Below are 54,915 nucleotides of genomic sequence, written 5' to 3'. Positions count from 1 at the left end.
TGTGCGGGGGCGCCCGGCGCGTTCTGGGGGTGTGGCGCGGCGGTGGGCGGTTGTCGGGGGGTGGGGGGGTCCGCGGTCGGGCGCGCGGGGGGGGGCCCCCCCCCGGGGGGGGGGGGGGCCCCCCGACTGCTTACGACCCGTTACTGCGGGTCCGGACCCTTGGCCACCGGGCGGGACTCGTCGGAGGACCACTCCGACCACGAGCCGACGTACAGCGACGCGGGGATGCCGGCCACCGCGAGGGCGAGCACCTCATGGGCGCCGGACACACCGGAGCCGCAGTAGACGCCGACCTCGGAAGTGCCGGACGCGCCCAGGGAGTTGAAGCGGGCCGCGAGGTCGGCGGCCGGCCGGAAAGTACCGTCGTCCGTCACGTTCTCCGTGGTCGGCGCGGAGACCGCTCCCGGGATGTGGCCGCCGACGCGGTCGATCGGCTCGACGTCACCGCGGTAGCGCTCGGGCGCGCGGGCGTCCAGGAGCAGTCCGGAGCGGGCCAGCGCCGCCGCCGCGTCGGCGTCCAGGACGTCCGTGGTGTTCGTCTCGGGGACGAACGAACCCGCGGCCCGAGGGCGCTCGTCCCCCGCCTCCAGCGGACCGCTCCACGCCGCGAGGCCGCCGTCGAGCACGCGCACCGAGGGGTGCCCCGTCCAGCGCAGCAGCCACCAGGCGCGCGCGGCGGCCCAGCCCTGCCCTCCGTCGTACACGACCACGTCCCGGTCCGCCGAGACCCCGGCCGCCCGCATCACCGCTCCGAAGTGCTCCACGTCCGGCAGCGGGTGCCGCCCCGCCGCGCCCGCCGGGCCCGCGAGGTCGGCGTCCAGGTCGACGAAGACCGCCCCGGGGATGTGGCCCTTCTCGTACTCGGCCCGCCCGTCGAAGGCGGGGGCGCCCGCCGCCTTGGCGGTGCTCAGCTGCCAGCGGATGTCCAGGAGCACCGGCGGGTTCTCGCCCGCCGAGTCGCTCGCGAGTTCGGATGCGGAGATGATGACATTCATGGGCCCCATCCTTGCGCACGGGGTGGCCGCATCGGTCAGGTACGGCTACCCTGCCGCCGGACGACCGCTGAACACGCGGCGTACAGAACCGGGCACGCCGTGTACTGCTGAACGACACCACTGAGCAACCGCGCGTCTACGGATGAGATACGTCGAACCGGGCATCCTCTGGGCGGAGCCGGGCAAGCGGCGCGGCCGGGGCGCGCGGCGCCCGAGGTGGTGCGAGCATCTGCACGGGCGGGCAAACGCGCGCGCGGCATAGGTACGTGCGTTCGAAAGCAGAAGCCGAGCGGCCACCACGACGGGCCGAGGAGAGAGTGACGATGACGGAGGCACGGGGGTCGACGGGCAGGCATGACGGCTTGGGGGCCGTCCGCCGCGCGCCCGGCACACCCACCTGGGTGAGCCTGATGGCGCATGGCCTGGCCGCGACCCAGGAGTTCTACGGAGCGTTGTTCGGCTGGGAGTTCCGGCCTGGCCCGGAGCAGCTGGGGCCCTACGTCCGGGCGCTGCTCGACGGCCACGAGGTCGCCGGGATCGGCCAGCTGCCGCCCGACCACCATCTGCCGATCGCCTGGACGCCGTACCTGGCGTCGGACGACGTGGACGCGACCGCCGAGGCCGTGCGGCACTGCTGCGGCACGATCGGCGTCGGCCCGCTGGACGCGGGCGCGGCCGGGCGGATGGCCATCGCGGTGGACCCCGCGGGCGCGGTGTTCGGGATCTGGCAGGCGGCGGAGCACCTGGGCGGCGCGATGGTCGGGGAGCCCGGCACGCCCGCCTGGAACGAGCTGGTGACGCCGGAGACGGCGGGCGTCACCAAGTTCTACCAAGCGGTCTTCGGCTACACCGAAGAGGCGGTCGTCTCGGCCGACTTCGACTACGTGACGCTCCAGGTCGAGGGGCGGCCGGTGGCCTCGGTGCACGGCGTGGGCCAGGCCCTGCCGCGGGACCGGGGCTCGCACTGGATGACGTACTTCGAGGTCGCCGACGTGGACGAGTCGGTGGAGCGGGTCGTCGAACTCGGCGGCCACGTCGTCAAGCCCGCCCGTGCGGGCACCCATGGGCGGGTGGCCACGGTCGCCGACCCGGAGGGCGCCGTCTTCACGCTCGTGCGGTCGGAGGGCTGACTCAGGCGCGGGCGGACGTGTCGACCGGCAGCACGTCGGGCGACAGGGCGCCCGCGCGCGAGGTCGCCGCCGTCATCCGGCGCCTGTGGTGACGGCGGCACAGCACCTCGTAACCCACCTCGTCCGCCGCGTGGTTGACGTCGCCGATGACGACCTGCGCGCCCTCGACGACCATCGCACCGCCTATGGTGCGGGCGTTGTGGGTGGCACGGGCGCCGCACCAGCACAGCGCCTCTACCTGCAACACCTCGACGCGGTCGGCGAGTTCGACCAGGCGCTGCGAGCCCGGGAAGAGCTTGGAGCGGAAGTCCGTGGTGATGCCGAAGGCGAAGACGTCCAGGCTCAGGTCGTCGACGACGCGGGCCAGCTGGTCGATCTGCCCGGGGGCGAGGAACTGCGCCTCGTCCGCGATCACGTAGTCCGCGCGGCCGCCCTGCGAGAGGTGGTCGACGAGATGGGCGTAGAAGTCGAAGCCGTCCGCGGCCTCGATGGCGTCCGTGACGAGCCCCAGCCGCGAGGAGAGCTTGCCCTCGCCGGCACGGTCGTCACGGGTGTAGATCATCCCCTTCAGGCCGCGGGCCGAGCGGTTGTGCTCGATCTGCAGAGCCAGGGTGCTCTTTCCGCAGTCCATCGTTCCGGAGAAGAACACCAGCTCGGGCATGGGGAGTTGAGCCTTTCGGGGCGTACGGGGGCGGTGCGGGTCGGCGGTCTGGTCAGGAGCGTACTTCGATGAGCGGCACCAGCTGCTCGACGGCGGTCATGGAGCCGTGCATGCCGACCAGGGCCGACTCCTTCGGCTCCTTCTCGGTGGCGATGATCGCCACGTCGTCGTGGGCCGCGGCGATGACGTCGCCGATGCGCCGGTACACGCGCTCGTCGACGGCGCCGGGCGGGCCGAACCAGCCCGCGCCGATCGCCTCGTCCCGGCTCGCCACCCAGAACTGCTCGCCGAGCACCTCGCGCCAGACGGTCAGGACGTCGTTCTCGGCGCCCGGCACCGCGTACACATGGCGGGCACGGCCCTCGCCGCCGAGGAGGGCGACGCCCGCGCGCAGCTCCCAGTCCTCGTCGAAGTCGATGCGCGACTGCTCGTCGAAGGGGATGTCGAGCATGCCGTGGTCGGCCGTGACGTACAGGGCGCTGCGCGGCGGGAGCTGCTCGGCCAGGCGCTGGACCAGACGGTCGACGTACATGAGCTGGCCGCGCCAGGCGTCGGAGTCGACGCCGAAGCGGTGGCCCTTGCCGTCCACCTCCGCGTAGTACGTGTAGACCAGCGACCGGTCTCCCGCGCCCAGTTGCTCCGCCGCGAGATCCATGCGGTCCTCGCCGGAGAGCTTGCCGCGGAAGCTGCCGCCACTCAGCGCGATCTTGGTGAGCGGGGTGTTCTCGAAGGTCGGGGACGACACCTGGGCGGTGTGTACGCCCGCCGCGTGGGCCTGCTGGAAGACGGTGGGGTACGGCTGCCACTTGCGCGGGTCCGTCCACGGGTTCCAGCGGAGCTGGTTCATCAGCGCGCCGGTGGCGGGATTGCGGACGGTGTAGCCGGGCAGGCCGTGCGACGCGGGCGGCAGGCCCGTGCCGACCGAGGCCAGGGAGGTCGCCGTGGTGGCGGGGAAGCCCGCGGTGATCGGACGTCCCGTACCGCCGCGCGAGGAGCTGATGAGCGAGGTCAGGAAGGGCGCCTCGGCCGGATGGGCGCGCAGCTGCTCCCAGCCGAGGCCGTCGATCAGGAAGACGCAGTTCCGGTCGGCCGGGGCGAGTTCCTGGATGACGGGCGCGAAGCCCTCGACACCCTGGTGGGAGACGAGCGTGGGCAGCAGGTCGGCGAGCGAGCCCGCGCCGTACTCGGGCAGGGGCGCGGAGTCGAGGGAGAGCGGCTCTACGTCGTCCCAGGCGGGCAGGGACATCAGCGGGCGGTCTCCGCGGTCGCCTCGGACAGCGCCTGCGCGAAGGCCAGGGTCTGGCGCACGGCGTCCGGTCCGTCCCCCGCCTCGCTGACGCGCAGGCTGAGGTCGTCGGCGGTGGAGCTGCCGGTGTACCCGTGGTCCGCCTCGCAGTTGGGGTCGCCGCAGGCGGCGGGCTCCAGGTCGATGCGTGCCACGGCGCCCCAGCCGATGGTCAGGACGACCTCGCGGGGCAGCGAGCCCGGGACGTACTTCTCCGGGTTGGCCACGACGCGGCTGACCACGACCGATGAGATCCGGCCGATCTTCACGGACTCCGTGGAGGTCGTCGCGTACGGCGTCGGGGACGTGCTGTCCGCCGCCTGCTCGTCCGTGTGGCTGACGATGAAGCGGGTGCCGGTCAGGACGAGGACCGTCACATGCCGGCGCACTTCGTTCGCGTCGAACGTGGTCTCCTGGTGGACCAGGTACGACCCGATGGGATCGCCGCCGATCGCGGCCTCCACCGCCTCGGCCACGAGGGCCGGGTAGTAGCCGCTGCGCTCGATCGCCGCGCGCAGCCCCTGGGTCGTCGTACCGGTCTTTGCCATGCCGTCCATCCTACGACCCGGCGGAGGGCGCACGGTGCCCCACTGGCCGCCTCAGTACCCGGGCAGGGCCCGCGGGCCGAGGTCGCTGCGGGCCGGCGGGGGCGCGAGCCGTACGGAGGCACCGAGCACGGAGAGGCCCCGCTGGGCGACGACCACGGGCTCCAGGGACACCGCGACGACCTCCGGGTGATCGTCCACGAGGCGCGAGACCCGCTGGAGCAGCTCTTCCAGGGCCGGGGTGTCCACGGGCGCCGAGCCGCGCCAGCCGAAGAGGAGCGGGGCGGTCCGGATGGATCTGACCAGGGAACCCGCGTCGCGTTCGGTGACCGGGATCAGCCGGTGCCCGGTGTCGCCGAGCAGTTCGGACGCGGCGCCCGCGAGCCCGAAGGAGAGCACCGCTCCGGCCGCCGGGTCGATGACCGCGCGCACGACGGTGTCGACGCCGCGGGGCGCCATCGCCTGCACGACGGGCCGCAGCTCGGCGGGCTTGCCGAAGGCCTCGGTCAATTCGGCGTACGCGCGGCGCAATTGCTCCTCGTCCGCCAGGTCGAGCCGGACACCGCCGAGGTCGGCGCGGTGGCGCAGGTGCGGGGCCGTGGTCTTGAGGGCCACGGGGTAGCCCAGCGCACGGGCGGCCGCCACGGCCGCGTCCGGGTCGGGCGCGGGCAGGGCGTCGCGTACGTCGATGCCGTACCGCCCGAGCAGTTCGCGGGCGTCGTCCTGGCCGAGGGTGGCGCCGCGCGGGTCGCCCTGCTCGGCGAGGAGCTCGCCGATCCGCCGGGCGGCTCCGCTCTCGTCGATGTCCTCGTACTCGTGAACCTTGCCGGGCTCCTTGGCCTCGCGCCGCCACTGGGCGTACTTCACGGCTTCGGCGAGCGCCCGGACGGCACGCTCGGCGGCGGGGTAGGCGGGGATGCGGTAGGGCTGCGCGGGGTCCGAGGACGGTGTCGCCGGCGCCGGTGCCGTCGCCGTCGCCGTGGGCAGGCGTTCCGCGGGGCGGGAGTGGCCCTCACTGCCGGGTGCGGGTGCGGCGGCGTCGGGGCGGGTCCGCGTGGCGGCGGCCAACGCTTCGGCGAGGCCGCCGAGTTCCACGTGGACCACGGCCACGGGCTTCGCGGGGCACCCCGCGGCGGCGGCGTGCAGCTCACCGGCCAGCGTCTCGGGGGACGCCGTGGTGCCGTCCTCCCCCACCCAGGGGATGGCGGTGACGATCACGGCGTCACAGGAGTCGTCCGACAGGGCGTCGGCGAGCGCCGCGCGGAAGTCCGCGGGGGTCGCCCCCGTGGTCAGATCCCGCGGCGGCATCGGCCGGAGCCCGTCGGCGACACACGCGTCGTACGTCAGAAGCCCGAGCGACTCGGAGTTGCCGAGGATGGCGACCCGGGGCCCGGAGGGCAACGGCTGCCCGGCGAGCAGCAGCCCCGCATCCACCATCTCGGTGACGGTGTCGACCCGGACGACGCCCGCCTGGCGCAGCAGCGCCGACACCGTGGCGTGCGGAAGCCGCGTGGCCTGCACCGCGTGCCCCGTGGGCGCGATCCCGCTGTGCCGCGCCCCCTGCACCACGACCAGCGGCTTCGCCGTCGCCGCGCGCCGGGCGAGCCGCGTGAACTTGCGCGGGTTGCCGATGGACTCCAGGTACATCAGGGCGACGTCGGTGTCCGGGTCCTCGTACCAGTACTGGAGCACGTCGTTGCCGGACACGTCCGCGCGGTTGCCCGCGCTCACGAAGGTCGAAAGGCCTGCACCGCGCCGGTGCAGCCCGGAGAGCAGCGCGATGCCGATCGCGCCGGACTGGGTGAAGAGGCCGATCCTGCCGCGCTCGGGGGGATGCGGGGCCAGCGACGCGTTGAGCCGTACGTCCGGCGACGTGTTGATGACCCCGAAGGCGTTCGGGCCGAGGATCCGCGTGCCGTACGACCGCGCCTGGCGCACCAGTTCGCGCTGGCGCTCACGGCCCTCGGGACCGCTCTCCGCGTACCCGGCGGAGATCACGACGAGCCCGAGCACCCCGCGCTCCCCGCACTCCGCGACGGCCTGCGGCACCCGCTCGGCGGGCACGGTGACGACGGCGAGCTCGACGGGCTCGTCGATGTCCCGCACGGAGCGGTACGCGGGCACCCCGTCGACCTCGGCGCCCTTCCCCCCGGCGGCCTGCTCCCTCTCGTCGAACGCGCTGTTCACCGCGTACAGGCGTCCCGTGAAGCCCGCCTCGCGCAGATTCCGCAGCACGCTGCGCCCCACGCCGCCCGGCGTGCGCCCGACGCCGATCACGGCGACCGACTTCGGTGTGAGGAGGCGCTGGACCGACCGCGCCTCGGCGCGCTGCTCACGGGCCCGCATCACGGCGAGCGAACGGTCGGTGGGCTCCAGATCGAATTCGAGGCGGACGACGCCGTCCTCGAAGCTGCGCTGCTGCTGGTAGCCCGCATCCGTGAACACCTTGATCATCTTGGTGTTGGCGGGCAGCACCTCGGCGACGAACCGCCGGATGCCGCGCTCCCTGGCGACGGCGGCGATGTGTTCGAGAAGCGTGGAGGCGACGCCCCTGCCCTGGTGGGCGTCCTGCACGAGGAAGGCGACCTCGGCCTCGTCGGCGGGCGCGCTGGCGGACATACCGCGCGAGTCGATGCGGTCGAAGCGCACGGTGGCGATGAACTCGCCGCCCACGGTGGCCGCCAGACCCACCCGGTCCACCTGGTCGTGATGGGTGAAGCGGTGCACGTCCTTGGCGGACAGGCGGGGGTAGGGGGCGAAGAAGCGGTAGTACTTCGACTCGTCCGACACCTGCTCGTAGAAGCTGACCAGGCGCTCCGCGTCCTCGGCCGTGATCGGCCTGATCCGGGCGGTGCCTCCGTCACGCAGCACGACGTCGGCTTCCCAGTGGGAGGGGTATGCGTGCCGGTCCGACGGGGTCTGCATGGGGCCAGGGTACGGGTCGCGAAGGCGCCTTGGCCGGGGCACGCTAGGAGTCGTCGACGGCCGGGACACGGGACCACGTGGTGGAAGGACGTACGGTCTTCGGAGTACGGGCCGGTCGTCGGCCGGGTGCGGACAGATGTCCGGCGGAGCACCCGTGACGGCATGAGACACTGGTCTAGACAAGTGTGAGACACCTGGAAGGGCAGCAACACATGGCTGAGCGCCGCGTCAACGTCGGCTGGGCCGAGGGCCTTCACGCCCGACCCGCCTCCATCTTCGTCCGCGCGGCCACCGCCGCCGGCGTCCCCGTGACGATCGCCAAGGCTGACGGCAACCCCGTGAACGCCGCCTCCATGCTCGCGGTGCTCGGTCTGGGCGCGCAGGGCGGCGAGGAGATCGTGCTCGCCTCCGACGCCGAGGGCGCGGACGCCGCTCTCGACCGTCTGGCGAAGCTGGTCGCGGACGGCCTCGAGGAACTCCCCGAGACCGTCTAGTACGGACTGGTACTCATACGCCGAAGGGCCCGCCCGAAATAGGGGCGGGCCCTTCGGCGTTTCCGCGTCCGCTTACTGAATATCGACACCGGACGCAGCATCGGAACGCAGACTTCGGACGCTGAATTCACTGAATTTGGGCAGCAGAAGTAATCCCCACCGAATAGCACTTCTTTGTATACGGCGCCTCTGTTAATGCCGGAGGCCCACCGTGTTTACGGCATGTTGCGAATCCCTCACACGATCACGGTCGCGGCCGCGGCCCCGCTCTCCGCGAGCGGGAAGCGCGGGGAAACGCAGTCGGTGCGCCCCCGTCGCCCGCTCCGTGTGGGCCGCGGTGAGCGACCTGGCCCGCTCCGCGTCGCCGCGCGCGACCGCGTCGACGATCGCGGCGTGCTCCGCCCAGGCCTCCGCGGGCGAGGCCGACGTCTCGACGACGTACATCCAGGCGATCTTGTGCCGGAGCTGGGTGAGCAGCGACGTGAGGCCGGGGCTGCCGGACGACTGGGCGAGCGTCTCGTGGAACCAGCCGCCCAGGGAGCGCAGATCCTCGCTCTGGCCCCGCCTGGAGCGCTCCTGACCGAGCCTGACGAGGCCGCGCAGGACCTTCAGGTGCGCCTCAGTGCGGCGCTGAGCGGCACGGGCGGCGCCCAGCGGCTCCAGGAGCAAGCGGATCTCCAGGAGGTCGGCCGCCTCCTGCTCGGTGGGCTCCGCGACGCACGCGCCCGCGTGCCGTCGCGTGACGACGAAGCCCTCGGCCTCCAGGGTGCGCAGGGCCTCGCGCACGGGGACGCGGGAGACTCCGTAGCGGCGCGCGAGCAGTTCCTCGGTGAGCCGGCCACCCCGTTCGTAGACACCGGAGACGATGTCGTCCCGGATGGCCGTGCATACCGAGTGCGCCGGAATGCGCATGACCTGACCTCCGCCTTAATCCCCGCGAAACGCGGTCGATCGACGCCTGTTCAGCGACTCTATTGCAGAGCGGCTGAATTTCCGACGGGTGGCCGGAATCCATGGATACTTTTGGCCAAAGGCGATGCGGGAACGGCGAAAGCCCCGGCTCTCCATGAGCCGGGGCTTTCGGTGAATCGGGTGCGCGTCGCGCGAAACGCCTGGGGTCAGACGTTGACGCCGTGCGAGCGGAGGTACGAGACGGGGTCGATGTCCGTGCCGTACTCCTCGCCGGTGCGGGCCTCGAAGTGCAGGTGCGGGCCGCTGGAGTTGCCCGTGGAGCCGGAGAGGCCGATCTGCTGGCCCGGAGTGACCGCCTGGCCGACGGTGACACCGAGGGACGACATGTGGCCGTACTGGGTGTACGTGCCGTCGTTCATCTTGATGACCACGTTGTTGCCGTACGCGCCGCCCCAGCCGGCCTCGACGACGGTGCCGGAGCCGACCGCGTGGACCGAGGTGCCGGACGCGGCGTGGAAGTCGACGCCGGTGTGGCTGCCGGAGGACCACATGGCGCCGCCGGTCTGGTAGCCCGTGGAGATGGACGAGCCGGAGATCGGGGAGACGTAGGTGTTCAGGCGCTTGCGCTCGGCCTCGCGAGCGGCACGCTCCTTGGCCTCGCGCTCCTTCTTGGCCTTGGCCTTCGCCTCGGCCTCCGCCTTGCGCTTGGCCTCCTCGGCCTTCTTCTTGGCGGCCTCTTCGGCCTTCTTGGCGGCTGCGGCGTCGTCGGCGGCCTGCTGCTGGGCGGCGGCCTGCGCGTCGATGCTCTGGGCGAGCGAGTCGCCCACGGAAATCGCCTGGGTGAGGCCGGTGTGCTCAAGAGCCGCGTCGTCGGCGGCGAGCGCCGGAGCGGCCAGGCCTCCGATGACACCGGTGGTGGTGAGCGCGGCGACGCCCGCTACGTTCGCGGTCGTGCGCGTGAGGCGGCTCGGGCGACGGTGCTTCCCGGTGGCACGGGTGAACGCCATGAAGCGGCTGATCCTTTCCTTCCTTCTCGCCTACCGGGTTAGCTGACGGGTTCGGAGCAGGAAGGTCTCCTACGAGTCCCTCGCCTCTCGGCAAGGTTCCCGATTCACCCCAAGGGGACATGTGGGTCCCCGGCTCCCCTGGCTCGCGCCGTACGGGGACTCGGCGATGACTGTCCGGTGCCGCGGGTGCGACGTACTGCATGACGAACAGCCGGACCAGACGCTAAGCGGGGCGTCTTTCAAACGACAAACGGATCAGAGCTTTTGTAGCGCACGCCACAGGTCAGACACGTAACCTCCATACCAATTCGGACATATGGGGACCCCAGGAGCAATTTTCCGCCACTGGGGTCCCCATATGTCCTGACTGTCACTCAGCCCGTGACCACACTCACTTCACCGATGCCGAGCGCCCTGACGGGCTCCTCGATCTGCGCGGCGTCACCGACGAGCACCGTCACGAGCCGGTCCCCGGGGAAGGCGCTCACGACGGCTGCGGTGGCCTCCACGGTGCCGGTGGCGGCCAACTGGCGGTACAGCTGCGCCTGGAAGTCGTCCGGCAGGTGCTGCTCGACCTGGTCGGCCAGGGTGGCCGCGACGGACGCCGCCATCTCGTACTTGAGCGGGGCGACGCCCACCAGGTTCTGCACGGCGACGTCGCGCTCGGCGTCCGTGAGGCCGTCGGCCGCGAGGGTGCGCAGGACCTTCCACAGGTCGTCGAGGGCCGGACCGGTGGACTCGGTGTCCACGGAGCCGCTGATGGCCAGCATGGCGGCGCCCGTGCCGTCCGGAGCGGAACGCAGGACCTGGGCGAACGCCCGTACGCCGTAGGTGTATCCCTTCTCCTCGCGCAGGACGCGGTCCAGGCGCGAGGTGAGGGTGCCGCCCAGGCAGTACGTGCCGAGCACCTGCGCGGGCCACACGCGGTCGTGCCGGTCCGGTCCCACGCGGCCGATGAGCAGCTGCGTCTGGACCGCGCCGGGGCGGTCCACGATGACGACACGCCCGGTGTCGTCCGCGGTCACCGGGGGCACCGGACGCGGCTCGGCCGTGCCGCCCGTCCAGGCGCCGACGGTGTCGGCCAGGACGGCGTCCAGGTCCACGCCGGTCAGGTCGCCCACGACGACGGCGGTCGCCGTGGCGGGACGCACGTGCTTCTCGTAGAAGGTGCGCACCGCAGCCGAGTCGATGGCCGTGACCGTCTCCTCGGTGCCCTGACGGGGGCGCGACATGCGCGAGGTGGCCGGGAACAGCTGCCGGGAGAGCTCCTTGGCGGCGCGGCGCGCCGGGTTGGCGGCCTCGTGCGGGATCTCGTCCAGGCGGTTGCGTACGAGGCGTTCGATCTCGCTGTCCGCGAAGGCGGGGGCGCGCAGGGCGTCGGAGAGCAGGCCGAGCGCCTTGGGGAGGCGGGAGACCGGGACCTCCAGGGAGACGCGGACGCCGGGGTGGTCGGCGTGTGCGTCCATGCTGGCGCCGCAGCGGTCGAGTTCGGCGGCGAAGTCCTCGGCGGAGTGCTTGTCGGTGCCTTCGTTGAAGGCCCTCGCCATGATCGTGGCGACGCCGTCCAGGCCCGCGGGCTCGGCGTCGAGCGGCGCCTCCAGGTGGATCTCCACGGCGACGACCTGCTGGCCGGGGCGGTGGCAGCGCAGCACCGTGAGGCCGTTGTCCAGGGTGGCGCGCTCGGGCGCGGGGAAGGCCCACGGCCGTGCGGTGCCGGCCTGGGGCTGCGGGTGGAACTGCATCGTTGCGGCCTCGGTCACTTCGCCGCCTCCTCTTCTTCGTCCTCGTCGGTGGCTTCGGCGCCCTCGGGGGCGGCGATGGGCTCGTACACGAGCACCGCGCGGTTGTCGGGGCGCAGGCGGGCCGCCGCGGCCGCCTTGACCTCTTCCGCGGTGACGTCGAGGACGCGCCCGACGGCGGTCAGCGCGAGCTGCGGGTCGCCGAACAGGACGGCGTACCGGCACAGTTCGTCCGCGCGTCCCGCCACCGTGGAGAGCCGGTCGAGCCACTCGCGCTCCAGCTGGGCCTGGGCGCGCTCCATCTCCTCGGCGGTGGGGCCCTCTTCCGCGAAGCGGGCGAGCTCCTCGTCGACGGCCGCCTCGATGACGGGCACCTCGACGTCGCCGGACGTCTTCACGTCGAGCCAGCCGAGCGAGGGGGCTCCGGCGAGGCGCAGCAGGCCGAACCCGGCCGCCACGGCGGTGCGGTCGCGGCGCACGAGGCGGTTGTAGAGCCGGGAGGACTCACCGCTGCCGAGGACCGTGAGCGCCAGGTCGGCCGCGTCGCACGCGCGCGTGCCGTCCTCCGGGAGGCGGTAGGAGGCCATCAGGGCGCGGGCCGGTACCTCTTCCTCGACGACCTCGCGCAGCTCCTTGCCGATCGTGTCGGGCAGCGAGCCGTCGCGCGGCGGCTGCTTGCCGTCGTGCGAGGGGATGGACCCGAAGTACTTCTCGACCCAGGCCAGGGTCTCCTGGGGGTCGATGTCGCCGACGACCGACAGGACGGCGTTGTTGGGCGCGTAGTACGTACGGAAGAAGTTCCGCGCGTCCTCCAGCGTCGCCGCGTCCAGGTCGGCCATGGAGCCGATCGGGGTGTGGTGGTAGGGGTGGCCCTCGGGGTACGAGAGGGCGGTCAGCTTCTCGAAGGCCGTGCCGTACGGAACGTTGTCGTAGCGCTGGCGGCGCTCGTTCTTGACGACGTCCCGCTGGTTCTCCATGGATTCTTCGTCGAGCGCGGAGAGCAGCGAGCCCATCCGGTCGGCTTCGAGCCACAGGGCCAGCTCCAGCTGGTGTGTGGGCATCGTCTCGAAATAGTTGGTGCGCTCGAAGCTCGTGGTGCCGTTGAGCGAACCGCCCGCTCCCTGCACCAGCTCGAAGTGGCCGTTGCCGTGCACCTGCTTCGAGCCCTGGAACATGAGGTGCTCGAAGAGGTGAGCCAGGCCCGTACGGCCCTTGACCTCGTGGCGCGAACCGACGTCGTACCAGAGGCAGACCGCGGCGACCGGGGTCAGGTGGTCCTCGGAGAGCACCACGCGCAGGCCGTTGGCCAGCCGGTGCTCGGTCGCTGTCAGGCCGCCGGAGCCGGCCTCGGCTGTGGCCGTGTGACCCATGGGCATGTACGTCCCTTCGATCGCGAAAAGCTGGAAATTCTGCCAGTCGTGCCACTGTATGCAAGCGTGCTGACAACCGGTGAAGTTCCCGCTCCGCGCTCGGCGTAGTCGCGGCCGAAGACCGGGTCGTGGTCGGCGTTGTCAGTGGGACAGTCCACAATGGTCGGCGTCAGATCCCGTTGATGCCCTGGCAGACACCGTGAAGGAGCCGCAGCAGCGATGGCCCGCCGCAGCACGAAGACCCCGCCGCCCGATGAGTCGTTCGAGGAGAAGATCCTCGACATCGACGTCGTCGACGAGATGCAGGGCTCCTTCCTCGAGTACGCGTATTCGGTCATCTACTCGCGCGCCCTGCCGGACGCCCGCGACGGCATGAAGCCGGTGCACCGCCGCATCGTGTACCAAATGAACGAGATGGGCCTGCGCCCCGACCGCGGCTATGTGAAGTGCGCCCGCGTCGTCGGCGAGGTCATGGGTAAGTTGCACCCGCACGGCGACGCGTCGATCTACGACGCCCTCGTGCGCATGGCCCAGCCCTTCTCCATGCGCCTGCCCCTGGTGGACGGCCACGGAAACTTCGGCTCGCTCGGCAACGACGACCCGCCGGCCGCCATGCGGTACACCGAGTGCAAGATGGCCGACGCGACGTCCTTGATGACGGAGTCGATCGAAGAGAACACCGTCGATTTCGAGTCGAACTACGACGGCCAGGAGCAGGAACCGGTCACCCTGCCCGCGGCCTATCCGAACCTCCTGGTCAACGGCTCGTCGGGAATCGCCGTCGGCATGGCGACGAACATGCCGCCGCACAACCTCGGCGAGGTCATCGCCGCCGCCCGCCACCTGATCAAGCACCCCGGGGCCGACCTCGAGACGCTGATGCGTTTCGTGCCGGGCCCCGACCTGCCCACGGGCGGCCGCATCGTCGGCCTGACCGGGGTCAAGGACGCGTACGAATCGGGTCGCGGCACCTTCAAGATCCGCGCGACGGTGGCCGTCGAGAACGTGACCGCCCGCCGCAAGGGCCTGGTCGTGACCGAACTGCCCTTCTCCGTAGGCCCCGAGAAGGTCATCTCGAAGATCAAGGACCTGGTCGGCTCGAAGAAGCTGCAGGGCATCGCCGACGTCAAGGACCTCACGGACCGCTCGCACGGCCTGCGCCTGGTCATCGAGATCAAGAACGGCTTCGTCCCCGAGGCCGTCCTGGAGCAGCTCTACAAACTGACGCCGATGGAGGAGTCCTTCGGCATCAACAACGTGGCGCTGGTGGACGGCCAGCCCCTCACGCTCGGCCTCAAGGAGCTCCTCGAGGTCTATCTCGACCACCGCTTCACCGTCGTGCGCCGCCGCAGCGAGTTCCGCCGCAGCAAGAAGCAGGCCAGGCTGCACCTGGTCGAGGGGCTTCTGGTCGCTCTCCTGGACATCGACGAGGTCATCCGCCTCATCCGCTCCAGCGACAACTCCGCACAGGCCAAGGAGCGCCTGATGGAGCGCTTCTCGCTGAGCGAGATCCAGACGCAGTACATCCTCGACACGCCGCTGCGCCGCCTCACCAAGTTCGACCGCATCGAGCTGGAGACCGAGCGCGACAAGCTCAAGGCCGAGATCGACGAGCTGACCCGGATCCTGGAGTCGGACGCGGAGCTGCGCAAGCTGGTCTCCGCCGAACTGGCCGCCGTCGCCAAGAAGTTCGGCACGGACCGGCGCACGGTCCTCCTGGAGTCGGCGAGCGCCCCGGCGGCCACGGTGTCGTTGCAGGTGGCGGACGACCCGTGCCGCGTGCTGCTCTCCTCGACGGGCCTCCTCGCCCGTACGGCCAACGGCGAGCCGTTCGCAGAGAACGACACCAAGCGCGTCAAGCACGACGTGATCGTCTCGGCCGTCCCCGCGACCGCGCGGGGCGAGGTGGGTGCGGTGACGTCCGCGGGGCGGCTGTTGCGCCTCTCCGTGGTGGATCTCCCGCAGCTCCCGGAGACGGCGGCGGCACCCAACCTCTCCGGAGGCGCGCCGATCTCGGAGCTGCTCTCCCTGGAGACGGACGAGAGCCTGATCTGCCTGATGACCCTGGACGAGTCCTCACCGGGCCTCGCCCTCGGCACCGAGCAGGGCGTGGTCAAGCGCGTGGTGCCGGACTACCCGTCCAACAAGGACGAGTTGGAGGTCATCACCCTCAAGGACGGTGACCGGATCGTCGGCGCGGCCGAGCTGCGCACGGGCGAGGAGGACCTGGTCTTCATCACGGACGACGCCCAGTTGCTCCGCTACCAGGCCTCGCAGGTCCGTCCGCAGGGACGTCCCGCGGGCGGCATGACGGGCATCAAGCTCGCGGACGGCGTGAAGGTCATCTCCTTCGTGGCGGTGGACCCGGCCGTGGACGCCGTGGTCTTCACGGTGGCGGGCTCGCGCGGCACGCTCGACGACTCGGTGCAGACGACGGCCAAGGTGACGCCGTTCGACCAGTACCCCCGCAAGGGCCGCGCCACGGGTGGCGTACGTGTCCAGCGCTTCCTGAAGGGCGAGGACTGCCTGAGCTTCGCGTGGGCGGGCCCGACGCCGCCGCTCGCGGCCCAGCGCAGCGGTCTGCCGGCGGAGCTGCCGGAGATCGACCCGCGTCGCGACGGCTCGGGGGTGTCGCTGGCGAAGCCGGTGGCGGCGGTGGCGGGCCCGGCCTGATCAGTCGCCCTGCGGCTCTTGGAGGTCGCGGGCGTCCTGTACGTAGCGAAGTACGCCCCACATGCTGTGCTCATCGGCACCGGCCTGTGGGGCGTCGTACTCCCGGCACGCCCCGAGCTCCTTCTCCAGAGCGGGGACGTCGATGCCCGACCCGATCAGGACGAGCTGGGTGAGCCGGGGCTCACCCGCGGCCCACGGCTCGGGGTAGAAGCGCAGGAACCGCCCCACGGCGTGCACGGCGTACTTGTTGCGCGGGTCGGCGGCGCCGAAATCGACGTACCCCTTGATGCGGTAGAGCCCTTCGGGCCGACTGTCGAGGAGTGCCATGAACGGGCGGGGGGCCATGGGCACTTCGGAGGAGAAGGAGAGGCTTTCGTAGGCGGAGTGCAGATGGCCGAGGTGCGCGTCACCGGGCTCACATTGGTGCAGGCCGTCTTGGCTCAGGTCATCTCGACGCGGATCGCCTTCATGCAGATCGTCTTGATGCAGGTCGTCTTGATGCACGTCGTCTTGATGCAGATCGTCGAAGGACAGCTGCCCGACTCGCTCCCCCACGGGCTTCCGGTCGAGGAGCAGCTCGACGTCGACGCGCCCGTACGACGCGGCGACCACGGCCGCGCGGTCGGTGAACCCCCGGACGACGCCGAGGATCCGCTCGCGCTCCTGTTCAGGGACCCGGTCGGTCTTGTTGACGACAACAAGATCGGCGATCCCCAGATGCCGGTCGACCTCGGGATGCCGCTGCCGGGTGGAGTCGAACTCGGCGGCGTCGACGACCTCGACGAGCCCCCCGTACACGATGTGGGGATTCTCGCTGGCGAGCACCATCTTCACGAGCTCCTGCGGCTCGGCGAGCCCACTGGCCTCGACGACGATGACATCGATCCGGGCAGCGGGCCGGGCGAGCCGCTCCAGATACTCGTCGAGCTCACTGGCGTCGACGGCACAGCAGAGGCACCCGTTGCCGAGCGAGACGGTGGAGTCACCGAGCTGCCCGGCGACGGCCATGGCGTCGATCTCGATGGACCCGAAGTCGTTGACGATCGCGCCGATCCGGCTGCCGCCACTGCGGTGCAGCAGGTGGTTGAGCAGGGTGGTCTTGCCGGAGCCCAGGAAGCCGGTGAGGACGATGACCGGGATCTGCCCGGCACCCGACTGAGTCAACGTGCGACCCCTTTCACACTGACTTTCACGCTGACGCGTGCACTGACATGTGCACCGGCGCGTGCGCCAGCTCTCGTACGACGAATGAATGCTTCCCCAGCATACGAGCGCGTAGAAAGGCCGCGAAGTGAACGATTGTTAGCGGCGCAGGCGGGGCACACATTGGGCACGGCGCCGGGACATGCGACCACAGCTGCCTTCCGTGCGCCTCCTCTCCGCCTCCCTGCCGATCAGAGCCGCTCGGCATCCTGGAAGGCGGCAAGCGCGCCGCCCATCGCTCGCCGGTCCTCACCCTGTCGACCCGCATCCGACGACCGGCGGACGGTCGCCTGATTCGGGGGTTGACATGGCCACACAGATTCTTGGACTACGCGGAATGAGTTCCGCCGTCGGGGCGGGGCTCGCCTTCGCGGTGGGAGCCTTCGTCCTGCTCGCCGCACAGCAGCGCCGGTACGCCGAACTCCGTCTGCAGGTCGACGAGGCGGAGCGGGCCGACCGGCGCCGCATCATGATGGCGGAGCAGCATGAACTCCAGCTCTACTTGCTGCGCAAGGCGATCGACGACCCTGACCTGGCCGCGGTGTTCAGCATCGCCGAGGCGGAGTCCCCCGCCCAGCAGCGGCAGTTCCTCTTCGCCAACGCGCTCTACACGAATGCTCTGCTGGCCTACCGCATCGGCGTCGTCAACTGGGAGGAGCTGCACGGGCACGTTCGCGTGATGTGTGCGAACCCGATCTTCCGCCAGTACTGGCGGGCGACACGCCATCAGCGCGCCAGCCTCAAGGACTCATCGGACGAGGCCCGGGTGGGACACATGACAGACACCCTCATCCGTGAGCTGGAGGAGTCCGAGTCCGACGAGTGGTGGGTGATAGGGGAACCGCCGTCCGAGGGACAACCACCCACTAATTAGGGTCAAGTCGGCTGAGGCGCGCCAAGAACCGGAGTAATGGGAGTAACAGGAGGCTACCCTTACCCGCTCTGACCATCTTCAATCCTAAGGACCGGGATCCTCTTGAAGATCGTGCGCCGCATCGGTGCGTCTCCACGCGAACGTGGCAGTCTCACCGGCGATACCTGCCCCGACATTTTCGAGCTCAGCGACGGCAACTTCGCCGTCATCGGGACAGAGGCCACAACAGCACTCGACGGCGAACTGCCCGCGGACGCCGCGCGCGCCGACTACGAACGCATCGTCATCGTCAGCAGGGAGACACTCATCCGCGCAAAAGCGGACATCCCCAGCGTCTGAGGCTGGGGCGCAGTGCTGAGACAGGCACCCGCCCTGGCCTCTCCGTCGAGACAGGCACTCCGGTCACCCCGTCGAGGCCCGTCTCCGGAAAGCACTGCCCCTCCTTCCGCGAACGGGGATCTCACCCCTCCCCCCTTTCGCCCACATCCACCTCGTGAGGTCCGGCGCCAGATCGGCACCGGGCCTCACGCGCGTCTCAGCCCACCGACGGCACGGGCACCGGCACCGGCGGCACAGGCCCCACATACCGCGCCGCAGGCCGAATGATCTTCGAGTCCTCCGCCTGCTCCAGGATGTTCGCGCCCCAGCCCACCACCCGCGCCGCCGCGAACGTGGGCGTGAACATCTCGCGGGGCAGGCCGCACAGTTCCATGACGACGCCCGCGTAGAACTCCACGTTGGTGTGCAGCTCGCGGCCCGGCTTCAGTTCGGCGAGGATCGCCTCGACCTGACGCTCGACCTCGACCGCGAACTCCACCATCCCGCCGCCGAATCGCTGCGCGATCCCCCGCAGCATGCGCGAACGCGGGTCCTCCGTGCGGTAGACGGGGTGGCCGAAGCCCATGATGCGGTCCCCCGCCAGGACCCGCTCGCGGATCCAGCCGTCGATGCGCTCGGGCGTACCGATCGCGTCGAGCGTGTCGAGTGCCCGGCTCGGCGCCCCGCCGTGCAACGGGCCCGACAGCGCGCCCACGGCACCCACCAGACAGGCCGCGACGTCCGCGCCGGTCGAGGTGATCACCCTGGCCGTGAACGTGGACGCGTTGAAGCCGTGATCAATGGTTGAGATCAAGTACTGCTCGATCGCCCGCGCACGATCGGGCTCCGGCTCCGAACCCGTCAGCATGTAGAGGTAGTTGGCCGCATAGGACAGGTCGTCGCGCGGCTCGACGGGGTCGAGCCCCTGCCCGAGGCGGTACAGCGCCGTGAGCAGCGTCGGCACCACGGCGGACGCCGCGAGGGCATCGGCACGGCGCCGGTCGCCGTCGATGTCGTACACCGGACGGAAGCCCTTCGCCGCACCGAAGAGCGACAGCGCCGTACGCAGCCCGGAGAGCGGCCCCGACAGGGCGCTGGCGCGGGCTATGGCGGGCAGCGCGGCACGCACCTCGTCGGGCAGCCGGCGCAACGTGGCGGTCTGCGCGGCGAACGCGGACCGCTGCCCGGCATCCGGCAGCGCGCCGTGGAACATCAGGTGCCAGACGTCCTCGAAGCTGCGGGTCTGCGCGAGCTCGACGGCCGAGTACTGGCGGTAGTGGTAGAAGCCCTCGTATCCCCTGACGTCTCCGAGCCGGGTCTCGGTCACGACGACGCCTGCGAGCCCGCGAGGGACCTCCACGGGGGCACTGGGGGTGGTGGAGCCATTGATCGGCATGTTCTTCCTCGACTTCCTGCTTCCTACCTGTACTTGATTTGACTGTCCATGCTTGACTGAATGCCTGTCAATATTGATTCAATCAATGCAAGGTCGGATTGGATTCAGAGTGGATACGGTGATGCCCATGACGGATCAAGAGGCCATCCCGAAGGAAGGCCGACGCCTGAGCACCCGGGAAGCCGCCGAACTCCTCGGTGTGAAACCGGAGACCGTGTACGCCTACGTGAGCCGCGGCCAGCTCAGCAGCCGCCGCGGCCCCGGCTCCCGGGGCAGCACCTTCGACGCCAAGGAGGTCGAGTCGCTCGCCCGCAGGAACCGCCGGGAGCCCGCGGCCACCTCCACCGGCGGCGAACTCTCCGTCCGCACCCGCATCACGCTCATCGACAAGGACCGCTACTACTACCGCGGTGTCGACGCGATGGAACTTTCCCTGGCGCACTCCTACGAAGAGGTCGCCGAGTGGCTGTGGACCGGCGTCATGCGCCCCGGAATCTGCTTCACCGCCCCCAAGGAGACCGTCGACGCCGCACGTCGCGCCGTCGACGCGCTGCCCGAGCACAGCGGCCCGACCGACCGCCTGCGCGTGGCCGCCATCTCGGCCGCCGCAGCCGACCCCCTCCGCTTCGACCTCTCCGAAGAAGCCGTCATCGGCACCGCACGCACCCTCATCCCCACCCTCGTCACGGCGCTGCCGCCGGTCAGCCGCGCCCACCGGGACTCGGGCCCCCTGGCCCACCAGCTCTGGGCGCGGCTGACCGGCCGGCAACCGCACGACGCCTCCCTGCACGCCCTGGACACCGCGCTCGCCCTGCTCGTCGACCACGACCTCGCCGCGTCGACGCTCGCCGTCCGCGTCGCCGCCTCCGCCCGCGCCCACCCGTACGCGGCGGTGTCGGCCGGACTCGGCGTCCTGGAAGGCCCCCTGCACGGCGCGGCCAGCGGCCTCGCGCACCGCATGCTCCTGGACGTCCTGGACCGGGGCAGCGCGGCCCCCGTAGTGGCCGACGAACTCCGCGCGGGCCGCCGCGTCCCGGGCCTGGGCCACCGGCTCTACCCCGGCGACGACCCCCGCGCGGAGGCCCTGTTCGCCCTCCTGGAGGTCATCCCCCAGGCCGGCCCCGCCCTCGCCGCGGCCCGCGACGTGGTGGCCACCACGGCCCGCCACACGGATCTGCACGCCAATGTCGACCTGGCCCTCGCCGTCCTGACCGCCTCGTCCGGGATGCCCGCCGAGGCAGGCGAGACGATCTTCGCCGTGGCGCGCACGGCGGGCTGGATCGCCCACGCCCTGGAGGAGTACGAGGAACGGCCCCTGCGCATGCGCCCCAGCGGTCAGTACGTCGGACTGCGGCCGCCCCAGCCGCTGCCCGCGCCCGACGGCGGATGAATCACCGCAGACCCGGCGCGGGTTAGGCTCACCTCTGTGAGTACGTGCGCCACCGCTTCGCGGGATCTGGACGAGCCTCTCGCGGGGACCGCGGCCACCGCCAGGACCTGGCTGCTCCTTGAACAGCCGGGACCGTGGGGCGCCAAGGCGCTCACTTCGAGTCACCTGGATCCGGAGGTCGGCCGCGCCCTGGAGGCCGCCGCCGAGGGAACGGGCGTACGCGTCGCGCTCATCCGCCGCCCCGGACGCCACGCCGACAGCCACGCCCCCGCGCGCCGCCGGGTGTACGTGGCCCACACCGCGCCCGGCAACACCTGGCTGCGCGGCCACGTCACGGACCGGCCGGAAGAGCTGCTCGACCTCGACTTCGCGGCCCTCGGCGCGGGCGACCACGGCGGATTCGGCACCCCGCACACGGGCGCTCCGCTCGCCCTGGTCTGCACGAACGGCAAGCGGGACCGCTGCTGCGCCCTCCTGGGCAGGCCGCTCGCCGCCGCCCTCACCGCCTCCGGTGAACAAGGCGCCTGGGAAGTCACTCATCTGGGTGGTCACCGCTTCTCCCCCACGCTCCTCGTCCTGCCGTACGGCTACGCGTACGGCCGCTCCGGGCAGGCCGCCGTCAAGGAGATCCTCGAAGGGGTGCGCACGGGCCGCGTCGTCACCGAAGGCTGCCGGGGCAGTTCCGCCTGGGACCGCCCCGGACAGGCCGCCGAGCTGGCGGTGCGCACCGCGACGGGCGAGGACGCCGCGGGCGCCCTGAGCGTGGTCCGCACGGACGGTACGGCACCGCGCTGGGAGGTGACCGTGGCCCACGTCGACGGACGGCACTGGTGCGTGACCGTCGCCCAGGGGGCCTCGCTGCCGCCGCGGCCGGAGAGCTGCGGCGCGGCGTCGGCAGCCCCGGCACGCATGGATGTCGTGGCGGTGCGGCGGATCGGGTACGACGCCGTACAGGAGATCCCCGCCACAGTGACTTCGGAGTAGCCCTCCGCTCGCCGTACCGTTCGTACACATGAGCCCCACCTCCCCTGTCCGAAGACTCCGCCTCGGCCTGCCGCGGCGCGTCTTCTCGCAGGTGCTGCTGATGCAGCTGGCCATCGCCGCCGGAGTCGCCGTGCTCGCCACGGGGCTCTTCCTCGCGCCGCTCAGCGATCAGCTGGACGACCAGGCGATGCGCCGCGCGCTCGCCATCGCGCAGACCACGGCCGCCCAGCCGCACATCGCCGAGGACCTGCGCTCCTCGGAGCCGACGGTCGACGGGCCCGTGCAGACCGAGGCGGAGCGGATCCGGCGCGCCAGCGGCGCCGAGTACGTCGTGATCATGAACAAGGAAGGCGTCCGCTGGTCCCACACGGACCACGGCGAGATCGGCCGGGTCGTCTCGACCGACCCCAGCGACGCGCTCGCCGGTGACGAGGTCATGGAGATCGACGACGGCACCCTGGGCCGCTCGGCCCGCGGCAAGGTGCCGCTGCGGGACATCGACGGGGACATCGTGGGCGCCGTCTCCGTAGGCATCGAGTACGACAGCGTGCGCGCCCGGCTGATCCACGCGATCCCCGGGCTCTTCGCGTACGCGGGCGGGGCGCTCGCCGTCGGCGCCCTCGCCGCCTATCTGATCTCGCGCAGGGTGCAGCGGCAGACACGTGACCTGGCTTTCTCCGATATCTCGGCGCTCCTTGCGGAACGCGAGGCCATGCTGCACAGCATCCGCGAAGGCGTCGTCGCGCTGGACCGCGCCGGCCGGATCCGCCTCCTGAACGACGAGGCCCAGCGCCTCCTCGGCCTGGGAGTCGAAGCCATCGGGCAGCCGCTCGACACCGCGCTCGGTCCCGGACGTACGACCGACGTGCTCGCCGGACGGGTCACGGGCACCGACCTCCTGACCGTCCGAGGCCAGCGCGTCCTGGTCGCCAACCGCATGCCCACGGACGACGGAGGCGCCGTCGCCACCCTGCGCGACCGCACCGAACTGGAGCAACTGGGCCGCGAACTGGACTCCACCCGCGGCCTCATCGACGCACTGCGCGCCCAGGACCACGAACACGCCAACCGCATGCACACGCTGCTCGGTCTCCTGGAGCTGGAGATGTACGAGGAGGCGGCGGAGTTCGTCGGCGAGGTGGCGGGCGCGCACCGGGTGACCTCGGAGCAGATCACGGAGAAGATCGGCGATCCGCTGCTGGCCGCGCTCCTGGTGGGCAAGGCCACCGTCGCCGCGGAGCGTGGCGTCGTCCTCGCCGTCCCGCGCGACACCGCGCTGCCCGACCGTCTGATCGACCCGGGCGGCCTGGTCACCATCGTCGGCAATCTGGTCGACAACGCGCTCGACGCTGCGGCGGGCAGCCTCCACGCGCGCGTGGAGGTCGATGTGCGCACCGAGGGACGCGCCGTGGTCCTTCGGGTGAGCGATACGGGCCCTGGCGTACCGTCCGAGCACCGCGAGACGATCTTCACGGAGGGCTGGTCCACCAAGGAGCCCCCGGCGCACGGCAAGCGCGGCATCGGGCTCGCCCTGGTCCGCAGGCTCGCCGAGCGACAAGGAGGCAGCGTGCGGGCGGACGCGTCCCCCGAAGGGGGCGCCGAGTTCACCGTCGTCCTGCCCGAAGCGCTCGCACAGGCCGAACTGGCCCCCACGTCCGAACTCGCCCCCACGGAGGAGACACGATGATCGAGGTGCTCGTCGTGGACGACGACGTCCGGGTCGCGGACGTCAACGCCGCCTACGTGGCGAAGGTGCCCGGCTTCCGGGTGGCCGCGAAGGCCCACAGCGCCGCCGAGGCGCTGCGGATGGTCGAGGAGCTCCCGGTCGACCTGGTGCTCCTCGACCACTATCTGCCGGACCAGACGGGCCTCGCGGTGGTCCGTACGTTGCGTGAGCGCGGCCACCAGACCGACGTGATCATGGTGACGGCCGCGCGCGACGTCGCCACCGTGCAGGCCGCGATGCGCCACGGCGCCCTGCAGTACCTGGTCAAGCCGTTCTCGTACGCGGGACTTCGCGCGAAGCTCGACGCGTACGCGACCTTGCGCCGCACCCTGGACGGCGGGGGCGAGGCCGAACAGGCGGAGGTCGACCGGATCTTCGGCGCCCTCTCGGCGACTCCGGCGCCCGAACTGCCCAAAGGGCACTCCCCCACCACGGCCGAGCTGGTCCGCAGGGCTCTGATGGGCGCCGAGGGGCCGCTGTCCGCCCAGGAGTTGGCGGACCGCACCCGGCTGAGCCGCCAGACGGCCCAGCGCTACCTGAAGCTCCTGGAGCGCTCGGGCCGGGTCCGGCTCAGCCTCAAGTACGGCGACACGGGCCGCCCGGAGCACCGCTACGAATGGGCGTCGAGCGCCTCCTAGCCATGGCCGTGCAGGGCGGTTACACCGCTCCAGCGCCGGTGAGCGAGCGCACCTCGGTCTCCGCGTGCTTGGCCTCGTCCGCGGGCTCCGCCGAGGTGACGGTGCCCAGCCATCCGGCGAGGAAGCCCAGCGGGATCGAGACGAGCCCCGGGTTCTCCAGTGGGAAGTACTGGAAGTCCATCCCGGGGAAGAGGGAGCTCGGCCCTCCGGAGACCACGGGTGACAGCACGACGAGCGCCATGGAGGGCACCAGACCCCCGTAGACCGACCAGACCGCTCCCCGCGTGGTGAACTTCCGCCAGAACAGCGAGTAGAGCAGCACGGGCAGATTCGCGGACGCGGCGACGGCGAAGGCCAGGCCCACCAGGAACGCCACGTTGAGATCTCGGGCCAGCAGCCCCAGGCCGATCGCGACCACGCCGATACCGGCCGCGGCGAGGCGCGCCACCGCCACCTCGCTGCGCGGTTTGGCGTGCTTGCGCCGCAGCGACGCGTACAGGTCGTGGGCCACGGACGCCGACGAGGCGAGCGTGATCCCGGCGACGACGGCGAGGATCGTGGCGAAGGCGATCGCGGCGACGATCGCGAACAGAACCGTTCCTCCAGTGGAGTCGGCGCCGCCGCCCAGATCGAGCGCCAGCAGCGGAACGGCCGTGTTCCCCGCGGCGTTCGATCCCCGCACGGCATCGGAGCCCACGATCGCGGCGGCGCCGAAGCCGAGCACGATCGTCATCAGGTAGAAGCTGCCGATGAGACCGATGGACCAGACGACGGACCGGCGGGCGGCGCGTGCGGTCGGCACCGTGTAGAAGCGGGAGAGGATGTGCGGCAGCCCGGCCGTGCCGAGGACGAGCGCGAGCCCGAGGCTGATGAAGTCCAGGCGCGAGGTCCAGTCCCCGCCGTACTTCAATCCGGGCGCGAGGAACTGGCTGCCGTGTCCGCTGCGGTCGGCCGCGGTCCGCAGCAACTGATTGAAGTCGCCGTGGAAACGCACCAGGACCAGCACGGTCAGCGCGATCGCGCCGCACATCAGCAGAACCGCCTTGACGATCTGGATCCAGGTGGTGGCCCGCATCCCTCCCAACGACACATAGATGACCATGAGCGCGCCGACGCCGATCACCGTCCAGGCCTGCGCCGCCCCGCTCGTCCCGCCGAGCAGCAGCGCGACCAGGGAGCCCGCCCCCACCATCTGCGCCACCAGATAGAGAACGGACACGGTCACCGAGGAAGTTCCGGACGCGATGCGCACCGGCCGTTCCCTCATCCGGGCGGCGACGACGTCGGCGAGCGTGAACCGGCCGCAGTTGCGCACCAGTTCGGCCACCAGGAACAGCACGACCAGCCAGGCGACGAGGAAGCCCACCGAGTAGAGCAGCCCGTCGTAACCGAAGAGGGCGATCAGTCCGGAGATGCCGAGGAAGGACGCGGCCGACATGTAGTCGCCCGCGATGGCGAAACCGTTCTCCATGGGGGAGAAGAGCCGCCCGCCCGCGTAGAACTCCTCCGCCGAGCCGTGCCGGTTGCGGCTCACCCATGTCGTGATGGCGAGCGTGACGGCCACGAACACGCCGAACAGCAGGAGCGCGAGCGTCTGGTGGTCCCCGGTCATCGCTCGCTCCCCCGGGCCAGTTCCTGCTCGCTCCGCTGGTCGTGATCCCGCTGGTCCTGGATCCGTTTCTGGTCCTGCTCCCGCTTCTGCTCGAACACGGACCACCGCAGATCGAGCGCCGCGCGATCCCTCCTGAGCCGGGCATGCCGGGCGTACGCCCAGGTCAGCAGGAACGTCGAGACGAACTGCCCCAGGCCCGCGAGCATCGCGACGTTCACGGCCCCGGAGACGGGCCGCGCCATGAACCCCGGCGCCGTCGTCGCCGTCACGACATACGCGACGTACCAGGTGAAGAAGAGGGCCGCCCCGGGGAAGACGAACCGCCGATACCGGCCGCGCACCTCCTGGAAGGCAGCACTGCGCTGGACCTCCAGATAGATGTCGGCCGCGCTCCGCTCCGGCGCGGCTCGGGGCGGCGCCACGGGCGCCGGCGCACCCGTGCCGTCCAACTCGCCCCAGCCGGACGCAAGCGCGTCGTACCAGGGATCCCTCGGATCACCGGTCCGCGCCTGCCCGGCATCGCGCCCGTCGTGCTTCTCCACCGAACTCTCCTTGTCCGCAGCCTTGTTCGGCTGCGTGCCCAAGGATGGACAGATCGGGAAGATCCCTGACTCTTCTCTCCCTTCTCTTCACCCCATCAGGTGAAGGACCTCATCAAAGACACCACTCAGGTCGGCCTGGCACTCGGGGGCTTGGCCAGCCCGTGCCCGTAGGCATAACGGACCGCCTGCGCGCGGTCCTTGAGCCCCGTCTTGGCGAAGAGATTGTTGATGTGCGTCTTCACCGTCGCGGTGGAGACATGCATCTGGCGGGCGATCTCCTGGTTCGTCATCCCCTCGGCGATCAGGACGAGCACTTCGGTCTCGCGCGTGGTCAGACCGTCGGGGGGATCCGGCGCCGGTGCGGGCTCCTCGGACTCCGACAGCCGCTCCAGCAGCCGCCGCTGGATCTGCGGCGAGAGCCCCGCGTCACCCGAGAGCACGTCCTCCACGGCCCGCACGATCTCGTCCCCACCTGCGTCCTTGGTAGCCGCGTGCCCCCGCTCTCAGCGCGGGGAAGAGCGAGTCGTCGTCGGCGAAGGTCGTCAGCACGACGACCTGCGTCCCCGGGTACTCGGCACGAATGCGGCGGGTGGCCTCCGCACCGTCGACCCGCGGCATGCGCAGGTCCATCAGGACGACGTCCGGGGCGAGTTCGGCGACGAGCCGGACGGCCTCCTCGCCGTCGCCCCCGGAACCGACGACCTCGATACCGGGCAACAATCCCAGCAGCATCACGATGCCCTCACGCACCACGGTCTGATCGTCGACCACGATCACCCGCGCCGGCGCCTTCGCGCCGCGCTCGGACGTCATGTGGGCACCTTCAGCGTCACGATGAAGCCCTCCTCACCAGGCCCGGCCGTCAGCGAGCCGCCGAGCAGCTCGGCCCGCTCCCGCATTCCGAGCAGACCGTACCCGGCTCCGGATGCCGCGAGTTCGCCCGGCGAACCGCCCGAATCCCGTATGTCCAGCGTCACTTCACCCTCTTCGTACGCGAGACGCACGAACACCTTGGCGCCCGGAGCGTGCTTACGGACGTTCGTCAGGGCCTCCTGAGCGACACGGCGCACCGCCTGTGACGCCTCGGCGGGCAGCGCACGCCGCGCGCCCGTCACGGACACCGAGGCCTTGTCCGAGACGACCAGCTCACGCAGGAAGTCCTCGACCGGCGTCATCTCACCGCGCAGCGCGGAGAGCGCCTGCCGGGTCTCGGCCAGCCCTTCGCGGGCCATGGACCGCGCCGCCACCACCCGCTCGAGTATCTGATCGCGTGTCGCATCGCCCTCGATCAGCAGTCGCGCCGCCTCCAGGTGGACGAGCTGCGCGGAGAGGCTGTGCGCGAGCACGTCGTGGATCTCCCGGGCGATACGGGCCCGCTCGGCCAGGGCGGCCGTCTCGGCCTCCGCGGCCCGGGCGGCCCGCTCCTGGGCGAGCAGCCGCTGGGCGTTGCCCCGCGTGTCGGCGTCGAGCCGCAGGGTGTACCCCGCCAGCGCGAGCCCCACGACGATGAGACCCGTGACCAGCCAGTTGTCGTTGTTGTACGCGGCGAATCCCGTCATCGCCACGGGCACACAGACCGCGGCCGCCAGCAGCGGCAGCCGCTCCAGGGACAGGACCGCCGCACCGCACCACAGGACGAGCGCCAGCACCCTCCAGTCGCCGGCCCGCGCCGCGTACCCGCACCCCGTCAGCAGGGCCAGCAGAGTGACCGAGGGCCACAGCCGATGGTCGAACGAGGCGCGGAGGAACGCCCAGGCGAGCCCGCCACTGAGCACGACCAGGCCGACCCCGGCAGCCAGGCGCCAGCCCCTGTCGTGATGGAACGTGTTCCACAGCAGGCTGCCGGCGATCACCACCCGCAGGACCCGGACGAACCACATCCGGGCGGGGCTCTGCCCTTCCCGGGTGAGCGCTTCCCGGAGGGGCCATCTCATCCACCGGTCCGACATCACACAGGGTCCTTCCGCATCGGCTCGTACGCCGCGTCCGCAACACCGTACGACGGGCGGAAGAGGCCGGCCCGGTGCGCCAGCATGCCGCTGCGCACGAGGAGCGTGGCGGCGAGAGCCAGCATCAGAGCGGCACTGTCCTGCCGCACCCCCAGCAGCGCGCCGATCCCGAACAGGCCGAGCCGCAGCCCGATCCCGACGCCCCAGACGATGGCGGTGGCCTTGGTCCCCCTGCCCCATACGGCACCGTCCGGCGTCCTCCACACGTGCGTGGTCCGCGCCCAGCCGAAGCCGATGGCCAGAGCGACCAGCAGCTCCGCGCCGAGCAGGACGACGGCCGCCGCGTAGTGATGGGGGTCCAGCACGTCGGGCTCGCGCACGGCCAGGAAGACCAGCACGGCCGGTATGACCCACCAGCGCCTGTCCGCGGTGATCTGCTGCGCCCTGAACTGACGCACGATCACCAGCGCGACGACGGCGCAGACCACCAGAACATTGGCGAGCCCAGACATGACGGCCTCCGTGGGACGAGGAAGTGCGGGACCGATCCGAGGAGGATCGACGCCTTCGACGCTACGGAAAAGACCTGGTCAGGACATCGGAGCAGGGGTGGAACGTGGGTGGAGCCTAGGGCTCCACCCACGGGTGGAGTGCGTCCCGCGAGCGGGACACACCGGCGTCACGCGAGCGGGTGCGCTCCGCACAAGCGGAACGCACCGGCTCGCGCGATCGCTACGCGTCGATGCGCGAACGGTCCAGCGTCGCCGCCGAGCTCGTGATGAACTCCTTGCGCGGCGCCACGTCGTTGCCCATCAGCAGATCGAAGACCTGCTCGGCGGCGTCCAGGTCGCCGATGTTGACCCGCCGCAGCGTGCGGTAGCGGGGGTCCATGGTGGTCTCCGCGAGCTGGTCCGCGTCCATCTCGCCGAGGCCCTTGTAGCGCTGGATGGCGTCCTTGAAGCGGATTCCCTTGCGCTGGTACTCGAGGAGCGTCTCGCGCAGCTCGTTGTCCGAGTACGTGTAGACGTACTTGTCCTGGCCCTTCTTCGGCTGCACCAGCTCGATCCGGTGCAGCGGCGGCACGGCCGCGAAGACCCGGCCCGCCTCCACCATCGGACGCATGTAGCGCTGGAAGAGGGTGAGCAGCAGAATCCGGATGTGTGCGCCGTCGACATCGGCGTCGACGAGAAGAATGATCTTCCCGTAGCGCGCCGCGTCGATGTCGAAGGTCCGGCCGGACCCTGCCCCTATGACCTGGATGATCGCGCCGCACTCGGCGTTCTTCAGCATGTCCGTCACGGACGCCTTCTGAACGTTGAGGATCTTGCCGCGGATCGGCAGGAGGGCCTGGAACTCGGAGTTCCGTGCCAGCTTGGCGGTGCCGAGCGCCGAGTCGCCCTCGACGATGAAGAGCTCGCTGCGCTCCACGTCGTCACTGCGGCAGTCGGCGAGCTTCGCGGGCAGCGAGGAGGACTCCAGAGCCGTCTTCCGGCGCTGGGCGTCCTTGTGCTGGCGGGCCGCGATGCGCGTGCGGGCCGCGGCGACGGCCTTCTCCATCACGGCGCGCGCCTGCGCCTTGGCGTCGCGCTTGGTGGAGGTCAGGAACGCCTTGAGTTCCTTGGCGATGACGTTGGCGACGATACGGTTGGCCGCCGAGGTGCCGAGCACCTCCTTGGTCTGGCCCTCGAACTGCGGCTCCGCGAGACGGACGGTGACGACCGCCGTCAGCCCCTCCAGGGCGTCGTCCTTGACGATGTCGTCCTCGGCGACGCGCAGCACCTTCTGGGTGCGCAGCACCTCGTTCATCGTCTTGGTGAGCGAGCGCTCGAAGCCCGTCATGTGGGTGCCGCCCTTGGGGGTGGCGATGATGTTGACGAAGGACCGCAGCGTCGTGTCGTAACCCGTGCCCCAGCGCAGCGCGACGTCCACGGCGAGCTCGCGGGTGACCTCGGTGGGGGACATCTGGCCGTGGTCGTCGAGGACCGGCACGGTCTCCTTGAAGGTGCCCTGCCCAGTGAAGCGAAGGACGTCACAGACGGCCTTGTCCTGGGCCAGGTACTCGCAGAACTCGCTGATGCCGCCGTCGAAGCGGAAGGATTCCTCGCCCTTGGTACCACCCTCTCCGAGGCCGTACTCGTCGCGCACGACGATGGTCAGGCCCGGCACCAGGAACGCGGTCTGGCGGGCACGCTGGTGCAGCGTCTCGAGGCTGAGCTTGGCGTCCTTGAGGAAGATCTGGCGGTCGGCCCAGTAGCGCACGCGCGTGCCGGTGCGCGTCTTGGGGATCTTCTTGGTCTTGCGCAGCTTGGCCGACGAGTCGAAGTCGGCGTCGGGGCCGGGCTTGGCGAAGGCCCCGGGCACGCCACGCCGGAAGCTGATCGCGTGGGTGTGCCCATGGAGGTCCACCTCCACGTCGAGGCGCGCGGACAGGGCATTCACCACGGAGGCACCCACACCGTGCAGGCCGCCGGAGGCGGCGTAGGCGCCACCGCCGAACTTTCCGCCGGCGTGGAGCTTGGTCATGACGACCTCGACTCCGGAGAGGCCGGTCTTGGGCTCGACATCCACCGGGATGCCTCGGCCGTTGTCCCGGACCTCTACGGAGGCGTCGTCGTGGAGGATGACTTCGATGTGGTCGCAGTAGCCACCCAGGGCCTCATCGACGGAGTTGTCGATGATCTCCCAGAGGCAGTGCAGCAGGCCGCGGCTGTCCGTCGACCCGATGTACATGCCCGGACGCTTGCGAACGGCCTCGAGCCCCTCCAGGACGAGCAGGTGCCGCGCGGTGTAGTTGGAACCGTCCCGGTCTGCTCCGGTCAGCAACGCTGTGGACGGCACGGACGTCTCGGCGGTCACGCGGTTCGCTCCTCGCTGAATTTCAAAAGGGGTCCTTTGGGGTAAGGACCCGGCTTCGGTTGCCGCTCAGAGGGTACCGAGGCCTGGTAGAGCCGTTGTCACGCCACCCTCGTCTCAACTCACACTAGTCCAGCACCGTACGCTTGTTCGATCCCTCGATGGAGTGAAGCGCACGTCACGTTCCCTTCCAGGCATGAACCATTTAGGCTCCGGGCACGTCCTCATGAACAACCGGCAACCCAGCCGGCGGACGACCGACCTGACAGACAGCGCGAAACCGTAAAACTCGTAAGAGACGTAATACGGCACATTCGCCGCCAACCGGCAGCAGACAGCCGCCTCGGAAAAAACTTCGAGGAAAAGCCACGAGCGGGAACGTTTTCGGCCTGGTTGGATGTTGACCCTGGTACGACAGCTCGTCGAGCTAGAGAAGAGGCGACGTGACTACTGTTCTGACCCCCGCGAGCCCCCTGACGGCCGCTGATCGCTGCGACCGCTGCGGCGCCCAGGCTTACCTGCGCGTCGTCCTGTTGAGCGGCGGTGAACTGCTCTTCTGCGCCCACCACGGCCGCAAGTTCGAGCCGGAACTCAAGAAGATCGCCGCTGAGATACAGGACGAGACGGAGCGGCTGACGGCCGTCCCGGAGACCACCGACGAGGATCGCTGACACCTCGCACCCACGACGAGCCATCCGGCGCACGCCAGGCCGGTGACCGGGCGGCCGACCCTGCCAACCCCAGGGACGGCCGCCCGCTCGCGTTACACGGGCGCTCAGGCACCTCCTCGGCGGTCCCTCGCGGCACTCCACACCCCTCAAGGGGACAACTCCCCCGCTCTCAGCCGCCCAGCGGCATGTCCCGCGCGACGCCCGAGATCCGCGTGTAGACCCCGGGACTCCCGGCCCGCCCGCAGCCGCTTCCCCACGACACCAGGCCGATCAGCCGCCCGCGCGCGACGAGCGGGCCGCCACTGTCCCCCTGGCACGCGTCACGGCCGCCCTCAAGTTCCCCCGCGCACAGCATGGATGCGGCCGTGTACGTTCCGTCAGAATTGCCCGGGTAGGCCTCCTCGCACGTCGCATCAGGCAGTACGCGCACCTGCGCGGCGCGCAACGTGCGGGCGTAATCACCCGATCCCGTCGTGTCACCCCACCCGTAGACGGCCGCGGGCGTGCCGGGCTCGTACGCCTGGTCACCCTCCCCGGCCATGGGGATCGCGTAGCTCGCCGGAAGCGGGCTCGCCAGCGACAGCACCGCGACGTCCCCGGAGTTAGAGAAGCTGTCGTACTCGGGATTGACCGTCGACTCGCGCACCGGGATCTCACGGCCCTGAGACGTCCCCAGATCCTCCCGGCCCGCGATCACCTTCAGGTCACTCATCTCGCGCAGCTTCACTCCGAGGACTTCCTCGCCCAGACAGTGCGCCGCGGTGAGGACCGTCGTGCGCCCGACCACCACTCCTCCGCAGAACTGTCCCGAGCGCGTACCCCCGAACCGGTCACGGCTCGACAGCGCCACCACCCAGGGGCTGTCCGCCACCCGGACCGGCCTGCCCCCGATGACGACGCTGTCAGCCGCCGCGGGGGCCGGAGAGGCCAGTGGCAGCGCCGCCACCGGGGCGACAAGGGCCAATGCCGCCGTGAATGTTCGGGCGAAAGGACGAGGCATGCGATCTCCTCACTCTGGGTTGCCATGGCACACCCACAGTGATCCAGTGCGGCACACCCCGCACCCGCGCCACGCGCGTCCGCGCCGGGGCGAACAGATCGGACAAACAGAAGACCCGAAGCCTCGTACGAGGCTTCGGGTCTTCCTTGTGGAGCGCTGGTGACTAGTCGAGGTAGTCGCGCAGGACCTGCGAACGCGACGGGTGACGCAGCTTCGACATCGTCTTCGACTCGATCTGACGGATGCGCTCACGCGTCACTCCGTAGACCTTGCCGATCTCGTCGAGGGTCTTCGGCTGGCCGTCGGTGAGACCGAAGCGCATGGAGACCACGCCCGCCTCACGCTCGGACAGGGTGTCCAGCACCGAGTGCAGCTGCTCCTGGAGGAGCGTGAAGCTGACCGCGTCGGCCGGAACGACCGCCTCGGAGTCCTCGATGAGGTCACCGAACTCGCTGTCGCCGTCCTCACCCAGAGGGGTGTGGAGGGAGATCGGCTCACGGCCGTACTTCTGGACCTCGATGACCTTCTCCGGGGTCATGTCGAGTTCCTTGGCCAGCTCCTCCGGGGTGGGCTCACGGCCCAGGTCCTGGAGCATCTGGCGCTGCACGCGCGCGAGCTTGTTGATGACCTCGACCATGTGCACCGGGATACGGATGGTGCGGGCCTGGTCGGCCATCGCGCGGGTGATCGCCTGACGGATCCACCAGGTGGCGTACGTGGAGAACTTGTAGCCCTTGGTGTAGTCGAACTTCTCGACCGCTCGGATCAGACCGAGGTTGCCCTCCTGGATGAGGTCCAGGAAGAGCATGCCGCGGCCGGTGTAGCGCTTGGCCAGGGAGACCACCAGACGGAGGTTGGCCTCCAGGAGGTGGTTCTTGGCGCGGCGCCCGTCCTCGGCGATGATCTCCAGCTCGCGCTTGAGCTTCGGCGCGAGCTTGTCGGCGTTCGCCAGCTTGTCCTCGGCGAACAGGCCGGCCTCGATGCGCTTGGCGAGCTCGACCTCCTGCTCCGCGTTGAGCAGCGGGACCTTGCCGATCTGCTTCAGGTAGTCCTTGACGGGGTCGGCGGTGGCACCGGCCGCGGCGACCTGCTGGGCCGGGGCGTCGTCCTCGTCCTCGTCGGACAGTACGAAGCCTGCCTGGGGACCCTCTTCCGCGGACTCGCCCTCACCGGGCTTGCCCTTGGCGGGCGTCTCCTCGGTGGCCTCGTCGTCCACCATCTCGTCGTCCTGCTTGGACGTCTTCTTCGCCGTCGCCTTCTTGGCGACGGTCTTCTTGGCGACGGCCTTCTTTGCCGTCGTCTTCTTGGCTGCGACCTTCTTCGCGGGCGCGTCCTCAGCTGCGACATCTGCGGCCGACGCCTCGGGGGCGGCGGTCGCGGTGGCCTGCTTCGCCGTGGCCGTCTTGACCGCGACGGTCTTGGTCGCGGTGCGCTTGGCCGGGCTCTTCGCTGCGACGCTCTTGCGGGGGCGCTTCGGCTCCGCGGCACTGACCATCAGCGTCACACCCTCTTCCTCGAGGATCTGGTTGAGGCTGCGCAGAACGTTCTTCCACTGGGTGGCCGGAATCTGGTCAGCTTCGAAGGCACGACGCACGTCATCGCCGGCGATCTGCCCATCAGCCTTTCCCCGCTCGATGAGCGCCATGACAGAGACGGATTCGGCGATCTCCGGCGGGAGCGTACGGGATGTGCTGGCCGACACGAACAACCTCTCGGAACGTTGGAAAACGGCTTCCGGCCCCGTCCATTGTGGACCAGGACCGACGACCGACGACTGGGGATGGGCCGACGGCGCAGGCGGGGCCGGGGAGCTACACAGCGTCGCGGACGACTGCTGTATTCCCTCCTCGGCTATCACCTCTTAGGTCATCGCGCTGCCCCGACGAGCGTTACGCCCAATCTACGTGGCCCGAGTCACACCCCGTAAGCGCTCAAAAGCGGCCAGATGCGGTCAGAAGCGTCCAGATCCAGGCTCTGACGGCCCCCTGGACGGCAAAGACCGCGCCGCCGGGTCCCTGACGGATCCCCGAGGAACCCGCAGAGGCCCGGCGACGGTACCGCGCCAACGGAGTGATGAGGTCGGGCCGCGAGGCGCATGAGACGGCCGTAAACGGACGCAGAACCGGTCCGTCAGTGCTCGCGGGGGGCGGGCACGACGCGCTCCACCTCCGGGTGGACGGTGAGCAGCTGCCGCATGGCGGCCTCGGCTCCGGGGCCGTCGCCCGCACCGAGGGCGTCGACGATGCGCGAGTGGTGGACCAGGGACGCCTCGGTGGGACGGTCGCAGCCCGTGATCGGGCCACCCGAGACCTGGAGTGCGGCCGAGACGATGCCGGACAGGTGCTCCAGCATGCGGTTGCTCGCGAGCTGGATGAGCAGCGAGTGGAACTCCGCGTCGGCGCGGGAGAAGGTGATCCCGTCGCCCTGGCTCAGGGAGTGGCCCATGATCTCGACCATGTCGGCGAGCCGCTGCTGCACCTCCTCGCGGCCGTGGCCCGCGGCGAGCCGGGCGGCGAGGGGCTCGATCGTCCAGCGCAGCTCACCGAGTTCACGGCGCTGGTCGTCGCGCTGCGGCCCGAACGCGCGCCACTCGATGATGTCCGGGTCCAGCAGGTTCCAGTCGCTGACGGGCCGCACGCGCGTACCGACATTGGGCCTGGCGCTGACCAGGCCCTTGGCCTCAAGTACGCGCAGCGATTCGCGGACGACGGTGCGGGAGACCTCGAAACGCTGGCCGATCTCCTCGGGGACCAGCGGGCGGTCGGCGCCCAGGTCGCCGGAGACGATCATCTGGCCGAGCTGCTGGACGAGTTGGCCGTGCAGGCCGCGGCCGCGGCTGCCTGCGGAGCGGCGGCCGACGCGGCCGAGGTCCTGGTCGGCGCTGTCCCACGCGGACGTGACGACGCGGTCGGCACCAGGGGCCTCTGCGTAGGGGTAGCGGTCGAGTTCGCCCGGGCCGGCGAGGCCGGAGTCTGCGGAGCGGGCGGCGGTCATCATGGTGTGCGCAAGGGTACTCACGGAACCTTTGTCGGCGTAGCTCCCAAGTCCCTTGAGGTCTTTGGTGAAAAGCACACGAAAGGGTGATCGCTTACCCCGCCGCAATTGACGCCTTATCGGAAAGAAATGGGCGTTCTCCGGGGAGTTGTGCGCAGCACGGAAACAGAAGCGCCGGACGGTCGCTATCGGGTCCTGCTGCGCATCCCGGTGAGCAGATATGCGCAGAGCAGAGCGGTCAGCGACAACATCAGTGCACTGCCCACAGGTTGGGCGACCATGCGGACTCCGCCGGCCAGATATCGCTCGACGCCGAAGGGCCACTGCACCAGCGCGAGGTCGCGCAGCCTTCCCGGCAGCCCCGCCGCCGATCGCACAGACGGTCCCTCCAAGGCCTTCTGTACGAGGGGTACGACGACGATCGGCACCGCCAGAACCGCGGCGAGACCGGCGGTCGTGGACCGGAAGACGCCCGCGGCGAGCACTCCGGCCCAGGCGCAACCCGCCACCAGAGCGACCCAACTCGCGCTCAGCGAAAGCCAGTCAGCGGGAACTTTCGCCAGCTCGTCTCCGTATACCAGGTGGAGCAGCGCGGCGTCGGAGGCCAGGACGAGCAGGCTCAGCAGGAGCGCGGTACCCGCCGCCACGAGCAACTTGGCGCAGAGCAGCCCCAGGCGGCGGGGGACGGTGCCCCGGTCGGCGGCGAGGGCGGGGTGGCGGAACTCCTCACCGAAGGCGAGAGCGCCGAGCAGCCCGGCGCCAAGCGCCGCGGGCGGCAGGGGGAGTTCCTGGGGCCAGGCGGCCAGCAGGAGCGGCTGCGGCGTGTGACCGCTCCTGGCGAGGAAGACGCAGAGGACGGCGGAGACGGCGAGTACGGCGGCCGTGGTGAGGTAGCCGGTGCCGACACCGGCGGCGCGGCGCAGCTCGTAGCGCAGGGGGCGCAGGGGGCTGCGTGCGGGTCGGATCGAGATGGGGGGCGGCAAGGGGGACGGAGCCACCGGAGGCCGCGGTGCGGTGATGGCGACCGGGTCCGGGGTGGCGAGCAGGTCTGTGCTGGCAGGCAGGTCCGTGCTGGCGAGCGGAATCAGGTTCTTGGTCGTGGCCACGGATTCGGGCCCGGCTTCGGGCTCGGCTTCGGGCTCGGCTTCGGGCAGCGCGTCGCCCGTCACTGCCAGCTCCTCACCAGAGGCTTCGATCCCGGGTTCGGGCAAGGATTCGGGAACAGGCGCGGGAGAGGGCGTCGACTCCTCGACAACGGCGGCAGGCCCCGCATCCCCGATTTCATCGGCGAGTTGATGGACGAGAATTCCGTGGCGGAACGCCGTTTCTCCGACGTCGGCGCAATTGCTGCCGTACACCGAAAGCCGGTTGCCGTCCTCTTTCACCACCTCGAGGGAGCGTTGCCCGGCACGGGCCTCCTTGGACAGCAGCGCGCCGAGACGTGCCGCGTGCGGACTGCGCACCGCGACCCGGGGGCGCAGCCGAGTGCGGGCGAAGTCCCCGGCTTCCTGGTCGGCGACCAGGCGGCCCGCCTCCAGCGTGACGACCCGGTCGGCGGTCCGTGCGGCCTCCTTGGCGTCGGCCGTGGAGAACAGGACGGTTCCCCCCTGGGCGGCGTGCGCGCGCAGAATTCCGTGCAGCCACCCGCCCTCCCGGGCCGAGAGGCCCTCGGCGGGACCGTCGAGGACGAGCGTGTGGGGGTCGGCGAGCAGCGCGCAGGCCAGTCCGAGGCGGCGGTCCATGCCACGCGAGAGCGTGCCGAGCCGCTGATCACGGAGGCTGACGAGACCGACGACTTCGAGTACGTCGTCGGCGCGCTGGACGGGCACACCGGCGGCGGCGCACAGCATGCGCAGCTGGCCGCGGACCGTGCGGCCGGGGTGTCCCGGGACTTCGCCCAGAAGGACGCCGACCTCGCGCGACGGGTGGGCGATGCGGTGCAGCGGACGCCCTCTGAAGTAGGTGACTCCTCGGCCCTGTTGGATTTCGAGCATGAGCCTGAGCGCCGTCGTCTTGCCGGCGCCCTGCGCGCCGAGCAGCGCCGTGACACGGCCTGTTCGCGCCTCGAAGGACACGTCGTCGACGGCAGGCGGCAGCTCCTGGCGGGGATTGCTTGTCAGTCCGATGGCCTGGATCATCGCTTCTCTCGCGGGATGTGCGACCGCTCGGCGGCCAGAGCTCGTCCGCCGGGTCGGGGACGGACGAACCCCGTGGGTACTTCAGCAAGATAACGCGATATTTCCGTCATTTCGGTCAGGGTGTGGGCCGCGGGTGTCCATCACGCGGGCCGGACCGACAGGTGACCAGCGCGTGACCCGTGGCGGAGGCCTCAGACCTCGGGGCGCAGCATGGGCGGGTTGAGCAGCGTCGCGCCGCCCGCGCGGAAGAGCTGGGCGGGGCGGCCGCCCTGGCGAGTGGTCGTCCCGCCGGTGGGGACGAGGAAGCCCGGCGTGCCGGTCACCTTGCGGTGGAAGTTGCGCGGGTCGAGCACGACGCCCCACACGGCCTCGTACACCCGGCGCAGCTCACCGACGGTGAACTCCGGCGGACAGAAGGCCGTCGCCAACGAGGAGTACTCGATCTTCGAGCGGGCACGCTCCACGCCGTCCGCCAGGATCTGCACGTGGTCGAAGGCCAGCGGCGCCGCCTGCTCGCCCTCTCGGCCGTACCCACCCTGGTTGAGCAGTGCGTCGACCGGCGCCCAGCGCGCACTGTTCGCATCACCGCCGGCCCGCGGTGCGGGCAGATCGGGGGCGAGCGCCAAGTGGGCGACGCTGACGACCCGCATCCGCGGATCCCGCTTGGGGTCTCCGTAGGTGGCGAGCTGCTCCAGGTGCGCGCCGTTCACCTGAACGGGAGTGTCCGGAGAATGCGCGCACAGCCCCGTCTCCTCGACCAGCTCCCGGGCGGCGGCCGCCGACAGATCCTCGTCGTCGCGCACGAAGCCGCCGGGGAGCGCCCAACGGCCCTGGAACGGCGGCTCACCCCGGCGGACCGCAAGCGCGCAGAGCGCGTGGCGGCGCACGGTGAGCACGACCAGATCGACGGTGACAGCAAAGGGCGGGAAGGCCGACGGGTCGTAGGGCGACATGCCGCGATCATAGTCGTCTGCCTGACGATAAACAGCTCCTCCGGCATCCGATCCCGGCTCGATTCACCAGGCCCCGCGTCAGGTTCAGGCCACACCCGCCACCGGTCCTCCTCCCGTGGGTCACACCCCCAGCTGCAGCCCGTCGGCCGCCTCCTCGACCATGGCGAGGCCGAGCCTGCTGACACGGACGGAGAACGGGGCTCCGGCGACGCGCAGCGCCGTCAGTCCCAGCTCCCCCAGAGGCGCGCCGCGGACGGGTCTCAGCGTCACCGTGCCCGACGGGGCGTCCGGCCGGATCCCGGCGAGCGCCGTGAGGAGCTGCACCCCGGCGGCCGCGGCGGTGGCCGCCGGGCGGCAGGCGGCGGGGTGCGGCAACGGAGCGCCGTCCTCCGTGCGCTGCTCCCCCGCGTACATCTCCGGCAGCCGGTAGCCGAACGTCTCGGCCGCGGCCATCACTCCCCGCAGCAGCGCACTCGCCTCTTTCTCGTAGCCGGCGGCGGCCAGACCCGAGACGGCGACCGCCGTCTCGTGGACACGGACGGCTCCGCCACGATGTCCGAAAGGGTTGTACGCGGCCTCCTTGACGCCCAGGCTCCGCAATCCCCACCCCGAGTCCATGGCGGGTCCGCCGAGGAGCCGGGCGAGCTGCTCGGTCTGCACCTTGTCGAGCAGTCCTGGTGCGAGCGCCCCCGAACCGAGGAGACCCGTGTCGAGGAGGTGGGCGGCACCGCCGGTGAGGAGGGGCACGGGGCGGCCGTCGGCCAGGCAGGCCGCGGCGGGCCGACCACCCGTGCGGTCCTCCACCCAGAAATCCTTCCGGAACGTGGACCGCAGCCGCTCCGCCCACTGCCGCAGGTCGGTACCGCCCGAACGGCCGTGTGCGTCGAGCAGGTCGGCGCCGAGCAGCGCGGCCCGATGGGCATGGGCCTGCGTCTCGCAGCGCGCGGGGCCGTCCGGATACGGGTCCGGCAGGCGTCCTCCGTCGCCGGCCGCCTCCAGCAGCCAGCGCAGGCAGCGCTCGGCCGCCGGCAGCAACTCCTCCGTCTCCTGCGCCGGCAGCCCCCAACGCCACGCCTCTGTCAGCAGAACCGGGAAGAGCAGTGTCGCCTCGATGCCCGTGCAGCCGGGCGGCAGATGCGGTCCCGTGTTGCGCAACGGCCCGGGGATCATGCCCGCCCGCGGTCCCTTGCCCACGAGTTGGCGACGGGCGAGCGTACGCAACGTCCCCACCGCGACCCGCGTGCCGAGCGGCAGCGCCATCCGGGCGGCCGCGAGGGCTTCGGCCGGAGCGAGACCGCAGCGCCATGGCGCCCCCGCGGCCAGGTGGACGTCGGTCGGATGCTCGGGGTCCCGCAGCAGCAACGCCTGAAGATCCTCCACGGACCGGTCCAGCAGGGTCCGGACCCTGGGATCGTCGCCGACGGCTCGCGCCGGGGCGAGGGAGAGCGACGCCCCGAGCCCGACCGCCCGCACCGGCCCCGCCCCCTCCGGCCGCACCCGCAGCTCCAGGCTCCAGGTGCCGCCCGGTGGGAGCTCCACCTCCCAGCGCAGCAGCCCGGCGGAGGCCAGCGCGTCCGCGGGAGCGGGGTGCGCGGTGACCACACAGTGCCCCGACGGCGAGGACCAGCGCATGCCCGAGTCGTGCACACTGGCGGGCAGTTCGGGCCCGGTGTTGCCGGACGCGACCGCACCGAGCTCCGCCAGATCCGTCCCGAGCGACACCTCCACGGGGAACCTCAGGGGGCGGCCTGCGGCGCTGCGCAGGACGATCCGCTCCGTACCGTCCGCGTACCGGGTCCGCTCGACGACCACGTCCGGATCCGGGCCGCCATCGGCGGACGGACGCAGCGTCGCGACGAAGCGGGCACGGTCCGCCGAGAGCATCCGTGCCTGCACGGCGATCGGCTCGCGCCCCGCCACCCGCACCTCGCAGCGGGACAGCAGCCTGCGCCCCGCGCGGTAGAACCCCTCGAGGCCTCGGCCGGTCAGCTGCCCCTGATCCGTGGAGATCGCCAGCGCGGGCATGGCGACACAGATCAGCGTGGCGTGCGCGGGCGGCAGCTGTGCGGGGCGACGCGGCGCGGCTGCCGGGGACTGCCCACCCGGCAGGCGTGGTGGGGTCGGGGTGGGTCGCTGGGGACCCTCCCTGCCGGAGACAGGAGACGGGGCGGGCAGGGGCATGAGGCGGCCTCTTCTGCGCTGTCCGCGCTGCGGGGAGTCGGAGGTCGTACGGCGGCTCGACCCAGGCACGGGTACCGCCACTCAGGTGAACGGACCTGCCCCGCCCCAAGTCACGCCCGCGGGGCGGGAAGCCACCCGGCCGGCCCTCGTCTTTCCCGTACGGCACCCCGGTGGGCGCTCGGCTCGCCCCTGTCCCCCGGTGCCGGGCTCCCGCGTTCATGCGTCGTTCGTTCATGTGTCGTTCCTCGCTGCGCGCCGGATGGTGCGACGGCGGTTCTGCGGCCCCGTGGCCGGCCTGTCGGTGGCCCGAGAACCAGTGCCGTCCTTCTGGCGTGCGGGGCGGCGGCGACGCGGAGCGATTCCCGCCGGCTCCGCTGCGGCTTCCGAGGGCTCCGTGGGGAGCGGCAGTTCGGGCTGAAGGGCCGTCACGCTGCGGTCAGTTCGCTCCCTGCGCAAGCAGCGGCGGATCGGCTCGGGGTCCAGGTCGCCGGTGCAGGCATGGTGCAGGAGTTGCGCGAAGGTGTAGCGGGGATCGGCGCACAGCGCCATGTCCAGGGCTTCCTGGCCTTCCGTGGTGTCACCGAGGGACCATGCGACCCAGCCCGCCAGGGACAGCGGCGCCGCGGCGTGCTCTCCGTAGGCGCCGACGCAGCGACGGGCCAGGGCCCTCCAGAGGCGAAGCGCTGGTGCCGCGATGTCGCCCTCCATCCATTCCGCCGCCTGATCACGCGTCGTACGGTCCTGCAGGCCGAGGATCAGCGCCGCCGCATCGTCGTGCGCGAGGAGTTCGTCGTCCTGGAGATCCGCCTCCAGCCTGTCGCTGACCGGCGGCGCGGCAGTCATCCGCGCCATGATCCTGCGGGCCAGGTCGAGCGTGTCGGCGGCCACCTCGGCGTGCCCGTCCTCCATCAGGATCCGGCGCACGATCGCCATGCCCGCCGCGTCGAGAGCCGCCTCCTGATCCTTCGCGGCGGCGGATTCCCACGGAGTGAGGCGCGCTCGCATCTCGCGCGGTGTGACGCCCACCTGCACACCGGCGTAGGCCGTGGCCGCGGCCAGGACCGACGTACCGGGCCGCAGCAGCGGAACGCCCTCCGGCGGGCAGCACTCCTGGTTCGGACAGCAGTAGGTCCAAAAGCGCCCCGCCGAGATGCAGACGACCTCAAGCACCGGGACATCGAGGCTCCCGCAGGCGGTGCGGAGCACTTGTGCCAGCGGTCGAAGGCGCTCCATGACCTGCCGCCCGGATTCGGCGCCGACGGGCTCCGCGCACAGGAAGGCGACAATGCCGTCGGGCCGGGCTCCGCGCCGCTCGCAGCCGCCCACCAGGCACTGGGCGAGCTGCTCCGCGATGGGTGGCCAGTCCTCCGCGCGTCCGGGAATACCGAGGCGCACCCGCCCGCCGAACCGCCCCCGCTCGCCGTGCAGAGCGATGAGGACGACGCTCTCCTCGGGCCGGAACCCGAGCAAGTACGGCAGAGCATCCGCGAGTTCGGCCGGGGTGCGCAGGGTGACCAGCGGCTCGTCGTTGGGATCGACGCGCTCGATGGAATCGATCGGAGCTGTGGGGCTGGTGGGGTCGATGGGCTCGATCGGAGGGGTGGGGTCGGTGGAGCCGATGGAGTCGGTCGGGTCGTTTTGTTCGCTGTGGTTCGCCATGCGCCGACTCTCCCGCGGATCACCAGATTCCGGTTTGCCCTGTGGATAACTACGATCAGGAGCACGCCAAGAGTTATCCACAGCACGGCCGACTCGTTCGCCTAATGTCAGACCCATCAGGTTGCATGGGGGCATGAGCAACGAAGATCTGCGCACGGCGGCCGATTCCGTACTCGCCCGCCTCGTCGGCGGCCCCGCGCCCGCAAGCGGCGACGTGCCACCGTCGGACGGTCCACGGCTGCGCGAGGACCAGTGGCGCGCGATCGAAGCGCTGGTCGCCGACAAGCGCCGGGCGCTCGTCGTGCAGCGCACGGGCTGGGGAAAGTCCGCCGTGTACTTCGTCGCGACCGCGCTGCTGCGGGAGCGGGGCAGCGGACCCACCGTGATCGTCTCCCCGCTGCTCGCGCTCATGCGCAACCAGGTGGAGGCGGCGGCGCGAGCCGGCATCAGCGCCCGCACGATCAACTCCTCCAACACGGAGGAGTGGGAGACCATCCAGGCCGAGGTGGCCTCCGGCGACGTGGACGTCCTCCTCGTCAGTCCGGAGCGGCTGAACAACCCGGACTTCCGCGACCAGGTGCTGCCCAAGCTCGCCGCGGCCACGGGCCTGCTCGTGGTCGACGAGGCGCACTGCATCTCCGACTGGGGCCATGACTTCCGGCCCGACTACCGCCGGCTGCGCACCATGCTCGCCGACCTGCCGCCGGGCGTGCCCGTCCTGGCCACCACCGCCACGGCCAACGCGCGCGTGACGGCCGACGTGGCCGAGCAGCTGGGCACCGGCGGCAGCTCGGACGCGCTCGTGCTGCGCGGGGCCCTCGACCGGGAGAGCCTGAGCCTGAACGTGCTCCAACTCCCCAACGCCGCGCACCGGTTGGCCTGGCTCGCCGACCACCTGCACGAGCTGCCGGGCTCGGGGATCATCTATACGCTCACCGTCGCCGCCGCCGAGGAGATCACCGCTTTCCTGCGGCAGTGCGGGCACACCGTCACCTCGTACACCGGAAAGACGGAGAACGCGGACCGCCAGCAGGCCGAGGAGGATCTGCTCGCCAACCGCGTGAAGGCCCTGGTCGCCACCTCCGCCCTGGGGATGGGCTTCGACAAGCCCGACCTCGGCTTCGTGGTGCATCTCGGCTCCCCCTCCTCCCCGATCGCGTACTACCAGCAGGTCGGCCGCGCGGGCCGCGGTGTCGATCACGCCGAGGTGCTGCTTCTTCCGGGCAAGGAGGACGAGGCGATCTGGAACTACTTCGCCTCGCTCGCCTTCCCGCCCGAGGAGCAGGTCCGGCGCACGCTGGACGTGCTGGCGCAGGCGGGCAGGCCGCTGTCGCTGCCCGCACTGGAGCCGCTGGTCGAACTGCGCAGGTCACGGCTCGAGACGATGCTCAAGGTCCTCGACGTGGACGGTGCGGTCCGGCGCGTCAAGGGCGGCTGGACCTCCACGGGAATGCCCTGGGCGTACGACGCCGAGCGCTATGCCTGGGTCGCCAAGCAGCGGCAGACGGAGCAGCAGGCGATGCGTGATTACGCCACGACGACCGGCTGTCGCATGGAGTTCCTGCGGCGGCAGCTGGACGACGAGGCCGCGGCGCCCTGCGGGCGCTGTGACAACTGCGCGGGCGCGCGTTTCACCGACGCCGTGTCCTCCGGGGCACTGGACACGGCACAGGGCGAGTTGATCCGCGCAGGGGTCGACGTGGAACCCCGGAGGATGTGGCCGACCGGGCTCGCCGCGGTCGGCGTCGACCTCAAGGGACGTATCCCCGTGAGTGAACAGGCCTCCCAGGGCCGCGCGCTAGGGCGACTCTCGGACATCGGGTGGGGCAACCGGCTCCGGCCGATGCTCGCCCCGCAGGCCCCCGACGGACCGGTGCCCGACGACGTGGCGAAGGCCGTGGTCGGCGTCCTCACCGACTGGGCGAAGGGCCCCGGCGGGTGGGCCTCGGGCAGTGCCGACGCCCAGCCGAGGCCGGCCGGCGTCGTGACCATGTCGTCGCACACCAGGCCCCAGCTGATCCAGTCGCTGGGGGCGCGGATCGCCGAGGTCGGCCGCCTTCCGCTCCTCGGCTCCATCGAGTACGCCGCCGGAGCCGATGCGGCACACGTGCCGAGGACCAACAGCGCCCAGCGACTGCGTGCCCTCGACGGAACCCTGACGGTGCCGGCGGAACTCGCCGCGGCGCTCCAGGAGGCGGGCGGTCCCGTTCTGCTCGTCGACGATCAGACAGACAGTGGCTGGACCCTGGCGGTGGCCGCGCGCATGCTCCGCCGGGCGGGAGCCAAGGGGGTGTTGCCGCTGGTCCTGGCCGTGCAAGGCTGACGCAGGCGTCGATGCGGGGCGCCGTGGGCAGGGATATAGGCGGCGCATCACCAGATACCGGTCGGCGGCTCCAATTGCTCGTTGCCGCAAGGCGGTGCGACGGGAAGAATTGGCACTGCTCCCCGCGCGGCTCCCCGTGGCCCGGCAGTTCTGTGCCGCGGTGCGCTCCCCCAGTCCGACCCCGCCCTCTGGGCGCGTAGCCGAAGGGAGGACCGTGACCTTCGGATTCGCTCCGTCCGCTGCGGCATCGATGTCGGAGTCTTCGACGTCGGCTGAGATGTCCGCCGATTCCGCCAACCGACTGGCCCGGATGCTCGAGCCCGCGGAGTGGTCAGCCGCGGGAATTCCCCTGCTGCGCAATCCGCGTGAGGTCGTCAGCGGCCTGCATGCCCGGCATCGTCCGACGCCCGCGACAGCGGTCGTCGCCGTGCTCGATTCGGAGGAACGGCTCCGGGCGAGCGCTTCGTTCACCCGGCGGCCGAGTGCCGCGGACGGCTGGGTCTTCCGCAACGCGCTGCTCGCGCAGCTGCGCCGGGTCATCCCGCACGACCTGCGGCGCCGCACCCCGGTGCGCACCGCCGTCCTGCTCTACTGCCGTGACGGTGACGCGCGTTGGACGCAGGAGGACGGGGCGTGGATGTGGGGGCTGCGGGACGCCTGCACACTGCACGGGCTGCGGTGCGGTGCCTACATCACGCTGACCCGTGACGGCTGGCAGGTGCTGGGCGAGGGCCGTGGCGGCCGTCGGCCCAGTTCCGGCTCGAGCCCCGAGGCCTTCGCCGTAACCGATCCACCGCCACCGCGCACCGGCGGCGCCGCGTCCGACGTACTGCGCCGGGCGGCGGCACGCTGAGGCGCCCGCCGTACCCCGCCGCAAGGCGGGCCACAGGCATGGTCCGGTGCGCGCCCGCCGCTTGCGCGTCGCGCGGTACGCGACGCACACAGCTCCGGGCTCAACCGGCCATGCCACGGACACCGGACACCCGACGCCGACCACCCGACACCCGGCCTCGGCAGGGCTGCCGGACCACGGAGGTCGGACAGCGGCAGCCAGAGGTCAGGTGCCGGACAGCGAACGTCAGACGCCCGCGCCCAGCATCGCGTTGATCCGCTGCGGGTCACCGCAGACGATCAGCAGGGCTCCGGCCCGGGTGAGCGCCGTCGGCAGGGCGCCGACCGCGATCTCCTCGCTGCCGCCGTTGACGGCGACGACGACCACGGGGCGGGACACGGCACGGTCCAGGGCGGCGGCGTCGGCGTAGAAGACGTCGTCACCCGCGTCGTGCTGAGCCCAGTAGGAGGCCTCGCCGAACGACAGCTCGTGGGTGGCCCACGGGTGCGGGTCGCCGGTGGTGATCACCAGGACCTCACCCGGAGCGCGGCCCGAGTCGAGCAGCAGGTCGACGGCTTCCTCGGCGGCGTCGAGCGCCCCCTCGACGGAGGCCGGGATCAGCTGGATCTGCGGAACCGAAGCACCCGCGTCCGCGGCGGAACCCGCGGGCGAACCAGCGGGAGCGACGGGAGCGGTGGAAGGTCCGGAAGCAGCCGGGGCGGGCAGCCCGGGCTTGGCGGCCGGCTCACGCGACGTGCGCTGCGCCGGCGGCGTCGGCCGGGCGGGGCCCGGTCGGCCTGGACGCGGCGCAGCCGCGGGACGCGGGCCGGGTACGGGGCGGGGGGTCGGCGTGATGCGGCCACTGGCCGGGGTCACGCGGGGACCCTGGGCACTCTCGTGAATCTGAGGCTCCTCGGGACTGAGAGGCATGCGTTGTTGTCTATCAAATGCCGATGCGCGGGGCATCAGCGGGTGGCACATGAGTGCGAGTTGGAACTGCTGAAAGCGTCAGAAATCGAAGCCGAGCTGGCCCTCGATCTGCGGAACGCTTTCTTCCGCCCAGCTGCGGGCCTTCTTGAGGTGCCGCCACTGGGGCAACGCATCAAGATACGCCCACGACATCCGGTGGTACGGGGTGGGCCCCCGCTCCGCCAGCGCGGCCTTGTGCACCGGCGACGGATAACCGGCGTTGGCCGCAAAACCGAAGTCTGCATGTTCGATACCCAGTTCGGCCATCATTTTGTCGCGCCGAACCTTGGCGATCACCGAAGCCGCAGCGACGGCCACACAGGATTGGTCGCCCTTGATCACCGTACGAACCTGCCAAGGAGTCCCGAGATAGTCGTGCTTCCCGTCGAGGATCACGGCTTCCGGACGCACCGGCAGGGCCTCCAGGGCGCGCACCGCGGCGAGCCGCAGCGCGGCGGTCATCCCCATGCCGTCGATCTCCTCGGGCGAGGAATGCCCCAGCGCGTAGGCCGTGACCCAGTTCTCCAGCTCCCCGGCGAGCGTCGTGCGCCGCTTGGGAGTGATCAGCTTGGAGTCGGTGAGCCCTTCGGGCGGCCTGCGCAGTCCCGTGATCGCCGCACAGACGGTGACCGGTCCCGCCCACGCTCCGCGCCCGACTTCGTCGACCCCGGCAACGATCTTCGCTCCGGTGGTAGCGCGAAGGGAGCGCTCGACGGTGTGGGTGGGTGGTTCGTACGGCATGGCGCCAGACAGCGTACGCCGCCGGATGCCACCCGCGACACCCAGGCCTACCGACGGAGCAGCGGAACCATGAACTGATCGATCAGTTCGGCGACATCCTCGCCTCTCCATTCGCTCCCGCACACCTCGGAGCGCTATATCGTCATCGCCGGAATGACGTCGCGCACGCAGGGGTGCATGGCCTCGGCGCGCGCCTCTCCGCGCTCGACTCCGCGGCGTACGACCTCCTTGATCAGCTCCACGCTCGGCCCGATACCTGCGTCGGAGATCACTCCGTGGAACCGCTCGGCCGCCACCGTGTCGCACTCGTGAAGCACGGCACGGAGAGCGAATCCGGGCCGCGAGAACGGCCTGCCGCTTCTCTGTGACCGCACGCACCGGTGACATCATCCTCGGCCGCCGCCGGGGCTTCATGGCCGGCGTCCTGTTCTTTGCCCGCGCCTCGTTCCTGGGCGGATTCGCCCAGGAACCCCGGTAGTTGCTGACGGTGCGGGCCCCGCAGCGCGTAGGTGGCGCGATTTGCGACGTCCCAGCTCCCTGGCTTCGTGCCCCCTACATTGACGGCCGTCTCCGGAGTGGCCCGGTACGAGGCGGGCGCGGCATCCGGGCTGCTCAACGCGACGCGTCAGGCGGGCGGTTCGCTCGACCTGTCCATCCTGATCACGGTGCTCGACACGGTGAGCGCGGTGGGTCCAGCGTGCGGCTCACGGGGCCATCGGCAGGGACGTACGAACATGCCGGGCCGTTCACGGCGGCGAGGGCGGGCCCCCTCGCCGCCGTGAACGGCCCGGCGGACGTCGGCCGACGCGCCCCTCAGCGGTACGAGGTCTCCTCGCCGGCATCCTCGCAGCCCGCCACGGACGCCATCAGCGGACGCTTCTCGATGATCTCCCGGGCCCGCGCCTCCCCCAGGCTGGTGGCGTACCAGGGCCCGCGCTCGGCTCCGAGGCCGTTCGCGATGCCCTCAAGGACGCAGGAGCGCAGGGGCTCCTTCAGCCCGTCGACGGCCGGTGCGGCATCGGCGGACAGCCCGCGCGCGTACTCCAGGTCGAACTTCCCGGTGTCCTCGTAGCGCTGGACGTTGCGCTCGGCGATGAGTCCGTCGGGCGAGAGGAGCCCGAAGGCGAGCACTCCGGCCGCGGCACTCGCGGCGACGGCGCGCGGCAGCCACCGGGCGCCCCACACCCCGGCCGCCATGATCAGCACGACGACCAGGCCGAGCCAGAGCTCCACGGCCACGACCGACACCCTCAGCCGGGTCAGGCCGTAGGCGTCGACGTACATGTCCATGCGCCGCACCGCCGACGCCACGACGACGAGCGTGAGGGCGCACAGCGTGCCGAGCACGGCGCGCACCAGACCGCGGTCGCGCGACCCGTCACGCGGCGCCCAGCGCAGGGCGAGGACGATGACGACCAGGGTGAGCAGCGTGGCGAGCAGCAGCTGCCAGAAGCCCTGGCGCGCATACGCGGCGTACGAGAGGTCCGTCTTCTCGAGGACCGCGTCGTAGCCACCGAAGAGCACGGCGAGCTGCACCACGTTGAACGCCGCGAACAGCAGGTTCAGGACGATCAGCGGCAGCGCCCACTCGACGCGGCCCCGCTCCCGGCCGGGACCCACGACGAGCCGGTCCCAGCGCACGGGCGCGGCAGCGGTGTGCGCCGCGGCGAGCGCTCCGACGACACCGGCCGCGAAGAGCAGCACACGCCAGGGCCCGTCGGAGACGGAGGCATCGGGCATCAGATCGCCGAGCAGCCCCGCGAAGGCGGCGTCGGCCCCGGCGAACAGCGCGCCGAAGACCAGCAGCAGCACGGCGGTCACCCCGCCCGCCCGCAGCACGGGCCCGCTCCGGGACCCGCTCGCGCGGCCCCGCATCCCGCGCCAGGCCCAGCCCACGCCGGAGAGCACCGCGTCGAAGGGGCCGAGCGGGGCGAGCAGGATGCCGGGCCAGGTGCGGCAGCCGTGCAGGGCGAGCGAGCCGAGCGCGACGGCGGAGACGACGGCGAGGAACGAGGGCCAGCCCGCGTCCCGCAGCGCGGGCACGGCCAGCAGCGCGAGGCCACCGACCGCCCAGACCAGTGTCCAGGGGAGCGGACTGCGACCGGCCTGTTCGGCGGCGAAGTACGCGGCGAGCGCGGCAGGCACCGCCACGATCAGCAGATTGAGCGCGAGCCCGTCACCGAGCAGCAGCATGCTCAGCAGGCCGGTCGCGAACACCGCGCCGAGCGTGCCGGTGCGGACCGGGGCGGGCGGGTCGGAGCGCAGATCGGCCAGGAACGGCTCGTGCTTGTAGCCGCCCGCCGGGTACGCCCAGTCGCTACGAGGCTCTGGGCTCCCCTCCGCGGCGCGCGGGGCGGGCACGGCGTCCTCGGGCTCCTCGGGCTCTTCGGGCTCTTCGGGCTCCTCAGCGGCCTCAGGCGCCTCGGCGTGGCTGTCTGCTCGTGGCTCCCTGAGCGGATCTCTCCGCACATCTCCTGGTGGCTCCGCGACACCGCTGCTGGGTGGCTCCGCCACATCATTTGGTGGATCTGCCACATCTGATGGCTCAGGCGTGGACGGTGAATCGGACACGGGACCCCCTCCCGGCCGGTCCGCACGTGCAGCAGACGGCACGCACGCGTGGCGGGGCCGCCGGGCGACCGGCATCTCGTTGAGGACGCGCAAGTCATGATCAACTCGCGGCCTGGCCGTAAGAGTAGCCGCGAGGCCGGTGGCGGCCCCCGCATCGCCCGCGCTGTGGCATGACCGTGACAGACGCGCCGGAACCACGAGCCCCTGAACTCCGGACCGCCGAGGCGCCAGGACTTCGGAACCCCGAAGCCAGCCCCCGCAACCCCGAAGTCAGCCCCCCGCGACCGGCACCCAGTCGGGCAACGCCTCGGTCCGTTCCAGCCACTCGCCGGAGGGCGTCCCGCCCTCACCGGAGCCGATCACTCCGCCCACGATGGCGCAGGTCGTGTCCATGTCGCCGCCCACCTGTGCGGTGGACCAGATGGCCTGCTCATAGGAGCCAAGGCCGCGAGCGGCCGACCACAGTGCGAACGGCACCGTGTCATGGGCGGTCGTACGACGGCCACAGCCGAGGACCGCGGCGACCGTCGCCGCATCCCCGTAGTCGAGCATGTCGCGGGCCCTGCGCAGCCCCGCTCCCACGGCGCTGCGGGGCACGAGGTCGATGACGCCGTCCAGCAGCGCCTTTGGCGCGGGCGGCCCCGCGGGATCGGCGGCGAGCGCCGCGGCGGCGGCCACCGCCATGGCTCCCACGACCGCCTCACGGTGCTGATGCGTGGGGTAGGCGGAGATCTCCGCCTGGTGCGTCGCCTGCTCCGGATCGTCCGCGTACCAGGCGCCGAGCGGCGCGATCCGCATGGCCGCGCCGTTGCCCCAGGAGCCCTGCCCCTTGAAGAGCGCGGAGGCCAGCTCCCGCCAGTCCCCGCCCTCCCGGACCTGCCTGAGCAGCCGGTTCACGGCAGGGCCGTAGCCGCGGTCGAAGTCATGGTGCTGGGCGAAGGAGAGGGCGAGCGCGTCCTGGTCGATCCGGTCGTGCCGGACCAGGACCGCGACCACGGAGCAGGCCATCTCGGTGTCGTCGGTCCACTGCCAGGGGCCTGGGGGCGCTTCCCGGCGCTTCAGCAGCGGGTAGTTGGCGGGCACGAAGAACTGAGAGCCCAGTGCGTCCCCCACCGCCAGTCCACGCAGGCTGGCCAGAGCGCGGGCCAGGCGCCGGTCGGGAGAGGAGTCAGCGGTCATCGCCCTGCCACTCTATCCGGTGACGCCGTACGGTTCGGGTTCGCGCCAGCGTTCGAAGGGCCGGTCCAGGGTGTACTTGCCGTCGTCGCCGAGCACCAGCGTCCGCATCTCGCCGTTCCCGGGGTTGGAAAGGGACTCGAAGTCCGCCACCGACCAGTGGAACCAGCGCATGCAGAACAGCCGCATGGTCAGGCCGTGGGTGACGAGAAGGACGTTCGGCGGATGGTCCGGAGCCTCGAAGCTCCGGTACAGGCTCTCCAGGAACGCCCCCACCCTGTCGTACACGTCGGCTCCCGATTCACCCTGGGCGAAGCGGTAGAAGAAGTGTCCGTACGCGTCGCGGTAGGCCTTCTGCAGCTTGACGTCGTCCCTGTCCTGCCAGTTTCCCCAGTCCTGCTCCCGCAGCCGCGGCTCCTCGCGCACCCGTACGAGGTCGGGGTCGAGCCGCAGGGCGCGGAAGGTCTCATGCGTACGGCGATAGGGCGAGACGTACACGCTCACCCGTTCCGAGCCGACGGCGTCCCGCAGCCGCGCGCCCGTCTCGTCCGCCTGCCGCCACCCCTTCTCGGTGAGCGCCAGCGCGTGGTCGGGTTCGCGCTCGTACACGGTGTCGTCGGCGTTTCCGTCCGACTCGCCGTGCCGGACAAGGAAGATGCGCCGCGGACGTGCCATACGGAAACACTAGATCGGCCCTTCCCAGAGGGCTCAACCGGTCCGCCGTCCGGGCTCCATCCGGCGTATACGGCCGCCACCCGCTCCCCCAGCCGCACTGTCACCCGCGCCGACGCCGCAGCAGGTCACCCCCGCGCGGCCTCACACCGTCCACGACGGCTCCAGTTCCACGATGTCACCGGCCAGCGCCGCGACATCGGCCTCCGTCTGGGCGCGCAGCGAGAGGCGCTCCACGCGTTCTCTTCGGTACTTGCCGTGCTCGGCGGCCGACAGCCACATCGACAGGACGAGGAACTCATGTCCGGGCGCCTCCCCGAAGAGCCCGCGCACCATTCCCGGAGAGCCCGCCATCGCCGGGTTCCAGACCTTCTCCTGCATCAGCGCGAAGTGCTCGACCCGCGCCTCGTGGACCCGGCAGTGCGCCACCCGGACCACGTCGGCGTCCGCGAAGCGCGGCTCGAAGCCCGTCTTCACGTCGAAACGGTGGTCGAAGAGCTTGCTCTGGATGTCCTTGAAGGTGCCTGACTGCGTGGCGGCGAGCCGGTCGTGGGAGCGTGCCATGAAGGAGTCGTAGAAGGCCCGGCTCTCCCAGAAGGCGAAAACGTGTGCCACACCCGGCCGCTCCCGACTCCACCCTCCACCCTGTCCCCGGAACCCCGGCTCCCCCAGAAGCCCCGCCCACTTTCGCTGTCCCCGCTCGAACCCCCGTCGGTCCACCACGGTGCAGCGAATCCACTTGACCAGCACCGCGCCATCGTACGGCGCGGAGCGTGGCGCGGGTCACGCTCCGGCGTAGTGCATCCGGATCAGCTCGGCGCGGTCGTCGGCGTTCAGTTCAATACCGAACTCACGGTCGAGCACTTCCCCCAACTCCTGGGTGGATACTCCGCGTTCGTCCGAAGTGCCGTCCGGTCGCGCCACCGTCAGGCGCGCGCCGATCAAGGTGCGGCGCGCCTCCGGAGCCGCCCTCTGGATCACCGGGCGGCGGATGAATGAGGACATGGGGTGGGTCGATGTGTAGTGGTTCATCACTACGTAGTCGACGGGAAGGCGTTCTTCCAGTGTGTATTCGTAGAGATCGAACCAGCCGCCCGCCTCCTCGGTCCGCAACACCCGCGCACCGTTTGATTCCTGGACGATCCCGAACCGCCACTCTCCTTGTCGTACGTCCTGCTCCACGTCGCCCTCGTCCCCCATGGGGATCGGTTCGAGCAGCCCTTCGGCGCCGAAACCGACGTCGCAGTGCCACTGACGACCGTCCGCCTCGACCCTCAGGAGCATGTGCGTCACCGCGCGACGCGACGAGGCACCCGCCCTGACCCGGGCGCCGAGCCCCTTGACGGCGAAACCGATCCGGTCCAGAGCCGCCGCGAACAGGAGGTTCTGCTCGTAGCAGTAGCCGCCCCTGCGCCGCCGCACGAGCTTGTCCTGCAGCGCCGGCAGATCCAGCGGTACGGGCCGGCCGAGCATCGTCTCCAGGTTCTCGAAGGGGATCGCCGCCACATGCGCCCGGTGGAGCGCACGGAGCGTGTCGAAGTCGGGCTTCGCCTCTCCTTCGTGGCCGAGCCTGGCCAAGTAGGCCTCGATGTCCAGTTCTTCCCCGTTCCATGCCATGGGCCCATGATCTACGCGCCCGCGTACGCCCGCCACCAGACCTGCCCGCGGCGGCCCAACAGCCTTACTGACCAGGAAACTTCAGCGATGTCACTCATTCGTCGTAGCGTGTCTGTAGGACACGTCGTGCGGACATGACTGGTGCGTAGGCGTCAGCCGGGACTACGAGGAGGGGGAACTCTGTGAGCAGTGTCAGCAAGGGGATCAAGAAGGTCGAGGTGGGGCTCAAATGGGATCCGAGCCCTGCCGGCACGCCTCCCCATGATCTCGACATCATCGCCGCGACGTACTTGGCACACGCTCCGTACGACAGCCCGGTGTATCTGGTGCACTTCGACAGCCGCGCCCCCGACGGGACGATCACCCTCAACAGGGACAGCAAGACGGGTCAGGGCTTCGGCTTCGACGAGGTCATGACCCTGGAGCTCGACCGTCTCGCGGCCTCGTACGCGCGCGTGGTGGTCGGGGTGGCCATACAGCCCCACGAGGAGCCCAAGGTGTTCGGCGACATCCCGAACACTGCGGTGCGCATCCGCGAGGGCTACACCGACCTCGCGCAGAGCGACCTCTCCACGGTCTCCGGGCACACGGCCGCCACGATCGCCGAGTTCACCCGGGACGCATCGGGGGCTTGGTCCTTCCGCGAGATCATCCGCGGGTTCGAAGCCGATCCGACGTCGTTCGCGGCGGTGATGGGCACCGAGTTCTGAGGACGGACGCGCCCGGGAACGAGGACGTGGCGCGGCGGGAAACGCCAAGGGCGGTGGTGCCGATTTCTCGGCACCACCGCCCTTGGCGTTCAGGCTTCGCTCCCGGCTAGTGCCCGGAGCTCCCGCTCAGTGCGGGAATCAGCTGCAACCGCTGGTCGAGCCGCAGCCCTCGCAGATGTAGCAGGAGCCGGCCCGCTGCATCTTCGTCCCGCAGGAGAAGCACAGCGGCGCGTCGGCCTGGATGCCCAGCTGCATCTCCACGAGCTCGGCGCTGGTGTGCGCCTGCTGCGGAGCGGGCTTCTCGGCCTCGACCTTCGGCACGGCGACCGACTTCAGGACCTCGGGCTGCCGCGGGGCGGACTGGGCCAGGCCCTCGACGTCGACCTCGGACTCGTCCAGGGACGGCTCGTACGAACCGGTCTCCAGGTGCCGCTGACGCTCCTCGGCGGAGTGGATGCCGAGCGCGGAGCGGGTCTCGAAGGGCAGG

46 protein-coding genes, 1 pseudogene and 1 riboswitch (1 of these 48 only partly in view) are annotated in these 54,915 nt (G+C 71.1%); of the genes and pseudogenes, 14 read left to right on the top strand and 33 right to left on the bottom strand.

Going from position 1 to position 54,915, the window contains the following annotated elements:
- Positions 1–140 precede the first annotated feature (140 nt).
- Entirely contained in the window at positions 141–995 is an 855-nt protein-coding gene (locus tag ACIGXX_RS37825) for a sulfurtransferase (protein ID WP_399982761.1), read from the bottom strand.
- 323 nt (positions 996–1,318) lie between these two features.
- Here ACIGXX_RS37825 and ACIGXX_RS37820 point away from each other — a divergent pair, with 323 nt between their 5' ends.
- Positions 1,319–2,125 carry a VOC family protein gene (locus ACIGXX_RS37820; RefSeq protein WP_351173587.1) on the top strand — a complete coding sequence of 269 codons (807 nt, stop codon included), beginning with the start codon at positions 1,319–1,321 and terminating at the stop codon, positions 2,123–2,125.
- A gap of 1 nt (position 2,126) precedes the next feature.
- On the opposite strand, the gene ACIGXX_RS37815 is transcribed toward ACIGXX_RS37820, so the two are convergent.
- From ACIGXX_RS37815 to ACIGXX_RS37800, 4 genes are read right to left on the bottom strand one after another with little or no spacing between them, the layout of a single operon-like run.
- On the bottom strand, positions 2,127–2,786 hold the full coding sequence (locus ACIGXX_RS37815) for a thymidine kinase (RefSeq protein ID WP_351173590.1): 660 nt from the start codon (positions 2,784–2,786) through the stop codon (positions 2,127–2,129).
- Positions 2,787–2,838: 52 nt separating this feature from the next.
- Entirely contained in the window at positions 2,839–4,032 is a 1,194-nt protein-coding gene (locus ACIGXX_RS37810) for a nucleotide pyrophosphatase/phosphodiesterase family protein (RefSeq protein WP_366464011.1), read from the bottom strand.
- Positions 4,032–4,619, bottom strand: a complete 588-nt coding sequence (locus ACIGXX_RS37805; protein WP_351173596.1) for a DUF5998 family protein — start codon at positions 4,617–4,619, stop codon at positions 4,032–4,034. The genes ACIGXX_RS37810 and ACIGXX_RS37805 overlap by 1 nt, the downstream gene beginning before the upstream one ends.
- Positions 4,620–4,670: 51 nt before the next feature.
- Positions 4,671–7,541 carry a GNAT family N-acetyltransferase gene (locus ACIGXX_RS37800; protein WP_399982755.1) on the bottom strand — a complete coding sequence of 957 codons (2,871 nt, stop codon included), beginning with the start codon at positions 7,539–7,541 and terminating at the stop codon, positions 4,671–4,673.
- A gap of 212 nt (positions 7,542–7,753) precedes the next feature.
- On the opposite strand from ACIGXX_RS37800, the gene ACIGXX_RS37795 reads away from it, so the two are divergent.
- The gene (locus ACIGXX_RS37795) at positions 7,754–8,035 is read left to right on the top strand and encodes an HPr family phosphocarrier protein (RefSeq protein WP_190085156.1); all 282 of its coding nucleotides are present in this window, start codon (positions 7,754–7,756) and stop codon (positions 8,033–8,035) included.
- A gap of 192 nt (positions 8,036–8,227) precedes the next feature.
- Here ACIGXX_RS37795 and ACIGXX_RS37790 read toward each other — a convergent pair whose 3' ends face one another.
- From ACIGXX_RS37790 to ACIGXX_RS37775, 4 genes are all read right to left on the bottom strand, one after another.
- On the bottom strand, positions 8,228–8,947 hold the full coding sequence (locus ACIGXX_RS37790; protein ID WP_366464009.1) for a GntR family transcriptional regulator: 720 nt from the start codon (positions 8,945–8,947) through the stop codon (positions 8,228–8,230).
- A 206-nt stretch (positions 8,948–9,153) separates the two neighbouring features.
- A complete protein-coding gene (locus ACIGXX_RS37785; RefSeq protein ID WP_351173606.1) occupies positions 9,154–9,954 on the bottom strand; it encodes a M23 family metallopeptidase in 801 nt (266 codons plus the stop codon).
- Positions 9,955–9,966: 12 nt separating this feature from the next.
- A riboswitch (cyclic di-AMP (ydaO/yuaA leader) is annotated at positions 9,967–10,130 on the bottom strand.
- A gap of 198 nt (positions 10,131–10,328) precedes the next feature.
- A complete protein-coding gene (locus ACIGXX_RS37780; RefSeq protein WP_351173609.1) occupies positions 10,329–11,714 on the bottom strand; it encodes a pitrilysin family protein in 1,386 nt (461 codons plus the stop codon).
- A complete protein-coding gene (locus tag ACIGXX_RS37775) occupies positions 11,711–13,069 on the bottom strand; it encodes a M16 family metallopeptidase (RefSeq protein ID WP_399982749.1) in 1,359 nt (452 codons plus the stop codon). Before ACIGXX_RS37775 ends, ACIGXX_RS37780 begins: the two co-directional genes overlap by 4 nt.
- A gap of 213 nt (positions 13,070–13,282) precedes the next feature.
- Between ACIGXX_RS37775 and ACIGXX_RS37770 the strand changes: the two genes are divergently transcribed.
- Complete coding sequence (locus tag ACIGXX_RS37770) at positions 13,283–15,736, top strand: DNA topoisomerase IV subunit A (protein ID WP_366464007.1); 2,454 nt, start codon at positions 13,283–13,285, stop codon at positions 15,734–15,736.
- On the opposite strand, the gene ACIGXX_RS37765 is transcribed toward ACIGXX_RS37770, so the two are convergent.
- Complete coding sequence (locus ACIGXX_RS37765; RefSeq protein ID WP_399982745.1) at positions 15,737–16,900, bottom strand: CobW family GTP-binding protein; 1,164 nt, start codon at positions 16,898–16,900, stop codon at positions 15,737–15,739.
- Between the two features lie 376 nt (positions 16,901–17,276).
- Between ACIGXX_RS37765 and ACIGXX_RS37760 the strand changes: the two genes are divergently transcribed.
- Both ACIGXX_RS37760 and ACIGXX_RS37755 read left to right on the top strand, forming a co-directional pair.
- On the top strand, positions 17,277–17,813 hold the full coding sequence (locus tag ACIGXX_RS37760; RefSeq protein ID WP_351173621.1) for a DUF6082 family protein: 537 nt from the start codon (positions 17,277–17,279) through the stop codon (positions 17,811–17,813).
- A 102-nt stretch (positions 17,814–17,915) separates the two neighbouring features.
- Positions 17,916–18,152, top strand: a complete 237-nt coding sequence (locus ACIGXX_RS37755) for a hypothetical protein (RefSeq protein ID WP_351173624.1) — start codon at positions 17,916–17,918, stop codon at positions 18,150–18,152.
- Positions 18,153–18,348: 196 nt separating this feature from the next.
- On the opposite strand, the gene ACIGXX_RS37750 is transcribed toward ACIGXX_RS37755, so the two are convergent.
- Positions 18,349–19,527, bottom strand: a complete 1,179-nt coding sequence (locus ACIGXX_RS37750; RefSeq protein WP_399982740.1) for a citrate synthase/methylcitrate synthase — start codon at positions 19,525–19,527, stop codon at positions 18,349–18,351.
- 127 nt (positions 19,528–19,654) lie between these two features.
- Here ACIGXX_RS37750 and ACIGXX_RS37745 point away from each other — a divergent pair, with 127 nt between their 5' ends.
- The 4 genes from ACIGXX_RS37745 to ACIGXX_RS37730 are packed head-to-tail and all read left to right on the top strand — an operon-like array spanning position 19,655 to position 24,265.
- Positions 19,655–20,917, top strand: a complete 1,263-nt coding sequence (locus ACIGXX_RS37745) for a citrate synthase family protein (protein WP_399982737.1) — start codon at positions 19,655–19,657, stop codon at positions 20,915–20,917.
- Between the two features lie 36 nt (positions 20,918–20,953).
- Complete coding sequence (locus ACIGXX_RS37740; RefSeq protein WP_351173633.1) at positions 20,954–21,901, top strand: sucrase ferredoxin; 948 nt, start codon at positions 20,954–20,956, stop codon at positions 21,899–21,901.
- A gap of 28 nt (positions 21,902–21,929) precedes the next feature.
- Complete coding sequence (locus ACIGXX_RS37735) at positions 21,930–23,588, top strand: ATP-binding protein (protein ID WP_399982734.1); 1,659 nt, start codon at positions 21,930–21,932, stop codon at positions 23,586–23,588.
- Positions 23,585–24,265: a response regulator gene (locus ACIGXX_RS37730; protein ID WP_361468213.1), complete on the top strand. Its 681-nt coding sequence runs from the start codon at positions 23,585–23,587 to the stop codon at positions 24,263–24,265. Before ACIGXX_RS37735 ends, ACIGXX_RS37730 begins: the two co-directional genes overlap by 4 nt.
- A 19-nt stretch (positions 24,266–24,284) precedes the next feature.
- Here the strand turns inward: ACIGXX_RS37730 and ACIGXX_RS37725 are convergent, their stop codons facing one another.
- The 6 genes and pseudogenes from ACIGXX_RS37725 to ACIGXX_RS37700 form a co-directional block, all read right to left on the bottom strand.
- A complete protein-coding gene (locus ACIGXX_RS37725) occupies positions 24,285–25,877 on the bottom strand; it encodes a cation acetate symporter (protein ID WP_351173642.1) in 1,593 nt (530 codons plus the stop codon).
- Positions 25,874–26,419: a DUF485 domain-containing protein gene (locus ACIGXX_RS37720; RefSeq protein ID WP_366464002.1), complete on the bottom strand. Its 546-nt coding sequence runs from the start codon at positions 26,417–26,419 to the stop codon at positions 25,874–25,876. The genes ACIGXX_RS37725 and ACIGXX_RS37720 overlap by 4 nt, the downstream gene beginning before the upstream one ends.
- A gap of 125 nt (positions 26,420–26,544) precedes the next feature.
- Positions 26,545–27,232 (bottom strand): annotated as a pseudogene (locus ACIGXX_RS37715) (response regulator).
- A complete protein-coding gene (locus tag ACIGXX_RS37710) occupies positions 27,229–28,371 on the bottom strand; it encodes a sensor histidine kinase (RefSeq protein WP_399982729.1) in 1,143 nt (380 codons plus the stop codon). The pseudogene ACIGXX_RS37715 and the gene ACIGXX_RS37710 overlap by 4 nt, the downstream one beginning before the upstream one ends.
- Entirely contained in the window at positions 28,368–28,880 is a 513-nt protein-coding gene (locus ACIGXX_RS37705) for a DUF1453 domain-containing protein (RefSeq protein WP_399982727.1), read from the bottom strand. Before ACIGXX_RS37705 ends, ACIGXX_RS37710 begins: the two co-directional genes overlap by 4 nt.
- A gap of 220 nt (positions 28,881–29,100) precedes the next feature.
- Positions 29,101–31,224: a DNA topoisomerase IV subunit B gene (locus tag ACIGXX_RS37700; RefSeq protein ID WP_351173657.1), complete on the bottom strand. Its 2,124-nt coding sequence runs from the start codon at positions 31,222–31,224 to the stop codon at positions 29,101–29,103.
- Between the two features lie 440 nt (positions 31,225–31,664).
- Here ACIGXX_RS37700 and ACIGXX_RS37695 point away from each other — a divergent pair, with 440 nt between their 5' ends.
- The gene (locus tag ACIGXX_RS37695; protein WP_351173659.1) at positions 31,665–31,892 is read left to right on the top strand and encodes a hypothetical protein; all 228 of its coding nucleotides are present in this window, start codon (positions 31,665–31,667) and stop codon (positions 31,890–31,892) included.
- 169 nt (positions 31,893–32,061) lie between these two features.
- Here the strand turns inward: ACIGXX_RS37695 and ACIGXX_RS37690 are convergent, their stop codons facing one another.
- From ACIGXX_RS37690 to ACIGXX_RS37660, 7 genes are all read right to left on the bottom strand, one after another.
- Positions 32,062–32,892 (bottom strand): serine protease, encoded by an 831-nt coding sequence (locus ACIGXX_RS37690; RefSeq protein ID WP_361468230.1) that lies wholly within the window; start codon positions 32,890–32,892, stop codon positions 32,062–32,064.
- A gap of 163 nt (positions 32,893–33,055) precedes the next feature.
- The gene (locus ACIGXX_RS37685) at positions 33,056–34,600 is read right to left on the bottom strand and encodes an RNA polymerase sigma factor (RefSeq protein ID WP_351173665.1); all 1,545 of its coding nucleotides are present in this window, start codon (positions 34,598–34,600) and stop codon (positions 33,056–33,058) included.
- Positions 34,601–35,022: 422 nt separating this feature from the next.
- Positions 35,023–35,910 carry a FadR/GntR family transcriptional regulator gene (locus tag ACIGXX_RS37680; RefSeq protein WP_361468234.1) on the bottom strand — a complete coding sequence of 296 codons (888 nt, stop codon included), beginning with the start codon at positions 35,908–35,910 and terminating at the stop codon, positions 35,023–35,025.
- Positions 35,911–36,071: 161 nt separating this feature from the next.
- The gene (locus ACIGXX_RS37675; RefSeq protein ID WP_399982720.1) at positions 36,072–38,024 is read right to left on the bottom strand and encodes an ATP-binding cassette domain-containing protein; all 1,953 of its coding nucleotides are present in this window, start codon (positions 38,022–38,024) and stop codon (positions 36,072–36,074) included.
- 191 nt (positions 38,025–38,215) lie between these two features.
- Positions 38,216–38,977 carry an NUDIX hydrolase gene (locus ACIGXX_RS37670; RefSeq protein WP_351173673.1) on the bottom strand — a complete coding sequence of 254 codons (762 nt, stop codon included), beginning with the start codon at positions 38,975–38,977 and terminating at the stop codon, positions 38,216–38,218.
- Positions 38,978–39,097: 120 nt separating this feature from the next.
- Positions 39,098–41,002 (bottom strand): glycogen debranching N-terminal domain-containing protein, encoded by a 1,905-nt coding sequence (locus ACIGXX_RS37665; RefSeq protein WP_399982777.1) that lies wholly within the window; start codon positions 41,000–41,002, stop codon positions 39,098–39,100.
- 387 nt (positions 41,003–41,389) lie between these two features.
- Positions 41,390–42,817 (bottom strand): DUF4192 domain-containing protein, encoded by a 1,428-nt coding sequence (locus ACIGXX_RS37660; RefSeq protein WP_399982716.1) that lies wholly within the window; start codon positions 42,815–42,817, stop codon positions 41,390–41,392.
- A gap of 133 nt (positions 42,818–42,950) precedes the next feature.
- Here ACIGXX_RS37660 and ACIGXX_RS37655 point away from each other — a divergent pair, with 133 nt between their 5' ends.
- The gene (locus ACIGXX_RS37655; RefSeq protein WP_399982713.1) at positions 42,951–45,140 is read left to right on the top strand and encodes a RecQ family ATP-dependent DNA helicase; all 2,190 of its coding nucleotides are present in this window, start codon (positions 42,951–42,953) and stop codon (positions 45,138–45,140) included.
- A gap of 214 nt (positions 45,141–45,354) precedes the next feature.
- Positions 45,355–45,993, top strand: coding sequence for a hypothetical protein (locus tag ACIGXX_RS37650; protein ID WP_351173685.1), 639 nt, complete (start codon positions 45,355–45,357; stop codon positions 45,991–45,993).
- 225 nt (positions 45,994–46,218) lie between these two features.
- Here the strand turns inward: ACIGXX_RS37650 and ACIGXX_RS37645 are convergent, their stop codons facing one another.
- From ACIGXX_RS37645 to ACIGXX_RS37635, 3 genes are all read right to left on the bottom strand, one after another.
- Entirely contained in the window at positions 46,219–46,902 is a 684-nt protein-coding gene (locus tag ACIGXX_RS37645) for a hypothetical protein (RefSeq protein WP_351173688.1), read from the bottom strand.
- A 78-nt stretch (positions 46,903–46,980) separates the two neighbouring features.
- Complete coding sequence (locus ACIGXX_RS37640) at positions 46,981–47,682, bottom strand: ribonuclease HII (RefSeq protein ID WP_399982709.1); 702 nt, start codon at positions 47,680–47,682, stop codon at positions 46,981–46,983.
- 134 nt (positions 47,683–47,816) lie between these two features.
- On the bottom strand, positions 47,817–47,999 hold the full coding sequence (locus ACIGXX_RS37635) for a hypothetical protein (RefSeq protein WP_399982706.1): 183 nt from the start codon (positions 47,997–47,999) through the stop codon (positions 47,817–47,819).
- Positions 48,000–48,227: 228 nt separating this feature from the next.
- Between ACIGXX_RS37635 and ACIGXX_RS37630 the strand changes: the two genes are divergently transcribed.
- Complete coding sequence (locus ACIGXX_RS37630; RefSeq protein WP_399982780.1) at positions 48,228–48,464, top strand: hypothetical protein; 237 nt, start codon at positions 48,228–48,230, stop codon at positions 48,462–48,464.
- 31 nt (positions 48,465–48,495) lie between these two features.
- On the opposite strand, the gene ACIGXX_RS37625 is transcribed toward ACIGXX_RS37630, so the two are convergent.
- The 5 genes from ACIGXX_RS37625 to ACIGXX_RS37605 form a co-directional block, all read right to left on the bottom strand.
- Entirely contained in the window at positions 48,496–50,328 is a 1,833-nt protein-coding gene (locus tag ACIGXX_RS37625) for a DUF4153 domain-containing protein (protein WP_399982774.1), read from the bottom strand.
- 195 nt (positions 50,329–50,523) lie between these two features.
- Positions 50,524–51,432: an ADP-ribosylglycohydrolase family protein gene (locus ACIGXX_RS37620; protein WP_351173574.1), complete on the bottom strand. Its 909-nt coding sequence runs from the start codon at positions 51,430–51,432 to the stop codon at positions 50,524–50,526.
- 12 nt (positions 51,433–51,444) lie between these two features.
- Positions 51,445–52,104 carry a histidine phosphatase family protein gene (locus ACIGXX_RS37615; protein ID WP_351173571.1) on the bottom strand — a complete coding sequence of 220 codons (660 nt, stop codon included), beginning with the start codon at positions 52,102–52,104 and terminating at the stop codon, positions 51,445–51,447.
- Positions 52,105–52,245: 141 nt separating this feature from the next.
- A complete protein-coding gene (locus ACIGXX_RS37610; protein ID WP_351173569.1) occupies positions 52,246–52,851 on the bottom strand; it encodes a YdbC family protein in 606 nt (201 codons plus the stop codon).
- A gap of 33 nt (positions 52,852–52,884) precedes the next feature.
- Complete coding sequence (locus ACIGXX_RS37605; protein ID WP_351173566.1) at positions 52,885–53,718, bottom strand: arylamine N-acetyltransferase; 834 nt, start codon at positions 53,716–53,718, stop codon at positions 52,885–52,887.
- 182 nt (positions 53,719–53,900) lie between these two features.
- Between ACIGXX_RS37605 and ACIGXX_RS37600 the strand changes: the two genes are divergently transcribed.
- Positions 53,901–54,428, top strand: coding sequence for a TerD family protein (locus tag ACIGXX_RS37600; RefSeq protein ID WP_361468256.1), 528 nt, complete (start codon positions 53,901–53,903; stop codon positions 54,426–54,428).
- Between the two features lie 138 nt (positions 54,429–54,566).
- On the opposite strand, the gene ACIGXX_RS37595 is transcribed toward ACIGXX_RS37600, so the two are convergent.
- On the bottom strand, positions 54,567–54,915 hold the end of the coding sequence (locus ACIGXX_RS37595) for a vitamin B12-dependent ribonucleotide reductase (RefSeq protein ID WP_351173560.1). The gene runs 2,549 nt beyond the window's last position; only the last 349 of its 2,898 coding nucleotides appear in the window; its start codon lies beyond the right edge, outside the window — the gene reads right to left on this strand; it ends in the stop codon at positions 54,567–54,569.

It is taken from the genome of Streptomyces sp. NPDC055243, assembly GCF_044544025.1.
In the GTDB taxonomy this organism is placed as follows: domain Bacteria; phylum Actinomycetota; class Actinomycetes; order Streptomycetales; family Streptomycetaceae; genus Streptomyces.
This window is presented reverse-complemented; position numbering and strand designations above follow the sequence as displayed.

Coding starts and splice junctions, on each gene's coding strand:
- ACIGXX_RS37825 (WP_399982761.1), bottom strand. CDS start 995: ATGAATGTCATCATCTCCGCATCCGAACTCGCGAGCGACTCGGCGGGC.
- ACIGXX_RS37820 (WP_351173587.1), top strand. CDS start 1,319: ATGACGGAGGCACGGGGGTCGACGGGCAGGCATGACGGCTTGGGGGCC.
- ACIGXX_RS37815 (WP_351173590.1), bottom strand. CDS start 2,786: ATGCCCGAGCTGGTGTTCTTCTCCGGAACGATGGACTGCGGAAAGAGC.
- ACIGXX_RS37810 (WP_366464011.1), bottom strand. CDS start 4,032: ATGTCCCTGCCCGCCTGGGACGACGTAGAGCCGCTCTCCCTCGACTCC.
- ACIGXX_RS37805 (WP_351173596.1), bottom strand. CDS start 4,619: ATGGCAAAGACCGGTACGACGACCCAGGGGCTGCGCGCGGCGATCGAG.
- ACIGXX_RS37800 (WP_399982755.1), bottom strand. CDS start 7,541: ATGCAGACCCCGTCGGACCGGCACGCATACCCCTCCCACTGGGAAGCC.
- ACIGXX_RS37795 (WP_190085156.1), top strand. CDS start 7,754: ATGGCTGAGCGCCGCGTCAACGTCGGCTGGGCCGAGGGCCTTCACGCC.
- ACIGXX_RS37790 (WP_366464009.1), bottom strand. CDS start 8,947: ATGCGCATTCCGGCGCACTCGGTATGCACGGCCATCCGGGACGACATC.
- ACIGXX_RS37785 (WP_351173606.1), bottom strand. CDS start 9,954: ATGGCGTTCACCCGTGCCACCGGGAAGCACCGTCGCCCGAGCCGCCTC.
- ACIGXX_RS37775 (WP_399982749.1), bottom strand. CDS start 13,069: ATGCCCATGGGTCACACGGCCACAGCCGAGGCCGGCTCCGGCGGCCTG.
- ACIGXX_RS37770 (WP_366464007.1), top strand. CDS start 13,283: ATGGCCCGCCGCAGCACGAAGACCCCGCCGCCCGATGAGTCGTTCGAG.
- ACIGXX_RS37760 (WP_351173621.1), top strand. CDS start 17,277: ATGAGTTCCGCCGTCGGGGCGGGGCTCGCCTTCGCGGTGGGAGCCTTC.
- ACIGXX_RS37750 (WP_399982740.1), bottom strand. CDS start 19,527: ATGCCGATCAATGGCTCCACCACCCCCAGTGCCCCCGTGGAGGTCCCT.
- ACIGXX_RS37745 (WP_399982737.1), top strand. CDS start 19,655: ATGACGGATCAAGAGGCCATCCCGAAGGAAGGCCGACGCCTGAGCACC.
- ACIGXX_RS37735 (WP_399982734.1), top strand. CDS start 21,930: ATGAGCCCCACCTCCCCTGTCCGAAGACTCCGCCTCGGCCTGCCGCGG.
- ACIGXX_RS37730 (WP_361468213.1), top strand. CDS start 23,585: ATGATCGAGGTGCTCGTCGTGGACGACGACGTCCGGGTCGCGGACGTC.
- ACIGXX_RS37725 (WP_351173642.1), bottom strand. CDS start 25,877: ATGACCGGGGACCACCAGACGCTCGCGCTCCTGCTGTTCGGCGTGTTC.
- ACIGXX_RS37705 (WP_399982727.1), bottom strand. CDS start 28,880: ATGTCTGGGCTCGCCAATGTTCTGGTGGTCTGCGCCGTCGTCGCGCTG.
- ACIGXX_RS37690 (WP_361468230.1), bottom strand. CDS start 32,892: ATGCCTCGTCCTTTCGCCCGAACATTCACGGCGGCATTGGCCCTTGTC.
- ACIGXX_RS37675 (WP_399982720.1), bottom strand. CDS start 38,024: ATGATCCAGGCCATCGGACTGACAAGCAATCCCCGCCAGGAGCTGCCG.
- ACIGXX_RS37670 (WP_351173673.1), bottom strand. CDS start 38,977: ATGTCGCCCTACGACCCGTCGGCCTTCCCGCCCTTTGCTGTCACCGTC.
- ACIGXX_RS37665 (WP_399982777.1), bottom strand. CDS start 41,002: ATGCCCGCGCTGGCGATCTCCACGGATCAGGGGCAGCTGACCGGCCGA.
- ACIGXX_RS37660 (WP_399982716.1), bottom strand. CDS start 42,817: ATGGCGAACCACAGCGAACAAAACGACCCGACCGACTCCATCGGCTCC.
- ACIGXX_RS37655 (WP_399982713.1), top strand. CDS start 42,951: ATGAGCAACGAAGATCTGCGCACGGCGGCCGATTCCGTACTCGCCCGC.
- ACIGXX_RS37645 (WP_351173688.1), bottom strand. CDS start 46,902: ATGCCTCTCAGTCCCGAGGAGCCTCAGATTCACGAGAGTGCCCAGGGT.
- ACIGXX_RS37640 (WP_399982709.1), bottom strand. CDS start 47,682: ATGCCGTACGAACCACCCACCCACACCGTCGAGCGCTCCCTTCGCGCT.
- ACIGXX_RS37625 (WP_399982774.1), bottom strand. CDS start 50,328: ATGCCGGTCGCCCGGCGGCCCCGCCACGCGTGCGTGCCGTCTGCTGCA.
- ACIGXX_RS37620 (WP_351173574.1), bottom strand. CDS start 51,432: ATGACCGCTGACTCCTCTCCCGACCGGCGCCTGGCCCGCGCTCTGGCC.
- ACIGXX_RS37615 (WP_351173571.1), bottom strand. CDS start 52,104: ATGGCACGTCCGCGGCGCATCTTCCTTGTCCGGCACGGCGAGTCGGAC.
- ACIGXX_RS37605 (WP_351173566.1), bottom strand. CDS start 53,718: ATGGCATGGAACGGGGAAGAACTGGACATCGAGGCCTACTTGGCCAGG.